Below are 57,671 nucleotides of genomic sequence, written 5' to 3'. Positions count from 1 at the left end.
TGAGAATCGCGACTAAAAAAAGAAGAGAGGAGAAGATAAGTAGTGCAAAAGTGAGAATCGCGACTAAAAAAAGAAGAGAGGAAAAGATAAGTAGGGCAAAGGCAAGAACCGCGACTAATAAAAGAAAAGAGGAGAAGATAAGTAGGGCAAAGGCAAGAACCGCGACTAATAAAAGAAAAGAGGAGAAGATAAGTAGGGCAAAAGCAAAAACCACGAAAAAAAAAGAAGAGAGGAAGAGCTAAGTAGCGTAAAAGCAGGAGTCGCATTTAATTTCTCGGATCCCTCTCGAGCGTAAGATATTGGATATGGATATCCCTAAATTCCCCAATAAAAGGAACCTGAGCTGAGAGTTGCAACACACATATAAGGGGGGATTATCATATAAAATATGTAAATCCTAATTGACTCTAGGTGTTTCAAAATTGAGTTTTTAACTGGATCATGGAAAGTGTTGACTCATGACCGGAGAAGGAGCTACCATACAATCAAAGCCTGCGCTCTTACACCACCGCAAAAGTTAACCCCAGACTTCGAGTATGAATCAAACCAACCACCCCAAAAGCCCACCAAAAAGTAAAAGATTTCCCATTAAACCTCTCTAAACTTAATGCATTTTTATTAACTTTCATATAGAATGGTAACAGAACATATAGTAGAGAAAAAAGTGAAGGAGTCACTCTATTTATGAAAACGGCCGTAGTAACGGATAGTACATCTTATATCCCACAAGAATTGAGAGAAAAGCTGAATATTCACATGATCCCGCTGAGTGTGATATTTGGCAATGAATCATATAAAGAAGAAATAGAAATCACTGCAGAAGGTTTTTATGAGGAAGTCAAACATAAGGATTTGCCGAAAACATCACAGCCATCCGTAGGTGATTTTGTCACATTGTTTGAAACGTTGAAGCAAGACTATGATGCGATCATCTCCATCCACTTATCAAGCGGGATTAGTGGCACCTATCAAGGGTCAGTCTCTGCCGGTAATATGGTTGAAGGCATTACCGTCTATCCTTTTGACTCAGAAATTAGCGCACGTGTACAAGGTTTCTATGTCGTTAAAGCAGCAGAAATGGCAGCTGACGGGAAGTCGCCAGCAGAAATTATGGACAAACTAAATGAAATGAAACAATCCATTCGTGCTTATTTCATGGTGGATGATCTGTCACATCTACAAAGAGGTGGCCGCTTATCAAGTGCGCAAGCAATCTTAGGAAGTCTTCTCCAAGTGAAACCATTGCTTCATTTTGAAAATAAGCTCATCGTGCCATTCGAAAAAATCCGTACGCGTAAAAAAGCAATGAAACGGATCGTGGATTTGTTAGCGGAAGATGCAGCGAGTGGAGAAGCTTATGAAGCCTCTATTATTCATGCAAACCGTTTAGAGGAAGCGCAGAAATGGAAGGAAGAGCTAGAAGCACAATTACCGAATGTCACTTTTGGTATTAGCTATTTTGGTGCAGTTATTGGTACACATCTTGGTGAAGGCTCAATGGGTCTTGGCTGGGTAAAAAAATAATACATCTACTAAGGAGTTATTATCGCAGACAAAACGAACCACTGCTGAAATAACTCCTTTTTTTAGCCACGAAAGGAGTCTATATGCGAATACTCATGAAAGATCACCTACTCATCCCCGTATTTCACCACGACTCAGCTTCTTACACTATTACAGAACTTCCGAACATTCCTCACCATAAACACAACCCTACATACCGCTTCAATTCACAAATTCAGACATTCCTATTCGGTAAACAATTACTACTAGATGAAATCCCTCACCCTGTAGAAGAACTATTCACCCATGTGAACGAAGGTTATATCACGCTTCGTCGACCCTTTATAAAAGAAGGTAGAAAAATCAAATGTGCTCGCTGTGGTAGTAGTCATCATCTAGCGACATATCCTTGTGCTCGTTGTGGAAATGAGCAGTGCCATTATTGTCGCAATTGCTTGATGATGGGAAGAGTGTCGGCTTGTACTCCACTTTTTAGTTGGAATGGACCAAGCCCGAGCACCCTAATAGTCGACCAACCGTTAAAATGGGATGGGACGCTTTCTACAGGACAGCAACAAGCATCTACAGCAGTTGTCGCAGCCATTGATAACAAAAAAGAGTACCTGGTTTGGGCGGTATGTGGCGCAGGTAAAACCGAAGTGCTTTTTGCAGGAATTGCTCATGCACTAAAGCAAGGACAGCGCGTGTGTCTTGCTACTCCAAGAACAGATGTCGTCTTAGAACTGGCACCCCGTCTGAAAAAAGTGTTTCCCCACACCACGATTGCCGCACTGTATGGTGGAAGTGAAGACCGGCACCTTTTTGCCAATCTAGTCATCAGCACAACACATCAGTTGTTCCGCTTTTATTGTGCTTTTGATACAGTCATTGTTGATGAAGTGGATGCCTTTCCTTACACAATGGATGCCACGCTGCAGTATGCTGTTCAGCAAGCGAAAAAGTCTGTAGCTGCCACGATTTATTTAACAGCTACTCCTTCAAGGAAGTGGCAAAAAGAATGTCGGCAAAATAAAAGAGCATACATGACCATCCCTGCTCGTTTCCATCGGTTTCCTTTACCGATTCCCCAATTTAAATGGATTGGACAATGGACAAGCCCCCTAAAAAACGCCCGTCTCCCTTTTGTGTTAAAAAAATGGTTACAGCAACGCATTGAAAAAGAGAAACAGGTTTTGCTGTTTATTCCTAAAATTAAGCTAATAGATGATATGCTACCTCTCATACAAAAACTTCATCCTAAAGTGGAGGCAGTGCATGCGGAAGATCCTTTACGAAAAGAAAAAGTCCAGAAAATGAGAAAGCAAGAGACGCTTATTTTACTCACAACAACGATTTTAGAAAGAGGAGTGACTTTTCCTCATATAGATGTTGCTGTATTAGGAGCAGAAGAGCGCATTTTCACAGAAAGTGCACTTGTTCAAATAGCTGGAAGGGTTGGGAGAAGTGTTGAAGCACCAACAGGGGATGTTGTTTTTTTTCATTATGGTAAAACAACTGCAATGGTACGGGCTAAAAAGCAAATACTGCAAATGAATAAAGAAGCAAAACAAAGGGGCTTACTTCATGAATAGCTGTCTCTTTTGTCAAAAAGAAATGCAACTTCCTGGTGGATTTCAAGCATTGTTTCAAAAAGCTGCGCAGTCATTTTGGTGTGAAGACTGTATAGCAAAATGGGCATTTATCAAAGGTCCTACTTGCCCTACTTGCCACCGGTGGATGGAAACGGCTGAAATCTGTCTCGACTGTAAGAAGTGGCAAGCGGACCCAATATATAGCGGTTGTCTGGACGAGAATATTTCTGTGTTAGCATACAACTCTTTTTGTCAGCAAGTGCTCGCTCAATATAAGTATCGGGGTGATTATATCCTCGCAGTTGCAATTGCTGATTTGCTAAAATCGAAATTAAAACAGACAAGCTTTGATCTTATTACACCGATTCCGCTGAGTGAAGAAAGACGCTATGAAAGAGGGTTCAATCAATCAGAAGCACTGATCACCGCATTAGGCAAAAAGCCCACCATTCTCCTCACCCGTATGCATACAGAAAAACAATCAAAGAAAACAAGAAAGGAAAGATTAGAGACACCACAAGTTTTTCGATTCACGGGTCAACAAGAAATGAGCGGGAAGAAAGTGTTAATCGTCGACGATATTTATACGACAGGTACGACTCTTTATCATGCAGCTAAATTGCTAAAAGAGGCAGGAGCAACTGAGGTTCGATCATTGACGATGGCAAGAAGTTAAAAAAGTTAGCCGATCCTGACGATATATAGAATAGAAGCTATCAGTAGAGGTGAAAAGAATGGCGGAGATCGCAAACTGCCCTAGATGTAATGCCTTATTTATGAAAAATCAAGTCAGCACCATTTGCCAAGCTTGTTTTAAAAAAGAAGAAGAAGCGTACGAAGTCGTATATGCCTTTCTAAGGAAAAGAGAAAATCGTGCTGCGACTATGCAAAGAATAACAGAAGCAACAGGAGTAGAGGAGTGGCTCCTGCAGAAGTTTGTTCGATCAGGTCGATTAAAGGTGGCGCAATTTCCCCAGCTAGGCTACCCTTGCGATCAGTGTGGTACATTAATTCAAGAAGGAAGAATTTGTGAGTCTTGTCGCAAAGCATTACAAAAAGAATTAGAGCAATTTGAACGAGAGCAGGATCGGATAAAAGAAAGAGAGAGAACCTACTATTCTTATAGAGGTAAACAGTCTTAAAGAAGTAAACAGTCTTAAAGAAGGAAGTCTAAAGAACTAATGTTTTCTTTTAGAATGATAGTATGTATGTAAAATTTACTAAAAGTGTAATATCACTTTAAACTCATTCTATTTATACCGATAATAGGAGTAATAAAAGGGACGAAGAAAGCGGGGGATTTATAATGAAGGTTAATCATTTTAACGCGGCAAACCAGGTCAATCCCTACCAACGCCAAGCGAATATGACAAAGCAAGTAGAGCAAGCGAAAACGAATCAAGCAGATAAACTTGAAATTTCTTCAAAAGCATTAGAAATGCAAAAAACATCACAATCAGATCCTGCTCGCCAAGCAAAGGTGGAGCAATTAAAAATGCAAGTGGAAAATGGTACGTATCATGTTGATGCGAATGAATTGGCGAAAAGCCTAGTTCAACATTTTCAACAAAAACGCTCTTAAGGAGGATGTGGTATGTCTGCTGAAGCACTTCTCACTGCGATGGAACGCTTAATATCTTATCATCAAAGCCTTTATGAGCTTGCAGGCCAGAAGACAGATATCATTAAAAAGGGTGATATGGCAGCATTAGATCAGATGCTAAAAGATGAACAAAGCCATGTCGCAACAATTAAGAAGCTTGAACAAGCGCGTATCCAGATCGCAGCAAGTCTTGTACCAAGTATAGATAAGCCAACAATAGCAGACTGTATACTAGTACTGGAACAACATGAACAACAAGCTTTACTTGAAAAAAGAGAGCAGTTATCATCCGTTATTGACAAACTAAAAGAGAAAAATCAATTGAATCAACAATTGATTTATCACTCCTTGCAATATGTGAATTTAACTATGAATCTCGTCAATCCGAAAGCAGCTGCGCAAAATATGAATTATATTCATCCGCAAAAAGCGAAATCTCAGGCTGCAACAGGAATGTTCCAGTCGAAAGTGTAGGATAGAGAAAAGAGAGGAAACGTTATGAAATCTACTTTTATGGGGTTAGAAACGGCGAAAAGAGCCATACATACACAACAAAGTGCACTCTATACAACCGGGCATAATATCGCCAATGCGAATACTGTAGGATATACGAGACAACGGGTGAACTTTACACAAACAAATGCTTTTCCGTCTGTTGGAATGAATGCGCCATACATGCCAGGACAAATTGGAACGGGTGTTCAGGCAGGATCGGTTCAACGCATACGCGAAGACTATTTGGATGTACAGTATCGTAATGAGCACAATAAATTCGGTTATTGGAATACGAGAAGCAGTGAGCTTTCCCGAATTGAAAGTGTCATGAATGAGCCGTCAGATACTGGCCTTGCGAATACATTAGATCAGTTTTGGAATGCTTTGCAAGACTTATCAACTAACCCTGAAGATTCAGGTGCACGTTCGGTTGTTCGTCAGCGTGGGATTGCCGTGAGTGACACTTTTAATTATTTGGCAGGACAACTGAGCGCTCAGAAAGCAGATGTCGGTGAGCAAATTGATATGAATGTGAAAACAATTAATTCAATCCTCACACAAATTAACCAGATCAATGAGCAAATTGCCAGCGTAGAACCACATGGCTATTTGCCAAATGATTTATATGATAAAAGGGACGTCCTTGTCGATCAACTCTCAGGCTTAGTCAACATTAAAGTGAGTGCTACACCAAGTGGTGGGAATGCAAGTAGTCAAGCTGCCGGGAAATATTCGATTGAATTAGTCGATGGGAATGGTAAAAGTGTCGGTACTTTACTTGATGGAAAAAATGATATCGTCCAATCATTGAGTGTCAAAAAAGACCCTGAAACACAAGCTGTTGCTAGTTTGCAAATCGGTAATAAATCGATGGCAGCATCAGATTTCACTTCGAAAGGGAGCTTACTTGCGAATATAGATATGTACGGCAAAATAGATGCCACTGGGAAGGAAACAGGTGTTTATTCTGATATGCTTGCGAATCTGGACTTAATGGCTTTCCGCTTTGCCACGGCCTTTAATGCTGTCCATCAAAGTGGCTGGAGTTTATCTGAAATTGAGAGCGGCGTAAAGAACGGTGTGGACTTCTTTGAAATTGGCGATAATGCAGCAGGGGCCGCAGCCAATATAAAAGTGTCTGATTCAATCATGAATAATTTAAATCATATTGCCGCTTCCTCAAGTAGTGAGTTATTTACGGGTTCTATTACGAAACATGCGGACAACCCATCGACTGGTAACCCAACGATTCTGGGTGCGTTCAGTGGTATTCAAACATATGATACCCCGCCGATCACGATTAGTGAGGCAAAAATTGAGCTGACTTATGATAATGGCTCATGGAAGTACTCCGCTTATGATTTAGACGGCAATCCAATAGCTGACCATCAAAATCAAGCAGTGAAAGAAAATATGAATCTCTTTGGCCTTAAAATCGATACTAGTACAATCGCTAACTTACAATCTGGTTCTACTTGGTCATTTGAGTTAACAGGTATTGGACAAAACCCTTCGAGCGAAAGTTTTGTTGGTGACGGTTCTAATGCAGTTGCTTTGGCAAATGTAAAAGACATGATGCTCGATTTTAATGGATCAGATACAAATATGATGAGCTTCTACCAAGGGATGATTGGGGAGTTAGGAGTAACTACACAAGAGGCTAATCGAATGACGGAAAATGCTGCTACGCTAACCGACACGGTCCAATTTAACCGTTCTTCTGTAAGTTCGGTTTCTCTTGATGAAGAAATGTCCAATATGATCATGTTTCAACATGCTTATAGTGCAGCGGCTAGACAAATCACTGCAATAGACGAAATGCTTGATACCATCATTAATGGTATGGGCAGAGTTGGAAGATAAGGAGGTAATGACTGATGCGCGTAACACAATCCATGCTTTCACAAAATTCACTAAAACATATTCAAAACAACTATCAAAAGCTTGGTAAGTTAGAAGAGCAGCTATATACCGGCAAAAAAGTGAATCGCCCGTCTGATGATCCTGTAGCAGCGATGAAAGGGGTCAATTACCGTTCCCAAGTAACGGCTGTATCCCAATATCAACGCAATTTAGGTGAAGTATATAACTGGATGGATAATACGGAATCGGCACTGGATGAAACGAATAAAATTATCCAGCGTATCCGTGATCTTACGGTACAGGCTTCCAGTGATTCATATGATGCGGGTCAACGTAAGAACGTGGCTAGTGAAATTGAACAGCTGCGAAATCAATTAGAGACGATCGCCAATACAAAAGTGAATAATAAGTATATTTTTAACGGCTCAGATACAACGAATAAGCCAGTAGATTTAAAGAAAATTGATCAAAATGTTGATATCAGCACAATTGATGCGAATAATGCCAAGGATTATGTACTTTTCGATGAGAAGGGTAGTCAGCTTGTTTGGAATGAATCTTCGAATGCATTTAAAGCTCAAGATGGCACTGAAATCGGATTCCCCATACCAGATTCTTTTGTAGCGAAAGAAAAAGGAGCGGTTGTTAGCAATGCTGAAGGCGTAAAAATTGAAGTTTCTGCAGGCATTCATCTCGATGTGAATAGTAAGCCGCAAAATGTCTTTTCATTAGATTTATTTAAAGATATTGGCAACTTAATTGATAAGTTGAAATCACCTGATACAACAGCGGATGATTTATCTGGGGAGCTGGATATGATTGATCATCACCATAATAATGTAATCTCTGAAATGGCAGATATCGGTGCTAAATCTAATCGAGTAGAGATGGTGGAAAGTCGTTTAGGGAATCAAGAGATACTTGCCAAAACCATGATGTCTAATAACGAAGATATCGATGCAGAGAAGGTCATTATTGAATTAACATCCCAAGAAGCCCTCCACCGTGCTTCTTTAGCAGTAGGAGCAAGCATTATTCAACCAACATTAATGGACTTTTTACGATAAAAAACGCTGACGACGGTTCATCTCTATAGATGGGCCGCTCGTCATGTAAAGAGCGGTGAATCTATGCATACACCTTATTTAGATATAACGACAAAACAAGCGCAACTTGGTATCAATTATTATCAACCTGTGATGAAAATCAAACAGTCGCAAGCAGACGTTTCGATGCATCAGCCACCAGCTAAGCTTACCATTAGTCATGAAGCATCCCGGCTTTTTATTGATCAATCAGAGGCGCGAGCTGATCTGGATAATAAAGGGGCAGGCAGGCGAGTCGCAGAGGCGGCTGAACAGGCAAAGATGACGGCAATAACAGGGATCTCTAGGCGAGTCCGTGAAGGTGATGCGATGATGAAAATTGAGAACGGAGCAGGTGCCATCCCACAAATTGCGAAACAAAATAGTGAGCCCAACCAAAAGACACCAGGGATCGGCTATTTACCGAAAAACCATTTCAGGGTACAAATCGATTATGATCCAGGGAACGTCGATGTGAACGTAACCCCGCAAACGCCAGCCATTGATGTAAGTATCAATCGACCACAAATCGCTCATGAAAACTGGCAAGCACAAATTTATTTACAGCAAAAAGAAGCGATTAACTTTGAACTAAGAGATTTTCAAGTGGATCAGCTTATTTAAGGAAGTGTTACGATGAAAATTGAGACAAAATATCAAGGGACAGTGGAAGTGTCAGCAGAGCAACACCTTCATTTTCCGGTAGGCTTGCCAGGGTTTCCAGAAGAACAGCAATATGTGCTTCTTCCCTTTTTAGAAGAACTCCCTTATTTTATTTTACAATCAATCAATACGGCAGAGTTAGCGTTTGTCGTTGTCGACCCGTATGCCTTTTTTGCTGATTACGAATTTCAGCTCAATGAAGCATCGCAACATGCGCTGCAAATTGAACAACCGGAAGACGTAGCTACTTTTGTCATTCTCACATTGAAGGAACCGTTTAAGTCATCAACGGCGAATTTGCAAGGTCCATTGGTGATTAATATGAAAAAACGAATGGGGAAACAGCTTGTCTTAAATGATGCGCGCTACAAGACAAAGCATCCGTTATTCCAGCTTTTGGAGGAGGATGCCTCATGCTCGTACTAACCCGTCGCAAAAACGAATCGATTATCATTAATGAAAACATCGAATTCACGATCGTCGCTGTCGAAGGAGACCAAATCAAACTTGGCATCCAAGCACCAAAAGACATCGACATCTACAGAAAAGAAGTTTACCTACAAATTCAGACAGAAAACAACGAAGCCGCGCAAAACCCTGTAGATTTAATGGCACTATTGAAACATAATACTGAGAAATAAACCGGTTGGAGATATCGGTTTATTTTTTTATATTTGTCTGATGATAAACAAACGAAACAAGAATACGTGTTGAAGTAATGATAAGTGAAGTAATCAGAAGGCAATAGAGACAAGTAATTTCTTAATTATTAATTTAATTATAAAAGTATTAAACAAACTTTATATTACTCCGATAATAAATAAGAATAAAGCGACAAGCTTTACTTCAATCCACAAGGACGTGGAAAAATACAACTCATGGAGGAATTCAAATGATTATCAACAATAATATTTCAGCATTAAACACGTATCGTCAACTTGGAGTTAACAACTCAGCTAACTCTAAAGCGATGGAGAAATTATCTTCAGGTCTTCGTATTAACCGTGCAGGAGATGACGCAGCAGGTCTTGCAATCTCTGAAAAAATGCGCGCGCAAATCCGCGGTTTAGACCAAGCTAGCCGTAACTCTCAAGATGGTATCTCAATGATCCAAACTGCTGAAGGAGCGCTACAAGAATCACAAAACATTCTTCAACGTATGCGTGAACTTGCTACACAAGCAGCCAATGACTCAAACGTAGGTACTGACCGTGAAGAAATCCAAAAAGAAATCAACCAATTAACTTCTGAGATCAACCGTATTGGTAATACAACAGAATTCAATACACAAAAATTGATTAATGGTGATAAAGATGCAGTAGTTGATACACCAGCAACAGCTGCAAAAACTGTAATTACAAAAACGGATACTACTGCTGCAGGTACAATTACTATCGATGGGGTTGGTATCGATACTGACGCAGATGAAACTTATGATTCTATTGCTGATAAAATTAACAACAATAGTGAATTATCAAGTAAGTATACAGCAGTAGTTAACAATGGTGATTTAGAAATTGTTCATAAAACACCAGGTGATGCAGCGCATGCTGTTATTACAGGGGCAGGTTCAGGTGTTGACACTGATGGAGTAGATGCTACTTATTCTAAAACTGCTGATGAAACAAGCCTTAAATTCCAAATTGGTGCAAATGAAAATCAAAGCATGAGCCTTAATATTGCTGATATGAGAGCATCTGCTCTAGGAATTACTACTGATGATACTACAGATTCTAAACTAGGTGTAACTGACGGAACAAGCTCAACAATCCAAGAATCTGCTCTAAGTGTATTAACTCACGAAGATGCAGCTGCAGCGGTTACTAAATTCCAAGAAGCAATTGATAAAGTATCTGCAGAGCGTTCTAAACTAGGTGCTAGCCAAAACCGCCTAGAGCACACAATCTCTAACTTAAACAACTCTTCCGAAAACCTTCAAGCAGCTGAATCACGTATCCGTGACGTAGATATGGCTAAAGAAGTTATGGAAATGACACGTACAAACATTCTTTCTCAAGCTTCTCAAGCGATGCTTGCGCAAGCAAATCAAAAACCACAAGCGGTTCTTCAATTATTAGGTTAATTCGTCGCTTATTGGTATTTTCATCTAAGAAGTCTCAGCTTTGTCTGGGGCTTCTTTTTGTCTTTTTAGGCAAAAAGACCTTATGTATAAGAAAAAGGTCGCTGTTTTTTCTCTAATAAAAACCGAACTTTAGATTGATAGAGAGCCTTATGGTTGTTTCCGATATAAAGAGAAAATAGGTGATTTCGGTAAGGGGCGAATAGGGATGAGAGTAGAGTCGAATATGAGAATGATGGTGGACTCGCCTTTTGTTATTCAGCAGAAAGAAAAAAGCCAACATGAAAGAAATTTTACAATAAAAGATAAAGCAAAGATGTCTGCTCCTGAAGTACAAAAAGACTTCTTGCAATCAAAGGTGGAGCAGGCAAATAGTCATTTGCAGACGCATTATACTTCGGTACAGTTCCAATTACATGAAAAGCTCGATCGCTATTATGTAGAAGTCGTTGATGCAGATACAAAAGAAGTCGTTCGTGAAATACCTCCGAAGGATTTCCTCGATATGATTGCAGAAATGACAGAATTTCAAGGACTGATGGTGGATCAAAAAGTCTAGAAGCTACTGGCTGATGCTAGTGGCTTTTTATTCGTGAACAGTGGCAATTAGTCAAATTTTTACTGTAAACGATAGGACTATAGTCGATATAATAAATAGATAGAGAGAAAAGGGGACGGATGGTCATGGCGAATTTTCGAATAGGTGGTTTAGCATCTGGTTTAGATACAGAATCCTTAATTAATGATTTAATGAGAGTACAGAGAGTGCCGATTGATAAATTGTCACAAAAGAAACAAACGCTCGAATGGCAGCGCGATTCATATAGAGATATTAACTTAAAACTAGCATCATTCCGCGATATGACTTTAAATATGCGCTTGCAATCTTCATTTTTATCAAAAATCACGTCTTCTTCTAATAGCAACAAAGTCACAGCAACGGCAGATTCGACAGCAGGGAACGGATCTTATACATTGTCTGCCGTGAGTAGATTGGCGACTTCTGCTACGAATGCAAGTGCGGGAAGAATAACTAGTACAGGTGAAAAGCTAGATACAACGAAAAGTCTATATAGCCAAAAGGACATTTTTGAAAATAGTTCATTCGATTGGAAGAGTACTGAACAAAGTATAAACGAAGAAATCACAGTAAAGAAAGCAGGAACCGAATTTTCATTACAAAAGCTTGGTAAACATAATATAGAACAAATGGATAGTGTTACAGTTGGTACAGACAACTACCAAGTGGTGACGAGCTTAGATGACTTAGATGCTAGTCAAAAGCAAGTGTTTGTAGATGAGAAAACAGGCAAAATGACTTTCAGCCAACAAATTCCCGCCGACAGTAAAATTGAAGTGGAATACAGTATGGTTCAAAAAGATGCAATTTCTGTTGGTTCTGCAACAAAAGAAGTGCAACTTTCACAAATAGGGATCACAGAATTTGAGGATAGCATTACTTTTACATGGGACAAAAAAGATGCAGCTGGTAATATCATTAAAGACACGAATGGTGACCCAATAAAAGAAACGAAAACATTTACTGCTGGTACGGATGTGAATAATTTAGCAGAAGATCAATTTTATTTAGATAAAGAAACAGGCAAAATCACTTTCGGCTCTGACCTACAAGCAGGTGCAAAAGCGGAAGTGAGCTATGACCACCAATACTTTGAATTCAGTATGTCTACATTCAATGAAACAGGTGAAGTGAGCCAAACATTTACTTTTGATGCCCGTGATTCTTTAACGACAGTAATCGATAAAGTGAATAAATCGTCCTTAGGTGTCAATATGTTTTATGACCAACATTCTGATAAAGTAACGATTGCCCGAACGTCAACAGGTGATTTTAATCAAAGTGGCGATGGGAAAGAGATCTCTTTTAATGGTAGTCCGTTTTTAAATAATGTTCTAAAACTTGATAGCAATAATGAAAAAGGTGGAGAAAATGCGAAATTTACTTTAAATGGTTTAGAAACGGAGAGAACTTCTAATACGTTTACAGTAAACGGTGTTTCTTTTACTTTGAAGGATACATTTGATGCTGTTAATGGCGATTCGCCAGTTACCATTTCAATTAATAACGACACCGATCAAGCCGTAGAAAAAATCAAAGAATTCGTAGAAAAATACAATGAATTAATAGATAATATACAAGGACAGTTATCTGAAGAAAAATATCGTGATTATGCACCGTTAACCAGTGAGCAGCGTGAGGCGATGTCTGAAAAAGATATTGAGCTTTGGGAAGAAAAAGCGAAAAGCGGTTTACTTCGTTCAGATCAACAATTAAGTAGTTTACTAAGCAATATGCGTATGAACTTTTATACACCGCTAGAAGGTGCTACGAGTGAATATAACCAGCTGTCAGCTATTGGTATTACCACAACGAAAAATTATTTAGAAGGTGGTAAGCTGGAAATCAATGAAGATAAGCTGAAGGAAGCATTGGAAAATGATGCAGAAGGTGTATTTAATTTGTTCGCAGCAGATGGCGATACACTTGGTGAACAAGGGATTTCTAGACGATTGCGAGATACCGTTACACAATCAATCGATGCGATTACCTTAAAAGCCGGTAATGGCATGAAGACAAATAGTCAATTTACAATTGGAAAAAATTTAGATGATATCAATAATCGTATAACTGAACTAGAATCGAAATTAGCAGATAAAGAGCAAAGGTATTGGTCACAATTTGCAGCGATGGAGACACAAATGCAAAAAATGAATGAGCAAATGAATTATATGCTCACACAATTCGGTTATAGCTCGCAATAAGGAGTGAAAAGATGACAACCAACCCGTACCAAAAATATCAACAAACTTCTATTAATACAGCCACACCGGCAGAACTAACGATGATGCTTTACAACGGTTGTTTAAAGTTTATTAGCATTGCCAAGCAAGCAATGGAGCGAGGGGAAGTTGCGAAGCGCAATGAAAATATGCAGAAGGCGCAAAATATCATACAAGAATTTATGGTGACACTCAATCAAGAGGTTGAATTATCTAGTGATTTGCTACGAATCTATGATTATGTGTTGAGAACCTTAGTTGACGCCAATACACGCAATGATCTCACAGCTTTAACAGAAGCGGAATCAATGATTATGGATCTTCGTAATACATGGAAAGAAATGATGTTAGCGCAGAAAAAACCTCAAATGGTTGGCAGTGAACAATCATGACAGCGACAACTGATTTGATCGTTTGTACGCGTGAGTTATTACTTCATTTAAACCAAGGCTTACCTGAACATGAACGAGAAGCTTACATAAAGAAGACGGATGATCTGCTTGATCAACGATTTATTTTAATGAAACAAGTTGATTTTCAGTCAACAGAAGCTCAGAAGATGAAAGACGTGCTATTGAAGCAGGATCGTGCAATTAAACAATTATTAGATCAGCACCAGCAAATCATTAAGGATGATATCAAAAGATTGAAGGTGCAGAAAGTAAAGAGTAAGCAATATGCGAATCCGTATGAAGCTGTTGGGATGAGCGACGGTGTTTTTTATGATAAACGAAATTAGGTGATGAAGTTGAAGGAGGAGCAGTATATTCTCCTAAGAGAGTATTGTTCTGTGTTAAATACACTAGAAGAAAGCTTTACCTATATTGTAGATAGCTTCACAGATTTAGATAAAGATGATGGTGATGCGCTTCTTTTTGAGGTGATTGATTCTTTTCCACAAATCAAAGCAGTGAACGAGCAATTACTGCATTTGTTTAAGGAAAACAGTGAAATGGTTCATATTATGCATGTGTTTGAAAAGGTGCAGGAACAAGCTGATCGACTGGAGCAAACCATCGGTAACGCGCCAGAAAAACAAGAAATATTACGTGAGCAATTTTTCCCTTTGTTTGCAGCTTGGCACCGAATGATAGACTATGAATTGCAACCTTATTTATTTTCTTAATACCGTTAAAAAGGTTTTAGCAGGACTTTTTACGGGTAACATAGAAATATAGAGTATAGTCTTATTTAAAGACTAGCTTATAAGGATTAGCTGAAGAAGGACAGGCTAAATCATCCTTATGACTCTTATAAAGAGAAGGAGGAGTTCACTTATGAATTTTAACATTCGGGGTGAAAACATTGAGGTAACTCCAGCAATCAGAGACTACGTCGAGAAGAAAATTATGAAGTTGGAAAGATATTTTACTGAAACTCCTAATGTAAATGTAAACGTAAACCTGAAAACCAATAATGATAAAACGTCAAAAGTTGAAGTAACGATTCCGATGACGAATCTTGTACTTCGAGCAGAAGAGGCTCATGCTGATATGTATGCAGCCATCGACTTAATCAACGACAAGTTGGAGAGACAGATTCGTAAACATAAAACGAAAGTCAATCGTAAATTCCGCGAAAAAGGCGGCATTAACGAATTATTCGCTACTTTTGAGGAGCCTGAAGAACACCCAGAAGAAGACAATGACTTAGAGGTCGTTCGCCAAAAGCATTTTGACCTTAAGCCAATGGACAGTGAAGAGGCCATTTTACAAATGAACATGCTCGGCCATAGCTTCTTCGTCTTCACCAACGCAGCCACAAGCTTAACCAACGTCGTATACAAACGAAAAGATGGACGCTACGGACTCATCGAAGCGCAATAATATAAAAGAAAGCAGGTAGGTGCTATGGCACTGCCTGCTTTTTTCATGTGCGAAGTAAAGTTGATGCTACAGAAGATAAATAGTAGCAGAACATTAATATGTCTTCCCTACGTAAGTCGTGCAAGTATTCATATAGCTCCCATTATTAAGATGCGTTCCCTTATTTGTGCTCGCCATTCTTTTAGTAGTTCTTTTGTTTGTTCGTACTCCTTTGCTTCAATGGATAGGTAAAGTGCTTCATTATAATGAGCACCAGAAAAGATCCGTTTTTCTGGATAAAGCAAGTAATTGGCCATAGAACCAATGATGATTTTGTCCATATGCTGATCCATAATTTGAAGCATGATTTGGTTTTGTCCAGCAGCTATGATTTGTCTTATGAATTGTAATGAGTGAGTTGCATAAGAGAAATAACGATCGTTCTCTTTATCTAGTAGTTGTTGCTCTAAATGTTCATTTAAAAGTGATAAATTAAATGAATAAAGCGGATTTGTTTCTACCTTTTCAAGCGCATACATTTGATGGGTGAAAATGACTTCGAACATATCTAGTATCTCTTTAGATGATACTTCTTTTACCATCACGCCTCTATTTTTTAAGGAGATCACTAACCCTTCTAGTTCAAGTTTAGCCATCGCATTAGAGATGGGTGTGCGACTCATAGCTAATTCCTCTGATAATTTATATATGGATAGTAAGCTTCCCGGTAGGTATTCACAAGTAAGAATTTTCGTTCGAATGGTGTGATAAGCGGTATCTATTAAAGATTTTGTCATTGTCGTAATTCCTCTCTGTCTAAATCCATTAATTGAACATCCTATGATTATACAATTATAGCGATGATTTCCTAAGAATACATCTTGTAACCTTTGAATTTACACTAAATTTAAAAATTTCACCAAACTCATAAAATGATTCATGTGAGATTAACATCTTATTAACATGCTAGTTGTATACTTCAGTTGTATTTAAATAAAGGAGGACAACTGGATGCATGTTATAGATCAAAAAAAGCTTGGGACGCAACATTATTTTAAAGAAGATTTTTCTAAGAATGGTAAGAGACCTTGGTTTGGAAACATGTCCACTCACCTTGAAAATGATTTTTCGTTTGCAGTTGTTGGTGATCGCTGTGGGATTACAACACCAGGCATTTTTGAGAAAGGTTTGCAGGTAGTAAAAGGCCTTAATCCTGATTTTGTCCTTTCGGTAGGTGATTTCATTGAAGGTTATTGGGATCAAGAGGAAGCGGCCCATGGAGAGTGGGACTATATTGATCAGTTAATTAAAGATGTAGACATTCCATTTTATTTAACAGTTGGTAACCATGACTATGGAAATGACACTATGGTTAAAGTTTGGCGTGAGCGAAAAGGTTTTGAGTATTACGCTTTTCGATTAAATGATTATTTATTTCTAGTGATGAATACAGAGGAAGATCCTTTAGGTATGCCTGAATCATTTGTAAAGAGTTTTAGAGATATTACCAATCAAGTAGTTGAAAATCCAGCAAAAGCAAGAGGGTACATTGAAGAATTCTTCGGACAAATGACTGAAGGGGCTTCGGAGGAAGATATTGAGAAGGGGAACTTACCTCATATTTCAGATGAGCAATTACAGTTTTTTGCTGAAGTGTTACATGAAAATAATGATGTGAAACATACTTTTGTATTTATGCATAAGCCAGCATGGAAAACGAAGGATCCTAAGTTCAGCCAATTTGAAAATATGCTTGAATCAAGAATGTATACGATGTTTGCAGGACACCTTCATCAATTGGAAGTAATGAAAAAAAATAACAGAAATTATATTCAAATGGGTCGTACGGGTGCATGTTGGCACGGTGATAGTGTAGGATCGATCGATCATATTCTTTTAGTAACAGTAAAAAATGGCGAAGTTGGTTTTCAAGTTATCGAACTAGATGGTGTCAGTGATTTGGAAAAGTATGAGGTGAATCAATGACAACAACAGGACTTTATTCTCAAACTGTTCCCCTAAAAGGGGCTCTGAATTTTCGTGATATGGGAGGGCTCGTTACCGTAGATGGTCGAAAAGTACGAAGAGGCATCTTATATAGAGCGGGAGATTTAAGTGGATTAACGACAGATGATATTGCTCAACTGTCTAAACAAAAGATTAAATATATATTTGACTATCGTAGAGAAGATGAAGCAAATGAAAAACCTGATCCGGAAATTGGTAGTGCCAAGCTTTTACGCGTACCGGTAATCGCTGAGGATAATATCGCCGAGCAAGTATCGAAAGTAAAGAAAAAAGAAGATGTATTCAAACACTATACTAAAGAAACATTTTTAACACTCTATTCTACTTTTCCGGTTCGAAATGCTTCTTACCAAGCTTTGATGAATTTATTAAAGGAACCAGAGAAAAACTTGCCGCTAATCCATCATTGTGCTGGAGGAAGAGATCGAACAGGTATAGGCGCCATGATTATTTTACTTACACTCGGTGTGCCATTTTCAACTGTGATGGAAGATTACCTTTATTCTAATGTTGCTTTAGCCACCTTTCATGAGCAAATGTTTCTGCAGGCAGAAGCAGCACTTGTGGAAGAGGAGGTATTGCAATTAAAAGCAGCTTTTTTATTACAGGAAGAATACTTACTTGCAACTAAATCTGCTATAGAAGAAATATATGGCGATTTTGATACTTATTTGTATCTAGAGTTTGGAATAACAAATGAAATAAGGAAAAAAATAAAAGATTTTTGCTTGCAAGAGTAATTTTCTAAAGGGGATATGAACATGGAGAAATTAAGGTTTGCTCATTTATCGGATACACATATTTTAAGAGAATACAAAGGCAGTTTAATTGAAACATTAACAGGTGTTGACAATAATCCAACTGAAACGTTGAAAGGAATATTACAAGCAATCACACAAGATGAAAAAGCGCCAGATTTCATTTTAATTAGTGGGGACCTTGTTCACGAAGGGACAGTTGAAGATTATGCTTTTTTAGCTAAATTACTAGAAGATCATATCACAGATATTCCTTATTATTTAGCTTTAGGGAATCATGATGTGACAGAAGCTTACTGGGAAGGTGTAGGCAAAGTAAAAGGAGAGAAGCGGGATTTATTTTACGAAGCAATTATTCAAGGCTATCGCCTAATCGTGCTAGATTCTAGCTATGATCATAGTGGAAAAGGTGTAGTAAGTGAGGAACAACTACAATGGTTAAAGGAGACATTAGCTCAGCCTGCCCCTAATGGTTCGATTGTTGTTGTCCATCATCCATTGGAAGCTGGACATGTGGTCGATGGCCATAGCTTATCGAATTCAGCAGAGGTATTGGCTATTATAAAAAATACCGATGTCAAACTAGTTCTTAGTGGTCATACTCATCAGAATAAAGTAACTACCTATGAAAATATTCTATTATCTACTGCGGGAGGAACTTCTTTTAGTATGGAAATTGGTCAAGAATTAGCTTCGTTTAATAATCGTACGGGCTATAGCCTATGTACATTAGGCGAAAATGGTGCAAGTGTAGAACATGTTAGGTACCCAGATAAGTTTGATACATTTTTATCAGTAGAATTGAAGCAGATGCTTCAGCATTCTTAAGTGAAGGGGGAGGGGTAAATGGTTATATTAAAAAGTAAGAGGCTATCGATTATGCTCACTCTATTGTTAGGTATCGCTGCAGTGTTAAGTGCTTGTAGCTCTTCTGACGCTTCAACCGTCTCACAGGAAATGGGAGAATTAGATCCTGAGAACCCTACAAAGATAACTTTTTATTCTTATAGTTTAGCTGCTCCAACAATGAAAGAGGGTATGGAACATCTAATTAATGAGTTCAATGACACAATTGGAAAAGAAAAGGGTGTCATTGTTGAAGGGGTTGCTGATGCCTCTTATCAACAGTTTAAGGCAGATATTGCGGCTGGAAAAGCGGTTGATATTGTTCAACATACTTTTTCAACATTAGATAATTCAAGAGAAACTCTCGGATTCCAAGCTTATGAAGATGTGTTTCCAGCAGAAGAATTAAACAATCATCTCAGTGGCATTTCAGACAATGCATTGAGTTTAGGAAAAATTGATGGAAAGACATATGGGTTGGCATTTACATTTAGCACACCGATTGTTTTTATGAATGGAAAATTATTCGAAGAAGCGGGCTTAGATCCAACCAAACCACCACAAACGTGGGAAGAGATTAAGGAATATTCACTTAAAATAAATGAAGAGACAGGCAAAGATGGCTTTGCGTTAGCACCGGATAATGGTTGGACAACTGAAGGTGTGATATTAAGTAATGGAGGCAAAGTACTTTCTGATGATCGTAAGGAAGCGCAATTCGCAAATCAAGAAAGTATTGAAGCGATTGAAATGTGGAAGGATCTCTATCAAACCGGTGCCCATGCAGTTGGGAGTGATACGGAGTTACCCGAGCAATTTATGGCTGGTAATCTAGGAATGTACATTACTTCTACTGCATTGCATAGCGGATTTAAAAACGCTTCCGAAGCGGGTGGCTGGGAACTTTACGGCGCTGGTTTACCATCATTCGGAAACAATCCGTCTGTACCAGTGAACTCTGGCAGTGTTTTAGCTGTTAGACCAGATAATGATGTGAAAAAGGCAGCGGTTTGGGAGTTTATTAAATATGTTACTGGTAATGAAGGCTATACAATCATAACTTCTGAGGTAGGGTATTTACCGCTCAGAACAGAGTTAGCTGATGATCCCAATTATTTAAAAGGATTTATTGACGAAAATCCATTATATAAAATCAACTTGGAGCAATTGAAAAACATCCAACCAGCAGTAATTTGGCCAGCGGAATATGCAACTGAAATGTCCAATATATTTAGAGATGCGATTGTTCAATCGGTTTCAACGGATGCAGATGTAGAAAAAACTTTAAAAGCAGCAGAAGAAGAAATTAACCAATTAATACAATAGGTGTTCATGAGAGAAGGGAATCTTATGGGTGAGGTAAAAAGCATAATCGTATCAGAGCAAGGAAAAAAAGTGAACGAGCAGAAAAACAGACGTGTTGCTCGTTCACTTATAAAATGGAAACCTTATTTATTTTTACTACCTGCTATTCTTTTATTAGGGGTTTGGATGTATAAACCGTTACTATCTACTTTTGTTTTAGCCTTTCAAAAGTGGAGTATGGTCCCAGGCACAGAACCTATTGCAGTAGGGTTAGATAATTTTATTCGCTTGTTCCAAACTAAGGACTTCGTTCAGTCTATCGAAAATACAGTTTTTTATACAGTGGGTATACTACCTTTCTCTATCATCATTCCAATGCTTTTAGCTGTAGCAACAAATGGGTTAAATGGCAGAGTGAAAAATGTGTATCGGGCAATGTTTTTCATCCCAATGATATTGGCACCAGTAACTGTAGGGGCAATCTGGAGATGGCTCTTTCATCCTGCCAATGGATTAGTCAATATTACATTACAAAAACTTGGAATCACCGATACAAACATCTCTTTCTTTACTGATCCAGTCTATGCGAAATGGCTCATTCTTTTGATGACAGGATGGGGCTTGATTGGATTTAGTACGATTATTTTCTCTGCAGCATTGACCAATATTAACAGAGATTATTTTGAAGCAGCAGCTTTAGATGGTGCGACGAAATGGAAACAATTAAAAACGATCACTATTCCTTTATTGTCACCAACAATATTATTTATGCTCACAATGAGTATTCTATTTTCTAGTCAATTTACTTTCGCTTATATTGATATTTTAACAGCAGGCGGTCCGTTCGGTACGTCAACGAATATTTATTATGAGATGTATAAATATGGATTCAGTAACTTAAATGCAGGATTAAGTTCAGCAGCCGCGACGTTATTTTTTATTGTATTTGCGATCATTGCTATCGGTTTAAATGTGTTAACGAAAAAATTTGCATTCTATGATAATTAAGGGAGTAAAAGTGATGAAACGGATAAAATCAGTAACGGTACTTCAGCATTTTCTATTAATAATGATGAGTATCATCGCTATTTTCCCACTTTATTGGATGATTATCTCTTCATTTAAAAATGAATCTGAAATTTTCACAAGTTCTTTTATACCACAGGCACCAACATGGCAAAATTATCTATATGCATTCGCAGAAATGCCTATTATACAAATGTTATTTAACTCATTTGTAGTTGCTACTTTAATGACGATTTTGCAGTTGTCAACCAGTTTATTAGCGGGGTATGCATTAGTCCGATGGAATTTTAAAGGGAAACTTTTAATTTTTACATTACTTAGCTTAACTTGGCTGATTCCTTTTCAAGCGGTAATGATTCCAAACTATGTATTGATTAATCAAATAGGCTTAAATGAAAATCCATTAGGTATTGTCTTACCATTCGCTGCATCGACCTTTGCCATTTTATCAATCTATCAAAGTTTTAGGTCATTTCCTACAGCACTAATTGATGCGGCAAGGTTAGATGGAGAGTCTGACCTCGGTATTTTATTAAGAATTATCCTACCAAATATTCGTTCGACCGTCATATCATTGGGTATCATTCTTTTTATTAATGCTTGGAATGAGTATTTATGGCCAATGTTAGTGACGAAAGAAATGGAGAATGCACCCATTCAAATTGGCTTGAAGTCTTTTGTCAATTCCGATGTGAATATGTGGGGATCACTAATGGCAGCTACAACTATCTCATGTATACCGATACTACTTATCTATTTATTTTTACAAAAACATATCGTTGACTCTTTTGTTCGATTTGGCATCAAATAAATAAGCTGGGGGCGTAAATTATGGGGAGTATCAAAGTTGAACAAATGAAGAAATCTTTCGGTCAAAAAGAAATACTAAAAGGAATCGATGTTGATATACCAGATGGATCCTTTGCCATTTTACTAGGTCCCTCAGGATGCGGTAAGTCAACGCTATTGCGTATGATTGCTGGTTTAGAAGAACCGACAAGTGGGTCTATTTTTATTAATGACCAAGATATTACCTATAGCGAGCCTAAAGACCGTGATATCGGCATGGTTTTTCAAAATTATGCATTGTACCCGCATATGACAGTGTTTAAGAACATTGAATACGGATTAAAAATAAAAAAAATAGAGAAGAACAAACGTCTGAACATGGTAAATAAAGTGATTGAGATGGTGGAGTTAACAGAACACGCTAATAAGCGTCCAGGTGAGTTATCAGGGGGACAAAGGCAAAGGGTGGCGTTAGCGAGGGCTATTGTTAAAAGGCCGCACGCGTTTCTAATGGACGAGCCTTTGTCCAACTTGGATGCAAAACTGAGAAATCAAATGAGACAAGAACTTATTGAATTACAAAAAGAATTACAAACTACCTTCCTTTATGTCACACATGACCAAATTGAAGCGATGTCAATGGGGTCATATATCATTATTATGAACAATGGTCATATCATGCAAAAAGGGACACCGAAGGAAATCTATACAAATCCAGCCAATCTATTCGTAGCACAATTTATCGGGTCACCCCCCACAAATATATTGTCTTATGGTGATTATTCCATCGGTATTCGACCAGAAAATATGAGTATGAAGGAAGATGAACTTAATGTGAATGATGATTATGTATTAACAGGTGCCGTTGTTTCTACTGAACATTTAGGTGGAGAATCTATCTATTGTCTTACAACGGATTGGGGGAAAGTTTTTGTAAAAGGTGAGTCCACCTGGCAAACACCTACTAAAGAAACCCAAATCGCATTTTCAAAAGAAGATGTCTTGGTATTTGATAAGAGTGGGGAAAGAGTGAGAGATGTTAATTTGGTAGAAAATCTTTTAGCAGATATGAAGGTAAGTAATAATAGAAGAGAACCAGTGGTTTTATAACAGGTAAGCGCAATTCCAGGTAGGAGATTGCGCTTTTTTAAGTTTTGTAGGGGCCACCGGGAATCATTCATTTTGCCGAGTCCTAGAATCGATTTTTTTCTGGTGCTTCTTTTATTTGTGCCTCACAGTAAAATTTCGACGTTTGTTGTATCGCTCACAACCTTTGCTAAATATCGCTTATTTTAGGATACATGACCAAAAAGCTGGATAAACAAAAGCCCCTTCTAAAGTAGAAGAAAGGGCTGATTTAAAACTTTCATTCGTCTTGCGGAAGAGCTGAAACTTGCCACTCTACTCCATATTTATCAGTTACTTGTCCATATGATGGGCTCCAAAACGTTTCTTGTAGAGGCATTGTAACTTTCCCCTCTTTAGACAATTTCTCAAATATTTGTTTTGATGAATCCACTGAATCGATTTGTATGGCAATGGTTACTTGATTTCCAATCGTATAAGGAGATCCAGGAAAATTATCGGAAAGCATCATAGTGGTATTGCCTACTTTAAATTGAGCATTCAATACACGGTCCTGTGCTTCACTTGGAAGTGGGTGATCCGGATCCTCTGGCATCTCTCCAAATGTTTGTAACGAAATAAGCTCTGCGTTAAAGACATCAACATAAAATTGCACTGCTTCTTTTCCATTTCCATTTGTTACTACATAAGGGTTTACTGCTACAATCATTTTTAGCACCTCATCGTCTCATTTTTTGACCACAGAAATTTATTTGATACCTTGTATCAAACTTTATTTCTATATTTCTACTAAAACAGATTTACACCTTCTTATTTCGTCAAAAAAAGAGAAGCATTTAAGCTCTCTCATAACTTCATACTTTAGATAATCCGAAAATAGTGTTAATAAGTACCCTCTACTATAGCCTTCATCTGCCTGTGAAAACCAACAGGCATAAGTTTCTTTAAATTCCCCTTCATATCAGGTATACGAACTGGGAGATTACGTAAGGAATATTCTTTCAAAAGTCACTTCGACTTCACTTCACTTACGGACAGCCTTGAGTAAATAAAATTCTTGCTTCAATAGCTTCCAAAAAGTAACATAACCAACATTGATTCATTGTCTTAATTAAACGCAAAAAAGCCCTCAACAAGAACAGAGGGCAATCCATATATAAGCATTTATTTTATTTCTTCACGGGCTTCTGGTTGTCATCCAAGAGCTTCGAGTACTTCAGTTTCAACCGGTCCGGTGCATATTTAACCATGCTTTGGAGGATAAAGGTTGTGAAGAGTACATCATCTGTGATACCGATGATATAAAGAAAGTCTGGAATGAGATCTATTGGAATGAGGATATAGGCAATCGATACGCCTACAGGAAGTAGTTTCTTCCATAAAGGAATATCTTTAGCTGCTAAGTATTCAAAGAAAAAAGGAATGAATCTCCAGAAGGTTAGGACAAACCCAACACGTTTAAAGAATTTCTTCATCTTCATCTTCCTCTTCCTTTCCGATTGTTGTCTGTTATTTCCCTCATCATACCTGTTGAGACGATTATTGACAATTTAAATGCTGTTTATGTTTCATTACCCCTACTCTTTAGAAGATATCCTTTACTCTATCAGTTTAATTATACTGAATCATTCCATCTTTTATAATTTTCTATTAAATGACCTTAGCCCTAGATTAATGTTAGTATAGAATAGCGATAATTTTGTAGGTTAGCCGGGGGCACTTATTGTGAGTCGGCTTTTAGTTGAGTTGGAATATCCGCGATCAACGAAAGTAGATAACTAATCATATATAATAGAACAAGCTGTTCCTAGGTGATGAGAGGAGAATGAAATATGCAAACAGCTGTGAAAATTAATCGAAATGACCCTTGTCCTTGTGGCAGTGGAAAAAAATACAAAAAATGCTGTGCGAAAAAGGAAACAATTACTATTACAGAACTCATTGATAATGAAGTGAGCGAGTTACAAAAAGAATTACGTATTTTTGCGTATCAAAGATATGGTAATGCCATTAGAAGTGAGTATCAACAATTAATGGAAAAACTGGAAGATACCGATAAAGATGACGCGGAATTTTTCGAATTTATGATGCCTTTCTGGTATATTCCGTTTAAAACGGTTGAAGACGGTGAAACGATTCTTCATAAGTTTATTGAACATAAAGAATCAGCTGTCTTAAGACCAAGATTACAAGAAATTCTACAATCTTGGAAAGTGGCGATCCCGGTAGCTGGGAAAGTGATTGGACTTGATGATAGAGACCTACATTTTGTAGATACACTGACAAATGAATCGTATACAGTCGTATTAGATGAAGCAATGAATGATTTTTCTGAAGGTTGGTTTGCTTTCGGTGTATTATTCCCATATGAGGACAAATATACCGCTTTTCCTTGCTTATTCGAAGTATCAGAAGGAAAAGCAGCAGATTATGAAGGTTATCTAAAAGATGATTTTGCAGCAATCGGAAATAATCATGCTATCCAATATCTCGAAGATCATTTCTTGGAGCTCATGCATCGCCTTCCAGAGGCAGCTGCAAGTGTAGATATGGATGCTTATGAATGGCCAACCGAAGGGGCTAAACAAGTGGCAGAGCAATTTGAAAAAGATATGACTGTAGCGGGAGAACCGCAATGGGTCATTAATTTCGGTGTAGGTGTGTGGGTAGAATACATTAAACAAACGAATAAACGTATTCAAAAAGCAGAAAATTATATTGCTGCCTTACGTTATTTTGTTTATGAACAGTCAGGTGTCGAATCAAGTATGACACAAAAAGAGCTTGGGGAAAAATACGGGCTAACAGCTGGCCGAGTATCTACTTACTATAGGGATATTCAGAGCCAAGTAGCTGCATTTATTGACGATATTTTTAATAAAACAAAGCAAGATATTTAAATGGGAAAGAAGCTAGGAATGAATCTAGCTTCTTTCTTTATTATTTCACCGCCCTAAATGACAAAATTACTCCTTCACACCTGACAAAAGTTGTCTCTACCCATGCGAAGTGGTATCATTAATACCATATATCATTGTTTCAGGAAGACTTTTTAAATAGACATCTCCAATAGATAAAGGAGCGTTTGTATGCTTGGGATTTTAAATAAGGTTTTTGATGTGAATAAACGTGAATTAAAACGCCTAACGAAAACGGCGGAACAAATAGAAGCATTAGCTTCGAAGATGGAAGCGCTGAGTGATGAACAGTTAAAAGCGAAAACGGGTGAGTTCAAAGAGCGTCATCAAAAAGGTGAATCGCTTGATGATTTACTAGTAGAAACATTTGCTGTGGTAAGAGAAGCGTCAAGACGTGTGTTTGGCTTATATCCTTATCCCGTACAGTTAATGGGTGGGGCAGCACTTCATGAGGGCAATATATCTGAAATGAAAACCGGTGAAGGTAAAACTTTAACTTCGACGATGCCGGTTTATTTAAATGCGATTTCAGGAAAAGGTGTACATGTTGTAACAGTCAATGAATACTTAGTGACTCGTGATGCTACTGAAATGGGACAACTATATGATTTCCTTGGACTAACTGTCGGTTTGAACTTAAATGGTATGTCTAAAGAGGAAAAACAAGCAGCCTATGCAGCTGATATTACTTATAGTACAAACAATGAATTAGGATTTGATTATTTACGAGACAATATGGTGCTTTATAAAGAGCAAAAAGTGCAACGGCCGTTAAATTTTGCAGTTATTGATGAGGTTGACTCGATTTTAATTGATGAAGCGCGTACACCGTTGATTATTTCTGGATCCGCACAAAAATCAACGAAACTTTATTTACAAGCGAATGCCTTTGTTAGCCGCTTAAAGGTAGAGGAAGACTTCACTTATGATGAAAAAACAAAAGGTGTGCAATTAACGGAAGAAGGGATGACAAAGGCCGAGAAAGCTTTTGGCATTGACAATTTGTTTGATGTTTCTCATGTTTCTTTGAATCACCATATTACGCAAGCGCTAAAGGCACACACAAGTATGCATAAAGATGTGGACTACGTTGTACAAGAAGGCGAAATTGTGATTGTCGACCAATTCACTGGCCGTCTCATGAAAGGTCGTCGTTATAGTGATGGTCTTCACCAATCAATTGAAGCGAAGGAAGGCTTAGAAATTCAGAATGAAAGTATGACCCTTGCTTCCATTACATTCCAGAACTACTTCCGTATGTATGAAAAATTATCAGGTATGACAGGTACAGCAAAAACAGAAGAAGAGGAATTCCGTAACATTTACAATATGAATGTCATTGCAATTCCGACAAACCGTCCTGTTGCGCGTGATGATCGTTCTGATTTAATTTATGCAACGGTGGATGGAAAATATCGTGCTTTAGTGGAAGACATAGCAGAACGCCATAAAAATGGGCAACCAGTCCTTGTTGGTACAGTTGCCATTGAAACGTCTGAAATTATCTCAAAATACCTAACGAAAAAAGGGATTCCGCATAATGTCTTGAATGCGAAAAACCATGGCCGTGAAGCAGATATTATTTTAGATGCTGGTAAGTCTGGCGCCGTTACGATTGCTACAAATATGGCTGGTCGTGGTACGGATATCAAACTTGGTGAAGGTGTCAAAGAAGTCGGCGGATTAGCTGTTATCGGTACAGAGCGACATGAAAGTCGTCGAATTGATAACCAGCTCCGTGGTCGTTCTGGTCGTCAAGGTGATCCTGGTGTTACCCAGTTCTATTTATCAATGGAAGATGAATTAATGCGTCGTTTTGGTTCGGATAATATGAAAAACATGATGTCGAAGCTCGGCATGGATGATTCGCAACCGATTCAAAGTAAAATGGTTTCACGTGCAGTTGAATCTGCACAAAAACGAGTAGAAGGAAATAACTTCGATGCCCGTAAACAATTGCTTTCATATGATGATGTATTGCGTCAGCAACGTGAGATTATTTATACACAAAGAAATGAAGTGCTTGATTCAGAGAACTTAAGAGAAATTGTCGAGCGTATGGTTCATAGCGTCTTAACACGGAACGTCCATGCTTTTGCTTCACAAACAGAAGAAGATGGTGACGATGAATGGAACTATGAAGGATTAATTGATTACGTTAAAGGAAATCTTCTTCCAGAAGGAACGGTTACAGTGGAAGATATTCGCAGAAAAGAAGCGGATGAAGTAATCGATCATATTTGGGATAAAATCATTGCCTTCTATAATGAAAAAGAAGAAAAAATGCAAAGTGAACAAATGCGCGAATTCGAAAAAGTGATTATGCTTCGTGCTGTTGATACAAAATGGATTGATCATATTGATGCCATGGATCAACTTCGTCAAGGGATTCACCTGCGTGCGTATGGACAAATTGATCCACTGCGCGAATATCAAAAAGAAGGCTTCCACATGTTTGAAATGATGATTGCTGCTATTGAAGAAGATGTAGCGAAATATGTGATGAAAGCAGAAATTCGTGACAATCTTCAACGTCAAGAAGTAGCAAAAGGCCAAGCTGTCAACCCGAAAGAAAGTGAAGACGGTAAACAGAAGAAGAAAAAGCCTGTTGTCAAACAAATGGATGTTGGTCGTAATGATCCATGTATTTGCGGCAGTGGAAAAAAATATAAAAACTGCTGTGGTGCAAAAGGTTAACAATATCTGAATAAGAGCCGGCAAAAACCTGTTTATAAGGGTCGCTGCCGGCTTTTTACACGAAGTGTTTCACTTTGCCTGGAGAAGTTATATAATATAAAGGTTAAAAATATGTGTAGAGGTGACCAAGATGGAATTAGCAGAGATTCGTCATGAGTTAGAGAAAACAGCTAAAATTTTAGCGGACTTTAGGGGGTCTCTTTGACTTAGAAAACAAAGAGGCACGTATTGCAGAACTTGATAACGAAATGCTTCATCCTAGTTTTTGGGATGATCAACAAGCCGCACAAGTAGTGATCAATGAGTCCAATGCATTAAAAGAACAAGTCAATGAGTTCAATGATTTAAATGAGACGTTCGAGAATCTCGAATTAACATATGAATTAGTAAAAGAAGAAGCAGATGCAGAACTTCAAGAAGAGCTTGAAACGGAGATCGTCGCTTTATCTAAGCGTTTAGCTGATTTTGAGCTGCAATTGCTTTTAAGTGAAGAATACGATAAAAATAACGCGATTTTAGAACTTCATCCAGGTGCTGGTGGTACAGAGTCTCAGGACTGGGGTTCGATGTTATTACGTATGTACACTCGTTGGGCAGAGAAAAAAGGATTTAAAGTAGAAACATTAGATTACCTGCCAGGTGACGAAGCGGGAATTAAGAGCGTAACATTGTCTATTAAAGGACATAATGCATACGGCTATTTAAAAGCGGAGAAAGGCGTTCATCGACTCGTACGTATTTCGCCATTTGATTCTTCTGGCCGTCGCCATACTTCCTTCGTATCTTGTGAAGTAATGCCAGAATTCAACGATGAAATTGAAATTGATATCCGGACAGAGGATTTGAAAATTGATACGTACCGTGCCAGTGGAGCAGGTGGACAGCATATCAATACAACGGATTCAGCGGTAAGGATTACGCATTTACCGACAAATGTCGTTGTTACATGCCAGTCAGAACGTTCCCAAATTAAAAACCGCGAACAAGCAATGAAAATGTTGAAAGCGAAACTTTACCAAAAGAAAATCGAAGAACAAGAGCAAGAATTACTAGAGATCCGTGGAGAACAAAAAGAAATTGGTTGGGGAAGCCAAATTCGTTCCTACGTCTTCCACCCATACTCTATGGTCAAAGACCACCGTACAAACACCGAATCAGGCAATGTACAAGGCGTCATGGACGGAGACCTAGACATCTTCATCAACGCTTACCTACGTTCTAAATTGAGCTTAGGTGAATAAGAAGAAAAAGCAGCGTCCACAATGGAGGACGTTGCTTTTTTTATATTGGTGATAATTGAAGCCGGAAACGAGGTTTGGTAAGTGGGGCAGAAGTGAGGTTGGGGATGAACGCTATGTGAAGTGGGTTTGGGAGTCACTTGGAAAGAAGAAGGGAGATGAGAGCTTCGTAAAGTGGATTAGTGAGCGGCTCAGCAGGAACCCTGAAAATGAGAGCTTCGCAAACTGGAATTGTGAGTCACTCAGGAAGAAAACGAAAGCTGAAAGCTTCACAAACTGGAATTGTGAGTCACTCAGCAGGAACCCTAAAAATGAGAGCTTCACAAACTGGAACTGTGAGTCGCTCAGAAAGAGAACCGAAAATGAGAGCTTCACAAACTGAATTAGCAAGTCGCTCAGAAAGAAAACGGAAGATGAGAGCTTCACAAACTGGAATAGCAAGTCACTCAGAAAGAAAACCGAAGCTGAGAGCTTCACAAACTGGAATAGCAAGTCACTCAGAAAGAGAAGCGAAAATGAGAGCTTAGCAAACTGGAATTGTGAGTCACTCAGCAGGAACCCTAAAAATAAGAGCTTCACAAACTGGAACTGTGAGTCACTCAGAAAGAAAACGAAAGCTGAGAGCTTCACAAACTGGAATAGCAAGTCACTCAGAAAGAGAACCGAAGCTGAGAGCTTCGCAAACTGGAACTGTGAGTCGCTCAGAAAGAGAACCGACAGCTGAGAGCTTCACAAACTGAATTAGCAAGTCACTCAGAAAGAAAACGGAAGCTGAGAGCTTCACAAACTGGAATAGCAAGTCACTCAGAAAGAGAACGGAAGCTGAGAGCTTCACAAACTGGAATAGCAAGTCGCTCAGAAAGAGAACCGAAAATGAGAGCTTCGCAAACTGAATTAGCAAGTCGCTCAGAAAGAGAACCGAAAATGAGAGCTTCGCAAACTGGAATAGCAAGTCGCTCAGAAAGAGAACCGAAAATGAGAGCTTCGCAAACTGGAACTGTGAGTCACTCAGGAAGAAAACCGAAGCTGAGAGCTTCACAAACTGGAATAGCAAGTCACTCAGGAAGAAAACCGAAGCTGAGAGCTTCACAAACTGGAATAGCAAGTCACTCAGGAAGAAAACGGAAGCTGAGAGCTTCACAAACTGGAATAGCAAGTCACTCAGAAAGAGAACCGAAAATGAGAGCTTCACAAACTGAATTAGCAAGTCACTCAAAATGAAAATCAGAGGCGGAAGCACAGCTACCCCGTATCACGTAAAAGGTTTTCACATCTATGTTGAGGAAGAACAATTAGCACATCCACTAAAGAAGATTCCACAATGGAAAAGGATTGAGGTTCTATACGAATTATCCCGCTATTCATGGCTACATAAAACCAAAAAACATAACAAGCTGAAACCAAGCAACTCACTTTAAAGAAGCCTCTACTTAGACCCTCCACATGCATCCCTAAAATAAATCTAAATAGAGAACGTATAGTCTTCTCGCATAATCCCACCCACCACAACTCATAATAAATTTTATATCTTTGTTTATTCACCCCTTTAACACAGTAGTTGAATGTCATTTACATAGGATAAAAGCCATGCTATACTCACTCTCTGAAAAGACAAAGGTGATGAAAAGATTGAATTGTGCGCATTTACTCGTAATTGAGACGATTTCTTATTGCCTCGTGTCCTTTAGCAAATGAACATCATATTAGACTTGGCACTAAGGAGGCATTTTACGTAAATGAATAGTCAAAAAGTAAATAAAAAGAAGCGAAAGACTGTATCAGGGAACTCAAAGTTAGTTGAATACGTATTCGTATTGATTGGATCGTCACTTGTCGCTATCAGTTTTAACTTATTTTTACTACCAAATGAAGTGGCCTCAGGGGGAGTAAGTGGGATTAGCACAATTTTGAAGGCTATTACAGGATGGGAGCCAGCTTATGTGCAGTGGGCACTAAATATTCCCCTATTTATTGCTGGGGTCATATTATTAGGGGGATCATTCGGTATTAAAACATTAGTAGGAACCATATTCCTTCCTTTCGTCGTTTTCTTAACAAAAGACTTGGAGCCTTGGACAATGGATCCGCTACTTGCCTCTTTGTTCGGTTGTATCGGTGTCGGTTTGGGTCTAGGTATTACTTTCCGCGGGAAGGCATCTACAGGTGGGACTGACTTAGCAGCTCAGATTATTCATAAATATACCGGATTATCTCTCGGTGTTTGTGTGGCACTGATTGATGGATTGATTGTGATAGCAGCTGCTGTTGTGTTTGATATTGAAAAAGGTTTATATGCATTAATCGGCCTATATGTAACGAGTAAAACCATTGATATCGTTCAGGTTGGCCTTGGTAGGAAAAAAATGGCACTCATTATTACGAACCGTCAAGATGAAGTTCGTGATGGAATTTTGAATAAAATTGATAGAGGTGTGACAAAACTATCAGCATACGGTGGATATACAGATCATGAACGTCCTGTTTTAATGTGTGTGGTTGATCAGACAGAGTTCACGAAATTGAAACAACTCGTTCAATCAATTGACCCATCTGCTTTTATCATTGTTAGCGATGCTTCAGAGGTACTTGGAGAGGGTTTTAAACGGGCGTAATATTGGTATAATTTCACTGTAATCTGTAAATTTTCCTATAAAGGGAGGTAAATGTAATGAAGAAAAAGCTTTTATCAATTCTTTTCGGCTCAGCTCTTGTTTTTTCACTCGCTGCATGTGGTGGCAATGATGAGGCAGGTGACGACACTGCAACAGATGATAATACGAGTGGTGAAGAGTCAACAGCGGATGCGGGAGATGCACAAAAACTGTATGACAATAACTGTATGAGTTGTCATGGTGGAGATCTTTCAGGGGGTGCTGGACCTGCGTTAGATAAAATCGGTGCTAACTACTCTGCTGATGAAATTCACGACATTATTATCAACGGTAAAGGTGCAATGCCTGGCGGACTCTTGAATGAAGAAGAAGCGAATACAGTTGCTGAATGGCTTGCAGCTAAAAAGTAATTAAAGAGAAAAAAACGCGCTCACTCACAGCGCGTTTTTCTTTGGGAAAAATAAAGAAAAATCGACAAATGTTCACATTAACCTAGGGGGAAAAACGTCACTAGCATATCGAGTCAACTATAGAGCTGCTTACATAATATTAAACGGAAAATTGCGACAAAAGAAAGGTCTAATTATCTAATATTGGAAAATAATTCTATTATAATTCCTCAAAAGTAGACATATTTACCTATAATATTACTGTGTTGAAAAGAAAATGTAATAATTTTATGCGTTATTTTGACAATATATGATGTTATAATGGGTGAAGTAAACGTAAGAAATGTTGTTTGATCCCTCGAGTCAATGGTTTTTAGAAGAAGATGTCAGTTTATGTCGATTAAATGCATCTTTATCATTCACACACCGCAATTGCCCCGCCTAAGGAAAAGAAACCCACTTTAACTGATGATTATTTTATAAAAAATAATTGGGTTAGGCTTGCGCAATTTTTACTAAAAATAAACTCCGGATATAAGGTGATCTACATGTTAGAAATGAAAAATGTATATAAAAAATATAAAAATGGTGTTACTGCAACAAATGGCATTGACGTGAAGATTGACCAAGGTGAGTTTGTCTATATCGTTGGTCCAAGTGGTGCAGGTAAATCTACATTTATAAAAATGATGTATCGAGAAGAAAAGCCAACAAGCGGTACAATCACTTTAAATGGCATAGATATGGGTTCATTAAAGAACAGTAAAGTTCCACTCATTAGGCGTAATATCGGAGTTGTCTTCCAGGACTTTAAGCTGCTACCGAAGTTGAATGTATATGAAAATGTAGCGTATACACTTGAAGTTATTGAAGAGAATCCGAAAAATATAAAGAAAAAAGTAATGGAAACATTAGATTTAGTTGGTTTGAAGCATAAGGTGCGCATGTTTCCAGATGAGCTTTCAGGTGGAGAGCAACAGCGTGTTTCCATCGCTCGATCAATTGTCAATCAGCCAAAGTTGGTTATTGCCGATGAACCAACAGGAAACTTAGACCCTGATACATCTTGGGAAATCATGAATATCTTTGAGGAAATCAACACGAGAGGTACAACGGTTATCATGGCTACCCACAACAAAACGATCGTTAATACGATGAAGCATCGTGTCATTGCGATTGAGAGTGGCAGAATTGTCCGTGATGAGCAAAGAGGTGATTACGGATATGAAATCTAATACTTTTTTTAGGCATATAAGAGAAAGTTTCAAAAGCTTAGGTCGTAACGGTTGGATGACATTTGCTTCTGCAAGTGCCGTCACAGTAACATTGATTCTTGTTGGTGTATTCTTTGCCATTATGATGAACCTTAACCATATGGCTAGCAGTATTGAAAGTGATGTTGAGATTCGAGTTTATATTGACCGAACCGCAACAGAAGAAGATGCCACAGCATTAGAAGAGAAGATTGCAGCAATGCCGAAAGTTGATTCTGTGACATTCTCTGGGAAAGATGAAGAACTAGATAGTTTAATTAGTAGCTTAGGTGAAGAGGGAGAAGCGTTTAAGCTTTTCCAACAGGACAACCCATTAAATGATGTTTACGTTGTGCAAGCAAAAACACCAAATGATACGATTCCATTAGCTGAGGAAATCGATGAAATGGAATTCACTGCTAACGTGAATTATGGACAAGGAACGGTTGAGAATTTATTCTCTACCATTAACTTTGGTCGTAATATAGGCATTATTTTAATTGTTGGTTTATTATTTACCGCTATGTTCTTAATCTCAAACACGATTAAAATCACTATCGTTTCAAGACGTCACGAAATTGAGATTATGAGATTAGTTGGGGCAACAAATTCCTTTATACGCTGGCCATTCTTTTTAGAAGGGTTATGGCTAGGGTTACTCGGGTCGATTATTCCAGTCGCTGCTGTAGGTACAGCTTATTATTACTTTTATGATTACGTATCGCCAAAACTTCAAGGCCATTTTATTCAACTGTTAGAGGTAACACCATTTGTTTACCAAGTAGGTGCGATTCTCATACTATTAGGCGCAATTATTGGCGTTTGGGGAAGTTTAATGTCTGTTCGTAAGTTTTTGAAAATATAAGGATGCTTGAGCTGGGTTGGCATGAGATGCTGACTTCAGCTCTTTATACATATTTGCCACGGGGAGAAACATACGAGAGGGGAAAATGAAATTGAAGAAAAAGATGGTAACATTATCTTTAGCCGCAATGATGAGTGTTGGAACGGTTACGGCAACATTGCCAACGAATGCTTTTGCCGATAAGCTTGGGGATTTAGAAAGTCAAAGTGAAGAGCTTAAGAAAGAGCAATCTAATATTGATTCGCAGATTGATAAGTCTCAAAAAGAGATTGAAAGATTAGTAGGCGAACAAGAGGATGCAAAGACTGCTGTAGAAAGACTAACGAAGGAAATCTCAGATGCAGAAGCGCAAATAGATGAGAAAAACAAAGAGATTGAAGCAAAGAAAGCAGAAATTAAAAAGCTTGAACAAGAAATAGAAGATTTAAAAGAACGTATTAAACAAAGAAATGAACTTTTAAAAGACCGAGCACGTTCGATGCAAGAATCAGGTGGAACAGTTAATTACATAGACGTATTACTTGGCGCACAAAGTTTCAGTGATTTTATTGGACGAGTTGGTGCAGTAGCGACAATTGTTGAAGCTGACCAAGAGATTGTAAGACAGCAAGAAGAAGATAAAAAATCACTAGAACAAAAACAAGCAAAAGTAAAAGAAGATTTAGCTTCGCTTGAAGGTATGCGTAAAGAATTAGAAAAAATGAAAGCAAATCTTGATAACCAGAAAAAAGAGAAGGCTAATCTTATTACAATTTTAAAAGAAGAAGAAGATCATCATCACGCTGAAAAAATAAGTGGTGAAGAAGAAAAAGAATTATTAGCTGCACAAGAGAAAGCTGTTGCAAAAGCAATACAGGCAGAAAAAGATCGTCAAGCTGAAGCAGCACGAAAAGCTGAAGAAGCGAGACAAGCCGAACTCGCAAGACAGGCGGAAGCAAAAAAAGCAGCTGAAGCAGCCAAATCAGCAAAACAAAATGCAGGCACAACTAGCAGTTCCGGCAACAGTGGTTCCGATAGTTCTTCAGGATCTAGTGGTGGACAAGAACAAGTACAAACACCACCTCCATCAAGTGGAGATTGGATTCGTCCTTCAGCAGGTGTATTAACTTCAGGTTTAGGACAAAGATGGGGCTCTTATCATGCTGGAATTGATTTAGCAGCTGCAGGAACAGTGCCTATTTATGCGGCAGCTGATGGTGTGGTCATTCAATCTTACCATTCATCTAGCTATGGTGAAGTCGTATTTATTGCACATTCTATTAATGGACAAACGTATACAACGGTTTATGCACATATGAGAAGTGGCTCAAGATCTGTAAGTAATGGCCAAACGGTTTCACAAGGTCAACAAATTGGTTTAATGGGTAACACAGGACAATCGACAGGACAACATTTACACTTTGAATTGCATAAAGGTGGTTGGAACCAATCGAAATCCAACGCAATTAACCCAGTTGGAATTGTACCATTGTAAGAGAGGAGCTTTTAAAGCTTCTCTTTTTTCTTTTACCCATCGTACGATATATAAAACAATTTTAGCATAAAAATGGCCCTTTTGATACCTCAACTGAGGTGAAAAAGAGTCATTTTTCACTTTTTTGGATATTAAAAGACTTGTGTTGCCTTTTTTAAGAACAGGTGGGATATAACAGAGCTCTCTTCGCTTACTTTGTGGTTAAACAATTTCCCAATCATAACTCGTCCTATTCATTCATATATTGGTGAAAGAGCCACAGTTGCTTAAAGAAGGGACGGCGGTTAAGTGGGCAATAAGAAAGTAGTCATATTAATGGTCATATCGTTACTTGTGGGCGCGATAGGTTCTTATGCAGGCTTTCAATTAAAGTTAAATATATCGCAAACAAAACAGTTAGAAGAAATGGGAGGTAATCAACAGCTTGCATCTGATTTGGAGAAAATGAACGCTGCTTATCAGCTCATTTACAAAAATTATGTTGAAGAAGTTGATGCACATAAGTTAACAGAAGGTGCGATTCAAGGGATGCTTTCCACGTTAAACGATGATTATTCCGTTTATATGGATGAAAGTACAGCAAAACAATTTAGTGAAACACTCGATTCTTCATTTGAAGGGATTGGAGCCGAGGTTAGTTTAGTAGATGGTAAGATCATTATTGTATCCCCAGTAAAAAATTCACCAGCAGAGCAAGCTGGGGTGAAACCAAATGACCAAATCATCAAGATTGATGATGAGAGTGTGGAAGGTTTTAATTTATTGCAAGCGACCTTAAAGATAAAAGGAAAAAAAGGGACAAAAGTCAAATTGACCATTATGAGAGAAGGTTTACAAAACCCGTTAGAAATAGAAATTGTCCGGGCAGAAATACCTCATATTACAGTCAATTCTGAAGTTATAATGCATGACAAGGAAAAAGTTGGCTATGTTGAGATTACTTCTTTTGCAACAGATACAGCTAAGGAATTTAAGATTGCTCTCAAGGACCTAGAAGAACAGGGAATGGACAGTTTGTTAATTGATGTACGAAATAACCCTGGTGGACTATTAAAAGTAGTTGACGAAATATTGGAAGAGTTGGTTACGAAGGATAAACCATATGTGCAGATAGAACAAAGAAACGGTGAAAGAATGATGAATTTCTCTCCTTTAGAAGAGAAGAAATCGTACCCTATCGGTGTCCTTATTGATAAGGGTAGTGCATCTGCTTCAGAAATATTAGCAGCAGCCCTCAAAGAAGCTGGTGATTATCCGTTAATTGGTACACAAACATTTGGTAAAGGAACAGTTCAACAACCTGTTCCAATGGGGGATGGCAGTAATATTAAATTGACCTTATATAAATGGCTTACACCTGACGGAAATTGGATTCATAAAAAAGGTGTCGCACCTACTTATGAAGTAAAACAATCTGAACTGTATGAGACTCATCCCATCCAAGTGGAGAAAACGTTAAAAACGGACATGAATAATGATCAAGTGAGGAATGCGCAATTCATATTAAAAAGCTTAGGTTATGCACCTGGTCGAGAGGATGGCTATTATAGTGCTGCAACTGCAACAGCAGTTAGAGCGTTTCAACATGCGGCCGGACTAACAGCAAACGGACAAATTGATGAAAAAACAGCCGAATCTCTTGAAAAAGAAGTCATTAAGCAAAGAAATAATCAGGACAATGATATGCAATTACAAACAGGCTTGCGTATTATGGCAAACCAATAGCGCTTACTCTATATATATCAACGCCGGACAAACTCAATGTTTGTTCGGCTTTTAATGTGAGGTTGATAAAAAAGGCTACGGAGGAAATGGCAAAATAGGAGAAGGGGAGCATAAACAGAAGTACCTGAGTACAGTGGATGAACGAAAGCGAAGATCTTCGCTTTTTGGAAAAAAGGTTTTGCGAGTTACTCAAATATAAAAAGGGATGTAACTGTCAGGTAATAGCGTTAGTGTGTCTTCAAGTTAAAAAACAGAAACGAGAAACCGCCCGGAAACTGCGTGAAAGAAGAAACCCCTTTCCCATTTGAAAGTAAATTCTAGCGGAAAGAGATTTTCTCTCACTATTTGTCTATATTTTGAATACCGGACATCTATTCCTTGTCATTTTAAGAAAATGTATTTACAAGTAGGAAGAAGACAATGGGTTGGCTATGTTTTTAAAGGGATATTTGGTAGAATATAGTCAGATTAGTAGATTAGATTAATGGTAGAGGTTGGTGGGAAGCTTGGCTGAGGCTTGGGCAATAGAGTTATTAAAGGGGTTAGGAAGGTTATTTCTAAACCCGGTCTTTTATTTAGTATTTCTAGCAGCTGCTTATTACGGTATACAAAGAGTCAACAGGGAAAGACAGCATTTCTTAGTCCGTGCTGAAAATGCCTATTTTGAGCTGAAGCAATTATTGCCTTTAGGGCTCATTCTCGGTATTTCTCTTTCCCTTATTACCGTACTAGCTGGTTTAACTGTTCCTATTGAGTTACTTGTTTTTGCAACTGTTGCAACAATTATCTTGATACTGACTCCAAAAGCAAGATGGGCGACACCGGCTTATACGGTAAGTATTGGTTTTATTCTTACCTTCTTTGCATTAGAACAGAACTGGCCACTGCCTGCCTTCATCTCAACACAAGTAGAGGGCGTAGAGTACCTATTGCCAGCTGCCGCAATGATCATTGCCTTGCTTGTGATTGCTGAAGGAATAATGATCACCATCAATGGTCCAAAAGGGACGTCTCCAAGACTAATGAAGAGTCGCCGTGGTCAGGTTGTGGGTATGCATGAAGCAAAAAGAATGTGGCTTTTACCACTGTTTTTACTAATACCTGGTGAAGCCATTAGTTTGGACTCAACATGGTGGCCATTATTTTCAATTGGAGATCAATCGTATGCTTTAGTAGCTGTTCCTTTCGCTATTGGTTTTCAACAACAAATTCAAAGCAAATTTCCGGCTGTAGCCGTCGCAGCTTATGGAAAAAAAGTAATCTTCTTTGGTGTATTGCTACTCCTAATTGCCAGTGGCGCATTTGTTTATCCAATAGTAAGCTTAGCGATACCATTACTAGCAATAGTAGGGAGAGAGTGGTTAAATTATCGTCAACGATCTGTAGATGCAAAGGCAGCGTTTTACTTTGCTAAAAAGAATGTTGGTTTAATGATTATTGGTGTTGTTCCTCATTCACCAGCAGACAAAATGGGGTTAAAAGTAGGAGAAACTGTTCTTAAAGTGAATGGTTTGCAAGTGAATGACGAAAAGGGATTTTATCAAGCATTGCAAAAAAATGCAGCTCATTGCAAACTTGAAGTCATTGACACCAATAATGAAAACCGATTTGTGCAAAGGGCACTTTATAAAACAGATCATCATGAATTAGGTATTCTCTTTATTAAAGAGGAATTTAAGAAAAGTCACCAAGCAGTTTAATATTTTTACCGGTTGTCTCTATGGGGCAATCGGTTTTTTTTATCCAATAGAATGAATCAAGAACATGTCCTTGATTTATTCTATTTATTCCTAATTTATGGAAATAAAGATAAAATATAACAAAATTCAGATAACTTGTGTTAAATTAATCAAAAGGAGGTATTTCATTGACCCATTCGATATTAATCAAAAATATGTCTTTTCAGTATCATTCAATGGATAAAAAGATTTTTAGTGATGTGAATGTAAGTATTGATGAGCATTGGAAGCTTGCGCTGCTAGGGCGAAATGGTCGTGGAAAAACGACATTTATGAACATTTTAACAAATAAACTTCAATATACAGGGACGATTCAAACGCCACTGACATTTAAATATTTCCCTGCCTTTCCACCACAAGAGGAGAATTTAACAGTATTAGAGTTATTGCTTAAAGAAAATCCTAATGTTGACCGTTGGAGAATTGATTATGAATTATCACTCATCGGATTACCACCTCATATTAGTCAAAGAAAGTTCCATCAATTAAGTGGTGGGGAACAAGTGAGAGTGTTACTTGTAGAGCTATTCTTAAATGAGGATGCTTTTCCTTTAATTGATGAACCGACAAATAATCTTGATAAAGAGGGTCGTAACATAGTGGGGAATTATTTGAGGATGAAAGAAGGATTTATTGTAATTAGTCATGATGAATCCTTTTTAAACCAATTCGTCGATCATGTGTTAGCAATCGAAAAGCAGTCGCTCACCTTAATTAAGGGAAATGTGGATGTGTGGCGAAGAGAGAAAGAGAATGCGGATCAGCTTGCTGAATCTAGAAATAGTAAGTTAAAGTCAGAAATCAAACGGTTAAATGAAGTGTCTAGTAAGGTAAACCAATGGGGAATGAAACGAGAAAACAGCACAAAGGATGCGTCGGAAAGACGTTTAGCCGCGAAACAAATGAAAAGGGCGAAGGCAATAAAAAAACGCACAGAAGCAATGGTTATTGAAAAAGAAGGACTTATCGATAATCGGGAGAAGGTCTCACAATTGAAAATGCTTGTGAAACAACCTGAAAAGCAAGTTTTATACTTCCGTGATTTTTCGATATTAAGAGACGGAACCCCCTTATTCCAACCAATTTCCATCGATATGTATCCTAATGATCGCTTATTTATTGAAGGGAGTAACGGTGTCGGGAAGTCAACACTACTCCAATTTATATTAGGGATAAAGCATTTAGAGACAATAGGGGAGTATCGCATTCATTTACCGCGACAGATATCCATTTTAAATCAAAAAAATGAGCAAGATGTAGATTATGCGTCTTATATACAAAAATTGACTTCAAAAGAAGAAAAACAAGCTTTTTGGCATTTACTGTATCAGTTAGGCATAAATAGACACAGTTTCACTGATACATCTAGTCAGCATTGGAGTGCTGGGGAACAGAAGAGGGTATTTTTAGCTCATGCTTTATTAGGGGAAAATAATTTATTTATATGGGATGAAGTCACCAATTACTTAGACATATTTGTCATTCAGCAATTAGTTGAGACGATTAAGGTGTATCAGCCGACGATGATTGCAGTTGATCATAATGAATCTTACATAAATGCAATTGCAACAAAGACGATATCATTAATTCCTTACGAATAGAGGTTCTTGCATCATGTTATAGGCAATATATTAGCAAGAGAAGATGCGGATAGGAAAAAACAATGCTGTTAATGCTATTTATCTATCGACAGCTAATCGATTAGATTATCGTATGTATTTAATAGAAGTCAGCAATATTTCTTTTTTATTGGAACGAAATATGTTTTTTGTCTAGGCTAGTCGGGGTGAAGAAAAAATGTCTCTGTTTTCACAAGGTAAAAGACTCGATCTTAAAATGTAGAGAAAGTCATTTGAAAATGGTGCACAAGCAATATGAGTAGGCGCCCTTTACCTATTGAAACCTTTGCTAGAAGATAAGGTTGCTAGCTATTCTAAAAGGTAGGACATCGAATTAGTTATTTAGTTTTCTACCTATATTGAATGAACACGATGGTTAGAAATTGAAAAAAAGTTGAAAATGGGATTGACATTAGTTTGAATTCGAGATATTATTATCTCATATTCAAGATAATTAAATTAAAGATAAAAAGTGAGGCGATGAAAATGGTTCATAAGAAGACATTAGATTCATTCGCTTGCTTAATGCAAACCAACAGATACATGCAAGATCAGATGAAAGACTGGTTACACAAATATAAGCTCACCTTTACAGAGTATTCCGTACTCCAAGTGCTGCATCAAAAGGGGAGACAATCGGTCCAGCAAATTAGTAAAAGCGTTTGGTTAACGAGCGGCAGTATGACTTATGTGATTGACCGCTTGCAAGAAAAGGGCTATTTATCTAGAAGTGATTGCAAAGAGGATCGCCGGGTTGTTTTTGTAACTATAACAAATGCAGGGAAGGAATTAATGGAGCTAATCAGTCCATATTTATTAGAACAGATTTCAACCTTATTTCAACAAACAACAGAAGAAGAACAACAATTATTAATTGATATTCTTCATAAAATAACACAAAATAAACTAACTCACACCTAATATCTCAAATTCGAGATACTTGAAGGTTAGGGACATGGAAGGATGTTCAAAATGGAAAAACAAACGATGGGAATTCATCACATTACAGCGATTGTCGGTCACCCACAGGAAAATGTTGATTTTTATGCTGGTATTTTAGGTTTACGTCTTGTTAAAAAAACAGTTAACTTTGATGACCCGGGAACGTATCATCTTTATTTCGGTGATGAAGGAGGTAAACCAGGTACAATTATTACTTTCTTCCCATGGGCAGATGCGTACCCTGGCATCATTGGTGACGGGCAAGTGGGAATTACTGCATATGCTGTTCCATCTGGCGCCCTACCATTTTGGGAGGAACGCTTAACGAGTAAAGGCATTCCTTTTGAAAAACAAGTACGTTTTGGCGAACAAGTACTAAGCTTCGATGATCCACATGGTTTACATTTAGAGCTTGTTGAAAGAGAAGCTGGGGACGAGAATACTTGGACATTTAATGGGATAACTCCGGATGTGGCGGTTAAAGGTTTCGCCGGGGCCGTTCTTTATTCTAGCAATGGTGGAAAAACAGGTGAGCTAATTGAAACAATGGGTTTAACCAAAGTGGCTGAAGAAGGAGCATTCGTCAGATATCAATCAAAAAGCGACATAGGTAATATTGTCGATGTGAAGATAACAAGCTCAGGAAAAGGAAGAATGGGTGTAGGAACTGTCCACCACATTGCATGGCGCGCAGCAGATGATGCTGACCAATTAGATTGGAAGAAATATATTGAAAGCTTTGGTTATGGTGTCACACCCGTGCAAGACAGAAACTATTTTAATGCGATTTACTTCAGAGAATACGGCGACATTCTTTTTGAAATTGCTACTGATCCGCCAGGTTTTGCTCATGATGAAAGTCAGGAAACGATGGGGACAGAATTAATGCTTCCTGAGCAATATGAAAAATACCGTGGACAATTACAGAGAAGGTTAATTCCGATTGATGTGAGGGAAGTGTAATTGCAAAAGGAGGAGTTACGCAATGGTAAGTATTGATCCGAACACGCAAACCGAGAGGGAGAATTACAAATTATTGATCGGAAGTATTATCCCGAGGCCGATTGCCTTTGTCACTTCACAATCAAACACTGGTGTGATGAATGGTGCACCATTTAGTTTCTTTAATATCGTGTCTTCTAATCCGCCGATGATTGCTGTTTCTGTAGCAAGAAGAGCGGGTGAGATGAAAGATACTGCTAAAAATGTGTGTGATACGAAGGAGTTTGTCGTTCATATTGTTGATGAGTCGAATGTTACGGAAATTAATGAAACAGCGGCTACTGTCTCACCAAATGTGGATGAATTAAAGCTCAGTGGATTAGAGACAATTTCAAGTACAGTTGTCAATGTACCAGGAATCGTGAAAGCGAAAGTGAGAATGGAATGTCAGCTTGCTCATCATATTAAACTTGAAGGGAATGCTGATCTTCTTATCGGTAAAGTTGTCTACTTCCATTTCGATGATGGCATTTATGAAGCGGGCAAAATCAACGCTAAGAATTTAGGGGCAATCAGTCGCTTGGCTGGAAATGATTATGCGAAAGTAGGAGAAGTATTTACAATGGTTCGACCGAAATAATGGAGGGGATTTACATGAAACATATTTTTGAAAAGGGTAGTGACGCATCAAAACCAACCCTATTATTACTTCATGGTACAGGGGGAAATGAGCTAGACCTTCTACCGTTAGCTGGCAAAATAGATGAAAGTGCATCAGTGCTAAGTGTTCGAGGTAATGTGCTTGAAAATGGGATGCCGCGCTTTTTTAGAAGGTTAGCAGAAGGGGTCTTTGATGAAGAGGACTTAATCTTTCGTACGAAAGAGCTTTATCAATTTTTAGATGAAGCAGCTGACAAATATGGTTTTGACCGCCATAATATCGTTGCTTTAGGATATTCAAATGGTGCTAATATTGCAGCCAGTATGATGTTCCATTATAAAGATGCTGTGAAAGCAGCAATCTTACACCATCCAATGGTACCAAGAAGAGGTATAGAATTGCCTGATTTAACAGGACAAAAGGTGTTCATTGGAGCAGGGACAAATGATCCAATTTGTTCATCCGAAGAATCTGAAGAGTTAAAGAGATTATTAGAAAAAGCGGGAGCCGATGTTCATCTTCATTGGGAACATATGGGACATCAGCTTTCATTCAAAGAAGTTGAAGAAGCAGCAAAATGGTTTAAAGCCAGCATCTAAGAAATGGGGAGAAACAATATGGGCTTTTTAAATAAATTATTCAATAAAAATAATCAACATCCTAAGGAGGAAATGAAAATGGAAAAATTAAATATCGGTATTATTTTAGGAAGTACAAGAGAAGGTCGCGTAAGTCCACAAGTAGGTCAATGGGTGAAAGAAATAGCTGATGCACGTGGGGATGCAAATTATGAAATTATTGATATTGCTGACTTTCATCTTCCGTTCCTTGGTACAACAGATGGCACAGAGCCTGGTATTGCAGCATGGGGAGATAAATTAGATAGTATGGATGGATTTGTGTTTATCGTACAGGAATACAACCATAGTATTAGTGGTGCTTTGAAAAATGCGATCGACTTTGCTCGTGATCAATGGGCGAATAAAGCAGCAGGTATTGTCAGTTATGGATCTACTGGTGGTGCCCGTGCAGCAGAACATCTACGTGGCATTTTAGGTGAGCTACAAGTCGCAGATGTACGCACACATCCAACACTTTCCCTTTTTACTGATTTCGTAAATGGTAATGAATTTAAGCCACAGGACTTGCACCAAGCAAATATGAAAATGATGCTTGATCAAGTGCTAGCATGGAGCGGTGCATTAAAAACATTAAGATAAGTTTAATGTATAGAGCTGAAAGGAATAGAAACAATATAGATGTATGTGAGAGATCAAGGAGGATTCTATTCAAATGAGTATTAAATTAGCAGTCATTTATTATAGTTCAACAGGCACCAACTATCAAATGGCACAGTGGGCAGAACAAGGGGCAAAAGAAGCCGGCGCTGAAGTGAAGTTGTTAAAGATTCCTGAAACAGCACCTGAAGCAGCCATCGATTCCAATCCTGCATGGCGTGCCAATGCTGATGCTACGAAAGATGTACCAGAAGTTACACTTGCTGACCTTGAATGGGCAGACGCGATTGTTTTTAGTTTCCCAACTCGTTTTGGTAACATTGCTTCACAAGTGCAAGCTTTTATTGATACTGCTGGGGGCCTTTGGGCACAAGGCAAACTTGCGAACAAAGTAGTAAGTGCAATGAGCTCTGCTTCAAATCCTCACGGAGGTCAAGAAGCAACCCTTCTTTCATTCTATACAACTATGTTCCATTGGGGCGCGATTGTTGCCGCACCGGGCTTCACTGACCCAAGCATATTTGCTGGTGGCGGTAATCCTTACGGCGCAAGTTCAACCCAAGGACAAGATGGTAAAATCGTTGAAGATAATGAAGCAGCAGTTAAACATCAAGCCAAACGTACGGCAACTGTTGCTGAATGGATTCAAAAAGGCAAAGAATAATCATGCTTTAAAAAGGTATTTTAGGGAGACTCCTAAGATGCCTTTTTTTAACTTGGGATATAAGTGAAATTTCCTATCTAGTTCCCATGCGGTTGTGTGAATGGATAAAGAGATTTTCTTAACACGTGGCTGATTATATAAATGACTGTTGGTTAAAAAACGCCAAAAGGAAATATTTGTCGAAAAAAATTCATGGAAAATATCCTTATGAGGCGACATTTTGTGGTGGAATGCATTACAATAATACATACAAATAAATCCTATTGGTTTTCCTTTTTGAGAAAAAGGGAACTACATATGAAAATGTAGTCTATAGAGAAAAATTTATTTTTTGGGAAAAGGTGAGAATGTGAACAAGAAGAAATTCCAGTACTGGTCTCTTCAAATTCTAATTATTGTGTCCGTCATTTTTGTAGCTTCAAAAATTTCTTTTTTATTTGAACCGATTGGAATCTTTTTTTCCACGTTGTTCTTCCCTATTATTATCTCGGGGTTCTTATTCTTCATTTTAAATCCATTTGTGCATTTAATTGAAAAAGCAAAAATACCTAAGATATTATCGATCATTTTACTATTTGCAATTGTTGCTGGATTGATGGTGCTTGTTGTTAGTATTTTTGTACCAAAAATTTCAGCCCAATTGGCAGGGTTATTAAATGAACTACCTACCTATGTTAAACAAACAGAACAGTTCTTTAACAACTTCTCGCAATCTGAGGGTTATCGCTGGTTAATGAATCAAGATTATGTAACACAAGAAGAAATAATGGGTTATTTAGTTGATTACGCTAATCAACTTCCACAAAGGATTACGAATGGTCTCAGCGATTTAGTTGGATTAGTTGCAAATATAGCCATTACGATTATTACTGTACCATTCCTTTTATTCTTTATGTTAAAAGACGGGGAGAAGTTCCCACCTGCACTAGGGAAATTTGTTCCCAAAAGTTATCGTGCTGAAGCAATTGATACATTAAAAGAAACAGGTAAAACTCTTTCTTCTTATATTCAAGGTCAGATTACGGTCGCATTATTCGTCGGGACAGCGTCTTTTATTGGTTTCTTAATTATTGACCTACCATACGCAATTGTTTTGGCATTAATTATTTCAGTAACGAATATTATTCCTTATGTTGGACCATTTATTGGTGGCGCACCGGCGGTTATAGTTGGTCTATTTGAATCGCCTACGATGGCGATTTTAGCAATAATAGTCATCGTCGTCGCACAACAATTAGAAGGTAATTTAATTTCACCATTAATTTTAGGGAAAACATTAAATACCCATCCAGCAACAATCATTATTATCTTATTGGTAGCAGGAAACTTAGCTGGTATATTAGGCATGTTACTTGCTGTACCAACATACGCCGTTGGGAAAACCATTGTTTTAAGCGGTGTTCAATTTATAAAAGCAAGGAAAATGGCAAAAGAGATGGAAGCTGAAAAAGGTCCGCATCCAGCAGATATATAAATAAGTAGAACCCCATCAAAGTGAGATGGGGTTCTACTTTTCTTAGGGGAAAGCGTTTAGTTTTAAAGTTTTTAATAAAAGAAATGTTAACTAATCAGATTGAGAAGGATGAGCTGAGGTGCGTGTGGTTGATTAAGAAGATGGGAATGAACTATCTTTTATTTTAGTGGGTGGTTGTAATTGACTTGTTTATAACTTTTGATTCAATCATTGTATGTTCAATTAAACTTGGTTAGGTTTTCAAGTTTACTAGATGCCCCTAACTATGGACCCATTCTATTACCCGTTTATGTAGAAGGAAATGCCATCCATTTAGCTAACCCAAATCCAAATACTAAATACACCTATGGGGAATAGAAAAAAGAGAGGGATAAGCCATTTTCGATATTTATAACTAAATGTATAATCTCCTTTTTTACGGTCAAAGGTGTTTTTTGAAAAGAGGATCCTGTAGGTGAAAAAAACGTAAATGATAACGAACAGCAGTAGAAATGTAACGAGAAAAAGCCATTTCATATCAACGAAGCCCAAGTTTGTGACACGAAGTATTTCTGCAATAACAAAAAGCCCCGAAAGACATACAGCACCAACAATTTTAATGACGAAGTCTTTTTCATATGCTTTTTCCTCGTCATTACTGTTCATATAATCTTTAATGGTTTTTAGGGCATAAATAAAAACGGCTAGCCACGCGAATGCAAAAATAAAACCAAACAAAAAATCACCTCGTCTATTTCGCCATATAACAAAAGACGATTATATATAGAATAAAGTTTCAAAATAAATGAAAAGTTAATTTGGACCTTCATACCCTTTTATATTAATCCTAACCTTCTTTTCATCTCTTTGTCGAATGATAATCGAATATTTGTTCGCTTTTTTGTGGTTTAGATAAGAGGATTTGTGGTAGAATGAGGATATAGAAAATCGGAATGCAATAATGATTAGACACGCTTTACTTTTTACATAGAGGAGGTTTCTGATTTGGATCAAACATTTGAGTTAGTTTCAAAATATTCCCCACAAGGTGATCAACCTGCAGCGATTAAAGAGCTTGTAAATGGGATTCAAGAGGGGAAAAAGCATCAGACATTACTAGGTGCAACTGGAACCGGGAAAACGTTCACTGTTTCTAACGTCATTAAAGAAGTGAATAAACCAACGTTAGTAATTGCTCATAATAAGACGTTAGCAGGTCAATTATATAGTGAATTTAAAGAGTTCTTCCCCAATAATGCGGTAGAGTATTTTGTTAGTTACTATGACTACTATCAACCAGAAGCATATGTTCCATCCACTGACACATTTATTGAGAAAGATGCGAGTATTAATGATGAAATAGATAAGCTCCGTCATTCAGCTACCTCCTCATTATTTGAAAGAAATGATGTTATTATCATCGCCAGTGTTTCTTGCATTTATGGTTTAGGATCCCCTGAGGAATATAGAGAACTTGTCTTAAGCTTAAGAACGGGAATGGAAATAGAGCGAAATCAATTATTAAGGAAACTAGTCGACATACAATATGAGCGCAATGATATGAACTTTATACGTGGGACATTTCGTGTACGTGGTGATGTCGTAGAGATATTCCCTGCTTCGAGAGACGAGCATTGTTTACGTGTGGAGTTTTTTGGAGATGAAATAGATCGGATTCGGGAAGTCGATGCTTTGACCGGAGAAATATTAGGCGATCGTGATCATGTAGCCATTTTCCCGGCATCTCACTTCGTTACCCGAGAAGAGAAAATGCGTGTAGCTATCGAAAATATTGAAAAAGAATTAGAAGAAAGACTGGCATACTTACATGAAGAAGGTCATTTATTACAGGCACAACGCCTAGAACAAAGAACGCGATATGATCTAGAGATGATGAGAGAGATGGGTTTTTGTTCAGGGATTGAAAACTACTCTCGTCATTTAACTCTTCGTCCAGCTGGTTCAACTCCTTATACTTTACTTGACTACTTTCCAAAGGACTTCTTACTTGTTATTGATGAATCTCATGTGACATTGCCGCAAATAAGAGGGATGTATAATGGTGACCAAGCCCGTAAGAATGTATTAGTAGAACATGGTTTTCGTCTTCCTTCTGCAATGGATAACCGTCCTCTTACTTTTTCTGAGTTTGAAGATCATATTAGCCAGATTGTTTATGTTTCTGCGACTCCAGGTCCATATGAATTAGAACAAACACCTGAAATGATTGAACAAATCATTAGACCTACTGGATTGTTAGATCCTATTATTGATGTCCGACCAATAGACGGCCAGATTGATGATTTAATTGGAGAAATTAATGACAGAATTGAGAAAAATGAACGTGTTCTCATTACGACTTTAACGAAAAAAATGTCTGAGGATTTAACGGATTATTTAAAGGAAATTGGTATGAAGGTTCAATACCTACATTCCGAAGTGAAAACCCTTGAGAGAATTGAGATTATTAGGGAGCTTCGTATGGGTACCTATGATGTGTTAATAGGTATTAATTTATTGCGAGAAGGGCTTGATATTCCAGAAGTTTCACTCGTAGCGATCCTTGATGCCGACAAAGAAGGATTTTTACGTTCAGAACGTTCACTTATCCAAACGATTGGGCGTGCTGCTCGTAATGCAAATGGTCAAGTTATAATGTATGCTGACCGAATGACAGACTCGATGACAAAAGCTATAAGTGAAACGAAACGCCGCCGTAGCATCCAAGAAGATTACAACATAGAACACGGTATCACGCCACAGACGATACAAAAAGAAATTCGTGATGTGATTAGAGCGACACAAGCAGCGGAAACGCCAGAGGAGTATAATAGTGCTGATAAATTAAGTCAATTAAATAAAAAAGAACGTCAAAAATTAATAGCAGATATGGAGAAAGAGATGAAGACTGCAGCAAAGGATTTAAATTTCGAACGAGCGGCAGAGCTTCGTGATCTTATTCTTGAACTGAAGGCGGAAGGATGATGAACGGAAATGGCAATGGAGAAATTGATTGTAAAAGGTGCTAGGGCACATAATTTAAAAAATGTCGATGTAACAATCCCAAGGGATAAGCTTGTTGTCCTAACGGGATTATCAGGATCGGGAAAATCGTCCTTAGCGTTTGATACGATTTATGCAGAAGGACAGCGCCGTTATGTTGAATCCCTCTCTGCCTATGCAAGACAGTTCTTAGGACAAATGGATAAGCCGGATGTAGATACGATTGAAGGTTTATCTCCTGCGATTTCTATAGACCAAAAAACAACTAGTAAAAACCCTCGTTCAACGGTAGGAACTGTAACAGAAATCTATGATTATTTACGTCTATTATTTGCGAGAGTAGGACACCCAACCTGCCCTAATCATAATATAGAAATTTCTTCTCAAACTGTTGAACAAATGGTAGATCGCATTATGGAATATCCGGAAAGAACAAGATTGCAAGTACTGGGACCTGTTGTGTCTGGTAGAAAAGGAACACATGTAAAGGTATTAGAAGAGGTAAAGAAACAAGGGTTTGTTCGTGTTCGGGTTGATGGTGATATGCTCGATTTAGGAGAAGAAATCGAGCTTGAGAAAAATAAAAAACATTCTATTGAAGTGGTTATTGACAGAATTGTTGTGAAGGAGGGCGTGGAGGCCAGATTAGCTGACTCGCTCGAAACAGCACTGAAAATGGGAGAAGGAAAAGTCATAGTTGATGTGATTGGAGAAGAGGAATTATTATTCAGTGAAAATCATGCTTGTCCTATTTGTGGTTTTTCAATTGGAGAACTTGAACCGAGAATGTTCTCTTTTAATAGTCCTTTCGGTGCCTGTCCCGATTGTGATGGCTTAGGTGTAAAGCTAGAAGTAGATCCGGATTTAGTCATCCCTAATAAAGATCTCACTTTGAAGCAGCATGCGATTGCACCTTGGGAACCGAATAGTTCACAATACTATCCACAGCTTTTGGAAGCAGTATGTACGCATTATGGCATTGATATGGATATCCCCGTATCAGCTATTCCAGATGAACAAATAGATAAAATCCTTTATGGTTCTGGTAAGGAAAAAATATATTTTAAATATGAAAATGATTATGGCCAAGTGCGTGAATCACATATTGCCTTTGAAGGTGTGATGAATAATATCAAGAGAAGATATAAGGAGACAAGCTCTGATTATATTCGTGAACAGATGGAGAAGTACATGGGGGAACATAAATGTCCTACGTGTAAAGGCTACCGTCTAAAGAAAGAAAGCTTAGCAGTCTTGATTGATGGACATCATGTTGGAAAGCTTACAGATTTATCTGTTGAAGAAGCTTATGACTTTTTTGGGCAATTACACTTAACAGAAAAAGAAATGAAAATTGCTAATTTGATCATGAGAGAAATTAAAGAACGTCTTGGATTTCTTATTAACGTTGGCTTGGATTATTTAACGCTCAGCCGGGCTGCTGGAACTCTCTCAGGTGGAGAAGCCCAACGAATTCGTTTAGCAACCCAAATTGGTTCACGGTTGACTGGAGTGTTGTATATTCTTGATGAACCTTCTATTGGATTGCATCAAAGGGATAATGACCGATTAATCGAAACGTTAAAGAACATGCGTGATATCGGTAATACGTTAATTGTGGTAGAGCATGATGAAGATACGATGCTTGCAGCGGATTATTTAATTGATGTGGGTCCAGGTGCAGGGGTGCATGGTGGTGAAATTGTTTCCAAAGGTACACCAGAAGAAGTTATGAAAGATGATTACTCTTTAACCGGTCAATATTTATCAGGGAAAAGATTTATCCCACTGCCGATAGAAAGAAGAAAAGGTGACGGTCGTTTTATTGAGATTAAAGGGGCTAAAGAGAATAACTTGAAGAATGTGAACGTCAAGTTCCCTCTTGGTACATTCACGGCTGTGACTGGTGTCTCAGGCTCAGGGAAGAGTACGTTAATCAATGAGATTCTCCATAAAAGCTTAGCGCAAAAACTACATCGAGCGAAAAGTAAGCCGGGTGCACATAAGGAAGTGAAAGGAATTGATCAATTAGACAAAGTCATAGATATTGATCAATCGCCTATCGGAAGAACGCCACGTTCTAATCCGGCTACCTATACAGGAGTATTCGATGACATTCGTGATGTGTATGCTTCTACAAATGAAGCAAAAGTTAGGGGCTATAAGAAGGGGCGCTTTAGTTTTAACGTCAAAGGTGGCCGTTGTGAGGCCTGTCGTGGAGATGGGATTATTAAAATCGAAATGCATTTTCTTCCTGATGTATATGTGCCATGTGAAGTCTGCCATGGAAAACGTTATAATCGCGAGACGTTAGAAGTTAAATATAAAGGGAAGAGTATTGCAGAAATCTTAGAAATGACCGTGGAAGATGCACTTACCTTCTTTGAAAATATCCCTAAAATTCGTCGTAAGTTGCAAACAATCTATGATGTTGGATTGAGTTATGTTAAATTGGGCCAACCAGCGACAACCTTATCAGGTGGTGAAGCACAAAGGGTAAAACTGGCTTCTGAACTACATCGTCGTTCTAATGGTAAATCATTTTATATTTTAGATGAACCAACCACGGGCTTGCATGTCGATGATATAGCTCGTTTACTTAATGTCTTGCAGCGCCTTGTTGAAAATGGAGATACAGTGCTCGTGATTGAACATAATTTAGATGTAATTAAAGCTGCTGACCATTTAATTGATTTGGGTCCTGAAGGTGGACTTAAAGGGGGGACAATCCTAGCTACAGGTACTCCTGAAGTGATTGCAGAAACAGCCGAGTCTTATACAGGAAAATATTTAAAACCGATTCTTCAACGTGATCGCAAAAGAATGAAAGAGCAAATTGAGCATAAAGAAGCAAGTGTAACGAATGCTTAATGGTTTTAATAGAAAATACCACGGGTCTATCGGCTCGTGGTATTTCCTATTAAAAAAGATAAAGATTTGTAACTCTATAGCAAAAGGGATGTAACTATCCTTCGTTATAATCATAGTATTATAAGGGGAGAGGGTGACTATACGATTATGGAAGATTATTTAGCTAAATCATTAGAGGAATGGAAAGAAGATATCTCTGAAGTGCTTAGTCAAATTAATGAGGAATATGATCAAATTAAGCTTGAGCTAAAACTTTACTCCTATAAATATGGAATAACTAAACAAGTCATTCAATCTACTGTCAACGATGAGATTATTGAAAGTATAAGAGAACGTTATCACAGACCGTTTGAAGAGAAGTATAATGATTTGAAGGAGCATGCAAAAGATTTGGAAGAAAAAAGAAAAGTATTTCAAATGTTCGTTAACAAGATTGATGAGGTTAAGCGTAAGGAATCTCCTCGCACAACTGACTTGGCGGCTTATCAATAAATTTTTATAGGTACATAGCTTAAGTAGGTCCTAGGTCATAAATATCCAGGACCTGTTTGGGTTTTACTAATTTAATTCGCAACGATTTACTTTCTTTAACTCTTCATTTTCCCTATACCACAGGAAACGAACCTTCAAATCTAGACCTCATGACATAAATCCCAGTCAGACTTGAGACTGGTTTTTTTATTTAAGTGAAACTTTTGCCCCTGACTATCGTACAATTGAGTAAAGAAAAATTGAAGTATAAGCCTAATTTTCGCTGATTAGGGGTAAAAATGAAATATAACCAACTTTCATTTTTCAATACTAATCATGCTGGAGATTGTCCTAAGCATACTTATTAGATATTGATACTTATTTAGCCTAAGATAAAAAGGATAATAGGGCATAGACAAAATGAACCTTATGGAGGGAATAGAATGAAGGAAGAAAGAAAACGCATTTTAAAAATGGTGGAGGATGGAAAATTATCTGTTGAAGAAGCTTTAACTTTATTAGAGAAATTAGAAAAAGCCGAAAATACGGCTGAGCAAAAGCAAGAAGAAATTATTAAAGAATTGTCTACAGCAGTAAAATTTGAAGAAGAGAAAAAAGAAGAACCTTTTAATTATAAATTTAATTCAGCAAAAGATAAGATCATTGATTTTGTCGACTCTGCATTTAAAAAGATTAAAGATGTCGATTTAGACTTTAACTTCGGACAGTCACATAGTATATCCCATATCTTCCATCAATCTGACGGTACCTTTAATGAAATTGAAGTAGATGTCGCAAACGGAGCTATCAAAGTTGTACCGTGGTCACAGACTGATGTAAGAGCAGAGTGTGAAGTAAAAGTGTATCGTGCGGAGTCTCAAGATGAGGCTCGGAAAAAATTCTTGGAGGATGCTGTATTTACCGTTGTAGATGATAAGCTGAAGTTCTCTACTCAACAAAAATGGATAAAGTTAGATGCGATACTATATGTACCTGAGAAGGAATATAATAAATTAAAACTTCGTACCTTTAATGGAACGATTGAAAGTGAAAAGCTAAAAGCGAAAACCTTTAAGGCAAAAACGGCAAACGGTAAAATTACAGCAAAGCAATTACAAAGTAAACATGCAGAGTTAGAAACCGTTCATGGAAAAATTCATGTTGAAAATGGCACGGTTGATATACTTGAAGCAGAGACGATAAACGGTGCTGTACATGTAGATGGAGATTATGAGAGAGTGAATGCACATTCTTTTAATGGGAATGTAGCTTGTGCTGTTGGGGGTTCCCGCTGTGAATCGATTGAAGCAAAAGCAACAACTGGAAATGTAGAAGTAACGCTTCCCCCGTTTGCAGAAGTAAGTGGTGAACTTAAAACGAATTTAGGAAGTTTTGATATTCATATTGAGGGAATTGAGATATTAGAGGAAAAGAGTGATGTTATTCAGAAGGTGCTTCGTTTCCGCTCTATTAAAGATCCTCAAGGTGGTTTAAGGTTAAATGCAGATACAAAAACAGGGTCTGTCACAGTAAAAAAATCTAGCTCAGTTTTCTAATGGAAAGGTGTCATATGTATGAAATGGTTAATTGGTATTGTCATTAATGCCATATTATTTATTGCTTTATCTGGCTTTATAGGAGATTCTTTTTATTTATCAGGTTTCGGATCTGCCTTGTTAGCTAGTTTTATCCTATCCATTCTTAATATAATTGTTAGACCGATATTGATTTTATTGACATTACCAATTACGGTCATTTCGTTAGGGTTATTTTTATTCGTTATCAATGCAGTAACCTTAATGATTACGAGTGGATTAATGGGAGATACTTTTGAGATTGCCGGCTTTGGCACAGCTATTCTGGTGGCAATTATTATGTCAGTAGCAAATTTGATTATACAAAAGGTTCTCTGGGATTAAGTAAAAACACACCGCCTTTTTTAAATGGGTGGTGTGTTTTTGCTTTTAGTTGCAATTGAAAACTCCTTAGCAAATGAATGTAATATTTGAATCAAGCGCAGACTCATGTCATCAGGGCTGACATCATAACCATTTTCAATCCAGTTGACGAGTAGTCCTGCTGTCCCATGGGCCATATAGAGTTTATGGACCGAGTAGTTAATATCTAGTTGATTAATCGCTGATAAGATAAAACTCTCCTCCAATACTTCATAAATCGCTTTAGGTAGATCTCGATGCAATCCTGGGATGGTATCGTTTTTTAATAAAAGATTGAAATAAGCTTGCTCAGAGTATATGAAGTGTGTTAGTTCAAATGATTTTGGATCCATCTCGGTAATACTGATGGCTTTGCCTCTTTCATATTTATTCATGCTTTTTTCTTTTACTTGTTTGAACATTTCTCTTTGCAATTCATCCGTTAGGCATTGCTTATCTTGAAAATGAAGATAAAACGTCGTGCGATTATAATCGGCTCGCTTAATAATATCCGTCACTGTTACATGGCTATAGCCTTTTTCATGAATAAGGTCAATGAAAGCTTTTTTGAAAGAGGATTTCGTCCGCTCACTTTGCTTAGAGATATTACTTTTATACTCAACCAATGTATTTTTCCTCCTAAAATAAACACATTATAGTAATGTGTAGATTCTATCGACAAATTCAAAAGAATTACTGATTGTTGCTAATTATGAATCCGTTTACACTAAAAGAGAAGTTGTGAAAATAGTACCACAACGCATATGAAAGGGGTAGTTTTATATGAATCGTTTTGAAGATAAAGTCGTTATCATTACAGGTGGGGGATCTGGCCTTGGTAGAGCGGCAGCAAATCAAGTAGCAGTAGAAGGCGGTAAACTTGTTTTAGTAGATTTAAATGCAAAAGGCTTAGAGGAAAGTAAACAAGAAATACTTACAGCAGCACCTCAAGCAGAGATAGAAACAATCGAAGCGAACGTAGCGAATGAAGAAGATGTAAAAAAATACGTGGCGTTTGCTGTTGAGAAATTTGGTAAAATCGATGGCTTCTTCAATAATGCAGGCATCGAAGGGAAACAAAACTTAACAGAAGACTTCGGTATCGAAGAATTCCAACGTGTAGTTGATATTAACTTAAACGGCGTATTTTACGGTATGAAGCATGTGTTAAAAGTGATGAAAGAACAAGGTCATGGTTCAATTGTTAATACCGCTTCCGTTGGTGGAATCCGTGGAGTTGGTAATCAATCAGGGTATGCTGCAAGTAAACATGGTGTAGTAGGCTTAACAAGAAACTCTGGAATCGAATATGGCCAATTTGGTGTAAGTATTAAAGCAATCGCTCCTGGTGCGATTATGACGCCGATGGTTGAAGGATCATTGAAACAAATGGGCGGAGACAATTGGGAAGAAGCAGGAAAAGAATTTGTTAGCGTCAATCCAATGAAACGCTTTGGTAAACCAGAAGAAGTCGGCTACCTAGTAGCATTCTTACTATCAAACCAAGCAGACTTCATTAATGCAACGGTTGTACCGATCGATGGTGGACAATCTTATAAATATTAATAATGATGAATGAAGCAGGGAGATGAGACATCTTCCTGCTTTTTTGAGCTTAAAATCTAATAACA

General features: G+C 37.9%; 58 protein-coding genes (1 of these 58 cut by a window edge). 53 read left to right on the top strand and 5 right to left on the bottom strand.

The genetic code is table 11. From position 1 onward, the window contains the following. The 19 genes from LCM23_RS12020 to hpf all read left to right on the top strand — a co-directional run. Positions 1 to 242, top strand: the 3' portion of a protein-coding gene (locus LCM23_RS12020; protein WP_224937160.1) for a hypothetical protein. Its footprint begins 103 nt before the window's first position; the window shows 242 of its 345 coding nt (coding positions 104–345); its start codon lies off the left edge, out of view; the stop codon is at positions 240 to 242. 442 nt (positions 243 to 684) lie between these two features. Next, complete coding sequence (locus LCM23_RS12015; protein WP_224937159.1) at positions 685 to 1,524, top strand: DegV family protein; 840 nt, start codon at positions 685 to 687, stop codon at positions 1,522 to 1,524. An 83-nt stretch (positions 1,525 to 1,607) separates the two neighbouring features. Next, positions 1,608 to 3,095 carry a DEAD/DEAH box helicase gene (locus LCM23_RS12010; RefSeq protein ID WP_224937158.1) on the top strand — a complete coding sequence of 496 codons (1,488 nt, stop codon included), beginning with the start codon at positions 1,608 to 1,610 and terminating at the stop codon, positions 3,093 to 3,095. Beyond that, on the top strand, positions 3,088 to 3,771 hold the full coding sequence (locus LCM23_RS12005) for a ComF family protein (protein WP_224937157.1): 684 nt from the start codon (positions 3,088 to 3,090) through the stop codon (positions 3,769 to 3,771). Before LCM23_RS12010 ends, LCM23_RS12005 begins: the two co-directional genes overlap by 8 nt. Before the next feature lie 58 nt (positions 3,772 to 3,829). Continuing rightward, on the top strand, positions 3,830 to 4,237 hold the full coding sequence (locus tag LCM23_RS12000; protein ID WP_095371824.1) for a TIGR03826 family flagellar region protein: 408 nt from the start codon (positions 3,830 to 3,832) through the stop codon (positions 4,235 to 4,237). A gap of 164 nt (positions 4,238 to 4,401) precedes the next feature. Next, positions 4,402 to 4,677, top strand: coding sequence for a flagellar biosynthesis anti-sigma factor FlgM (gene flgM, locus LCM23_RS11995; RefSeq protein WP_095371825.1), 276 nt, complete (start codon positions 4,402 to 4,404; stop codon positions 4,675 to 4,677). A 12-nt stretch (positions 4,678 to 4,689) separates the two neighbouring features. Continuing rightward, positions 4,690 to 5,172, top strand: a complete 483-nt coding sequence (locus tag LCM23_RS11990) for a flagellar protein FlgN (protein ID WP_224937156.1) — start codon at positions 4,690 to 4,692, stop codon at positions 5,170 to 5,172. A 24-nt stretch (positions 5,173 to 5,196) separates the two neighbouring features. Beyond that, entirely contained in the window at positions 5,197 to 7,056 is a 1,860-nt protein-coding gene (gene flgK / locus LCM23_RS11985; RefSeq protein WP_224937155.1) for a flagellar hook-associated protein FlgK, read from the top strand. A 14-nt stretch (positions 7,057 to 7,070) separates the two neighbouring features. After that, positions 7,071 to 8,123: a flagellar hook-associated protein FlgL gene (gene flgL, locus LCM23_RS11980; RefSeq protein ID WP_224937154.1), complete on the top strand. Its 1,053-nt coding sequence runs from the start codon at positions 7,071 to 7,073 to the stop codon at positions 8,121 to 8,123. A 63-nt stretch (positions 8,124 to 8,186) separates the two neighbouring features. Further along, a complete protein-coding gene (locus LCM23_RS11975) occupies positions 8,187 to 8,765 on the top strand; it encodes a DUF6470 family protein (protein ID WP_224937153.1) in 579 nt (192 codons plus the stop codon). 12 nt (positions 8,766 to 8,777) lie between these two features. Then, entirely contained in the window at positions 8,778 to 9,230 is a 453-nt protein-coding gene (gene fliW, locus LCM23_RS11970) for a flagellar assembly protein FliW (RefSeq protein ID WP_224937152.1), read from the top strand. Beyond that, positions 9,218 to 9,445, top strand: a complete 228-nt coding sequence (gene csrA / locus LCM23_RS11965) for a carbon storage regulator CsrA (protein ID WP_224937151.1) — start codon at positions 9,218 to 9,220, stop codon at positions 9,443 to 9,445. The genes fliW and csrA overlap by 13 nt, the downstream gene beginning before the upstream one ends. Positions 9,446 to 9,696: 251 nt before the next feature. Beyond that, a complete protein-coding gene (locus LCM23_RS11960; RefSeq protein ID WP_224937150.1) occupies positions 9,697 to 10,887 on the top strand; it encodes a flagellin N-terminal helical domain-containing protein in 1,191 nt (396 codons plus the stop codon). Between the two features lie 205 nt (positions 10,888 to 11,092). Beyond that, entirely contained in the window at positions 11,093 to 11,443 is a 351-nt protein-coding gene (locus LCM23_RS11955; protein WP_224937149.1) for a flagellar protein FlaG, read from the top strand. Between the two features lie 125 nt (positions 11,444 to 11,568). After that, entirely contained in the window at positions 11,569 to 13,668 is a 2,100-nt protein-coding gene (gene fliD, locus LCM23_RS11950) for a flagellar filament capping protein FliD (protein WP_224937148.1), read from the top strand. Positions 13,669 to 13,679: 11 nt separating this feature from the next. Next, positions 13,680 to 14,078: a flagellar export chaperone FliS gene (fliS, locus tag LCM23_RS11945; RefSeq protein WP_224937147.1), complete on the top strand. Its 399-nt coding sequence runs from the start codon at positions 13,680 to 13,682 to the stop codon at positions 14,076 to 14,078. Then, entirely contained in the window at positions 14,075 to 14,425 is a 351-nt protein-coding gene (locus LCM23_RS11940) for a hypothetical protein (protein ID WP_224937146.1), read from the top strand. The genes fliS and LCM23_RS11940 overlap by 4 nt, the downstream gene beginning before the upstream one ends. A 9-nt stretch (positions 14,426 to 14,434) precedes the next feature. Beyond that, the gene (locus LCM23_RS11935; RefSeq protein ID WP_180316929.1) at positions 14,435 to 14,812 is read left to right on the top strand and encodes a hypothetical protein; all 378 of its coding nucleotides are present in this window, start codon (positions 14,435 to 14,437) and stop codon (positions 14,810 to 14,812) included. Positions 14,813 to 14,963: 151 nt separating this feature from the next. Further along, positions 14,964 to 15,512 carry a ribosome hibernation-promoting factor, HPF/YfiA family gene (gene hpf / locus LCM23_RS11930; protein ID WP_095371838.1) on the top strand — a complete coding sequence of 183 codons (549 nt, stop codon included), beginning with the start codon at positions 14,964 to 14,966 and terminating at the stop codon, positions 15,510 to 15,512. A gap of 128 nt (positions 15,513 to 15,640) precedes the next feature. Here the strand turns inward: hpf and LCM23_RS11925 are convergent, their stop codons facing one another. After that, positions 15,641 to 16,288 carry a GntR family transcriptional regulator gene (locus LCM23_RS11925; RefSeq protein WP_224937145.1) on the bottom strand — a complete coding sequence of 216 codons (648 nt, stop codon included), beginning with the start codon at positions 16,286 to 16,288 and terminating at the stop codon, positions 15,641 to 15,643. 214 nt (positions 16,289 to 16,502) lie between these two features. Between LCM23_RS11925 and LCM23_RS11920 the strand changes: the two genes are divergently transcribed. The 7 genes from LCM23_RS11920 to LCM23_RS11890 are packed head-to-tail and all read left to right on the top strand — an operon-like array spanning position 16,503 to position 23,353. Next, a complete protein-coding gene (locus tag LCM23_RS11920; RefSeq protein WP_224937144.1) occupies positions 16,503 to 17,477 on the top strand; it encodes a metallophosphoesterase family protein in 975 nt (324 codons plus the stop codon). After that, complete coding sequence (locus LCM23_RS11915) at positions 17,474 to 18,259, top strand: tyrosine-protein phosphatase (protein WP_224937143.1); 786 nt, start codon at positions 17,474 to 17,476, stop codon at positions 18,257 to 18,259. Before LCM23_RS11920 ends, LCM23_RS11915 begins: the two co-directional genes overlap by 4 nt. A 21-nt stretch (positions 18,260 to 18,280) precedes the next feature. Further along, positions 18,281 to 19,105, top strand: a complete 825-nt coding sequence (locus LCM23_RS11910; RefSeq protein WP_224937142.1) for a metallophosphoesterase family protein — start codon at positions 18,281 to 18,283, stop codon at positions 19,103 to 19,105. Positions 19,106 to 19,123: 18 nt separating this feature from the next. Continuing rightward, entirely contained in the window at positions 19,124 to 20,449 is a 1,326-nt protein-coding gene (locus LCM23_RS11905; protein WP_224937141.1) for an ABC transporter substrate-binding protein, read from the top strand. 24 nt (positions 20,450 to 20,473) lie between these two features. Beyond that, the gene (locus tag LCM23_RS11900) at positions 20,474 to 21,436 is read left to right on the top strand and encodes a carbohydrate ABC transporter permease (protein WP_224937140.1); all 963 of its coding nucleotides are present in this window, start codon (positions 20,474 to 20,476) and stop codon (positions 21,434 to 21,436) included. Positions 21,437 to 21,449: 13 nt separating this feature from the next. Further along, the gene (locus LCM23_RS11895; RefSeq protein ID WP_224937139.1) at positions 21,450 to 22,265 is read left to right on the top strand and encodes a carbohydrate ABC transporter permease; all 816 of its coding nucleotides are present in this window, start codon (positions 21,450 to 21,452) and stop codon (positions 22,263 to 22,265) included. A gap of 20 nt (positions 22,266 to 22,285) precedes the next feature. Beyond that, positions 22,286 to 23,353, top strand: coding sequence for an ABC transporter ATP-binding protein (locus tag LCM23_RS11890; protein ID WP_224937138.1), 1,068 nt, complete (start codon positions 22,286 to 22,288; stop codon positions 23,351 to 23,353). Positions 23,354 to 23,609: 256 nt separating this feature from the next. Here the strand turns inward: LCM23_RS11890 and LCM23_RS11885 are convergent, their stop codons facing one another. Further along, on the bottom strand, positions 23,610 to 24,038 hold the full coding sequence (locus LCM23_RS11885) for a VOC family protein (protein WP_224937137.1): 429 nt from the start codon (positions 24,036 to 24,038) through the stop codon (positions 23,610 to 23,612). 460 nt (positions 24,039 to 24,498) lie between these two features. Next, a complete protein-coding gene (locus LCM23_RS11880; protein WP_224937136.1) occupies positions 24,499 to 24,810 on the bottom strand; it encodes a YkvA family protein in 312 nt (103 codons plus the stop codon). A 351-nt stretch (positions 24,811 to 25,161) separates the two neighbouring features. Between LCM23_RS11880 and LCM23_RS11875 the strand changes: the two genes are divergently transcribed. The 21 genes from LCM23_RS11875 to LCM23_RS11775 all read left to right on the top strand — a co-directional run bounded on the left by LCM23_RS11875 (position 25,162) and on the right by LCM23_RS11775 (position 47,779). Continuing rightward, the gene (locus LCM23_RS11875) at positions 25,162 to 26,229 is read left to right on the top strand and encodes a YecA family protein (protein WP_224937135.1); all 1,068 of its coding nucleotides are present in this window, start codon (positions 25,162 to 25,164) and stop codon (positions 26,227 to 26,229) included. 189 nt (positions 26,230 to 26,418) lie between these two features. Further along, positions 26,419 to 28,944, top strand: coding sequence for a preprotein translocase subunit SecA (secA, locus tag LCM23_RS11870; protein WP_224937134.1), 2,526 nt, complete (start codon positions 26,419 to 26,421; stop codon positions 28,942 to 28,944). Positions 28,945 to 29,074: 130 nt separating this feature from the next. Beyond that, positions 29,075 to 30,185, top strand: a protein-coding gene (gene prfB, locus LCM23_RS11865; RefSeq protein ID WP_157733891.1) for a peptide chain release factor 2 whose coding sequence is annotated in 2 segments (ribosomal slippage) — positions 29,075 to 29,146 and positions 29,148 to 30,185 — 1,110 coding nt in all. Because the reading frame shifts where the segments join, the coding sequence is not laid out codon by codon here. Between the two features lie 206 nt (positions 30,186 to 30,391). Beyond that, a complete protein-coding gene (locus LCM23_RS11860; protein WP_224937133.1) occupies positions 30,392 to 30,709 on the top strand; it encodes a hypothetical protein in 318 nt (105 codons plus the stop codon). Positions 30,710 to 30,721: 12 nt separating this feature from the next. Continuing rightward, positions 30,722 to 30,922 carry a hypothetical protein gene (locus LCM23_RS11855; RefSeq protein ID WP_224937132.1) on the top strand — a complete coding sequence of 67 codons (201 nt, stop codon included), beginning with the start codon at positions 30,722 to 30,724 and terminating at the stop codon, positions 30,920 to 30,922. 133 nt (positions 30,923 to 31,055) lie between these two features. Next, positions 31,056 to 31,403 carry a hypothetical protein gene (locus tag LCM23_RS11850; protein ID WP_224937131.1) on the top strand — a complete coding sequence of 116 codons (348 nt, stop codon included), beginning with the start codon at positions 31,056 to 31,058 and terminating at the stop codon, positions 31,401 to 31,403. Positions 31,404 to 31,918: 515 nt separating this feature from the next. After that, a complete protein-coding gene (locus tag LCM23_RS11845; protein ID WP_224937130.1) occupies positions 31,919 to 32,794 on the top strand; it encodes a YitT family protein in 876 nt (291 codons plus the stop codon). A 56-nt stretch (positions 32,795 to 32,850) separates the two neighbouring features. After that, positions 32,851 to 33,204: a cytochrome c551 gene (cccB, locus tag LCM23_RS11840; RefSeq protein WP_224937129.1), complete on the top strand. Its 354-nt coding sequence runs from the start codon at positions 32,851 to 32,853 to the stop codon at positions 33,202 to 33,204. A gap of 527 nt (positions 33,205 to 33,731) precedes the next feature. Then, complete coding sequence (gene ftsE / locus LCM23_RS11835) at positions 33,732 to 34,418, top strand: cell division ATP-binding protein FtsE (protein WP_224937128.1); 687 nt, start codon at positions 33,732 to 33,734, stop codon at positions 34,416 to 34,418. Beyond that, positions 34,408 to 35,301: a permease-like cell division protein FtsX gene (ftsX, locus tag LCM23_RS11830; RefSeq protein ID WP_224937127.1), complete on the top strand. Its 894-nt coding sequence runs from the start codon at positions 34,408 to 34,410 to the stop codon at positions 35,299 to 35,301. Before ftsE ends, ftsX begins: the two co-directional genes overlap by 11 nt. A 91-nt stretch (positions 35,302 to 35,392) precedes the next feature. After that, positions 35,393 to 36,775, top strand: coding sequence for a murein hydrolase activator EnvC family protein (locus LCM23_RS11825; protein ID WP_224937126.1), 1,383 nt, complete (start codon positions 35,393 to 35,395; stop codon positions 36,773 to 36,775). Between the two features lie 288 nt (positions 36,776 to 37,063). After that, positions 37,064 to 38,500 (top strand): S41 family peptidase, encoded by a 1,437-nt coding sequence (locus LCM23_RS11820; protein WP_404826604.1) that lies wholly within the window; start codon positions 37,064 to 37,066, stop codon positions 38,498 to 38,500. 506 nt (positions 38,501 to 39,006) lie between these two features. Continuing rightward, positions 39,007 to 40,200: a PDZ domain-containing protein gene (locus tag LCM23_RS11815; protein ID WP_224937125.1), complete on the top strand. Its 1,194-nt coding sequence runs from the start codon at positions 39,007 to 39,009 to the stop codon at positions 40,198 to 40,200. A 167-nt stretch (positions 40,201 to 40,367) separates the two neighbouring features. Next, on the top strand, positions 40,368 to 41,840 hold the full coding sequence (locus LCM23_RS11810) for an ATP-binding cassette domain-containing protein (RefSeq protein ID WP_224937124.1): 1,473 nt from the start codon (positions 40,368 to 40,370) through the stop codon (positions 41,838 to 41,840). Positions 41,841 to 42,344: 504 nt separating this feature from the next. Continuing rightward, positions 42,345 to 42,779, top strand: a complete 435-nt coding sequence (locus LCM23_RS11805; RefSeq protein WP_224937123.1) for a MarR family winged helix-turn-helix transcriptional regulator — start codon at positions 42,345 to 42,347, stop codon at positions 42,777 to 42,779. A 42-nt stretch (positions 42,780 to 42,821) separates the two neighbouring features. Further along, positions 42,822 to 43,763 (top strand): ring-cleaving dioxygenase, encoded by a 942-nt coding sequence (locus tag LCM23_RS11800; RefSeq protein WP_224937122.1) that lies wholly within the window; start codon positions 42,822 to 42,824, stop codon positions 43,761 to 43,763. 22 nt (positions 43,764 to 43,785) lie between these two features. Beyond that, positions 43,786 to 44,382 (top strand): flavin reductase family protein, encoded by a 597-nt coding sequence (locus LCM23_RS11795; protein ID WP_224937121.1) that lies wholly within the window; start codon positions 43,786 to 43,788, stop codon positions 44,380 to 44,382. A gap of 14 nt (positions 44,383 to 44,396) precedes the next feature. Next, positions 44,397 to 45,002: an alpha/beta hydrolase gene (locus LCM23_RS11790; protein ID WP_224937120.1), complete on the top strand. Its 606-nt coding sequence runs from the start codon at positions 44,397 to 44,399 to the stop codon at positions 45,000 to 45,002. An 18-nt stretch (positions 45,003 to 45,020) separates the two neighbouring features. Next, positions 45,021 to 45,623, top strand: coding sequence for an NADPH-dependent FMN reductase (locus tag LCM23_RS11785; RefSeq protein WP_224937119.1), 603 nt, complete (start codon positions 45,021 to 45,023; stop codon positions 45,621 to 45,623). Positions 45,624 to 45,696: 73 nt separating this feature from the next. Further along, positions 45,697 to 46,305, top strand: coding sequence for an NAD(P)H:quinone oxidoreductase (gene wrbA / locus LCM23_RS11780; protein WP_224937118.1), 609 nt, complete (start codon positions 45,697 to 45,699; stop codon positions 46,303 to 46,305). A 349-nt stretch (positions 46,306 to 46,654) separates the two neighbouring features. Continuing rightward, entirely contained in the window at positions 46,655 to 47,779 is a 1,125-nt protein-coding gene (locus LCM23_RS11775; RefSeq protein ID WP_224937117.1) for an AI-2E family transporter, read from the top strand. Positions 47,780 to 48,091: 312 nt separating this feature from the next. On the opposite strand, the gene LCM23_RS11770 is transcribed toward LCM23_RS11775, so the two are convergent. Then, complete coding sequence (locus tag LCM23_RS11770) at positions 48,092 to 48,496, bottom strand: hypothetical protein (protein ID WP_224937116.1); 405 nt, start codon at positions 48,494 to 48,496, stop codon at positions 48,092 to 48,094. A 267-nt stretch (positions 48,497 to 48,763) separates the two neighbouring features. Here LCM23_RS11770 and uvrB point away from each other — a divergent pair, with 267 nt between their 5' ends. The 5 genes from uvrB to LCM23_RS11745 all read left to right on the top strand — a co-directional run bounded on the left by uvrB (position 48,764) and on the right by LCM23_RS11745 (position 56,022). Further along, positions 48,764 to 50,743, top strand: coding sequence for an excinuclease ABC subunit UvrB (uvrB, locus tag LCM23_RS11765; protein WP_224937115.1), 1,980 nt, complete (start codon positions 48,764 to 48,766; stop codon positions 50,741 to 50,743). Positions 50,744 to 50,752: 9 nt separating this feature from the next. Next, positions 50,753 to 53,632: an excinuclease ABC subunit UvrA gene (uvrA, locus tag LCM23_RS11760; RefSeq protein ID WP_224937114.1), complete on the top strand. Its 2,880-nt coding sequence runs from the start codon at positions 50,753 to 50,755 to the stop codon at positions 53,630 to 53,632. A 147-nt stretch (positions 53,633 to 53,779) separates the two neighbouring features. Then, the gene (locus LCM23_RS11755; RefSeq protein WP_095371868.1) at positions 53,780 to 54,124 is read left to right on the top strand and encodes a hypothetical protein; all 345 of its coding nucleotides are present in this window, start codon (positions 53,780 to 53,782) and stop codon (positions 54,122 to 54,124) included. Between the two features lie 422 nt (positions 54,125 to 54,546). Next, a complete protein-coding gene (locus LCM23_RS11750; RefSeq protein WP_224937113.1) occupies positions 54,547 to 55,659 on the top strand; it encodes a DUF4097 family beta strand repeat-containing protein in 1,113 nt (370 codons plus the stop codon). Positions 55,660 to 55,677: 18 nt separating this feature from the next. Then, complete coding sequence (locus LCM23_RS11745) at positions 55,678 to 56,022, top strand: phage holin family protein (RefSeq protein WP_095371870.1); 345 nt, start codon at positions 55,678 to 55,680, stop codon at positions 56,020 to 56,022. A gap of 20 nt (positions 56,023 to 56,042) precedes the next feature. Here LCM23_RS11745 and LCM23_RS11740 read toward each other — a convergent pair whose 3' ends face one another. Further along, a complete protein-coding gene (locus LCM23_RS11740; protein WP_224937112.1) occupies positions 56,043 to 56,666 on the bottom strand; it encodes a TetR/AcrR family transcriptional regulator in 624 nt (207 codons plus the stop codon). A 157-nt stretch (positions 56,667 to 56,823) separates the two neighbouring features. On the opposite strand from LCM23_RS11740, the gene LCM23_RS11735 reads away from it, so the two are divergent. Beyond that, positions 56,824 to 57,606 carry an SDR family oxidoreductase gene (locus LCM23_RS11735; RefSeq protein ID WP_224937111.1) on the top strand — a complete coding sequence of 261 codons (783 nt, stop codon included), beginning with the start codon at positions 56,824 to 56,826 and terminating at the stop codon, positions 57,604 to 57,606. The last annotated feature ends 65 nt before the right edge of the window (positions 57,607 to 57,671 follow it).

This window comes from Cytobacillus kochii, assembly GCF_020171845.1.
GTDB lineage: Bacteria > Bacillota > Bacilli > Bacillales > Cytobacillaceae > Cytobacillus > Cytobacillus kochii.
This window is presented reverse-complemented; position numbering and strand designations above follow the sequence as displayed.

Excerpts from the sequence above, each read along its gene's own strand:
- uvrA (WP_224937114.1), top strand. The coding sequence starts at position 50,753 with ATGGCAATGGAGAAATTGATTGTAAAAGGTGCTAGGGCACATAATTTA.
- LCM23_RS11885 (WP_224937137.1), bottom strand. The coding sequence starts at position 24,038 with ATGATTGTAGCAGTAAACCCTTATGTAGTAACAAATGGAAATGGAAAA.
- LCM23_RS11955 (WP_224937149.1), top strand. The coding sequence starts at position 11,093 with ATGAGAGTAGAGTCGAATATGAGAATGATGGTGGACTCGCCTTTTGTT.
- LCM23_RS11785 (WP_224937119.1), top strand. The coding sequence starts at position 45,021 with ATGGGCTTTTTAAATAAATTATTCAATAAAAATAATCAACATCCTAAG.
- LCM23_RS11910 (WP_224937142.1), top strand. The coding sequence starts at position 18,281 with ATGGAGAAATTAAGGTTTGCTCATTTATCGGATACACATATTTTAAGA.
- LCM23_RS12000 (WP_095371824.1), top strand. The coding sequence starts at position 3,830 with ATGGCGGAGATCGCAAACTGCCCTAGATGTAATGCCTTATTTATGAAA.
- LCM23_RS11890 (WP_224937138.1), top strand. The coding sequence starts at position 22,286 with ATGGGGAGTATCAAAGTTGAACAAATGAAGAAATCTTTCGGTCAAAAA.
- LCM23_RS11990 (WP_224937156.1), top strand. The coding sequence starts at position 4,690 with ATGTCTGCTGAAGCACTTCTCACTGCGATGGAACGCTTAATATCTTAT.
- LCM23_RS11925 (WP_224937145.1), bottom strand. The coding sequence starts at position 16,288 with ATGACAAAATCTTTAATAGATACCGCTTATCACACCATTCGAACGAAA.
- flgL (WP_224937154.1), top strand. The coding sequence starts at position 7,071 with ATGCGCGTAACACAATCCATGCTTTCACAAAATTCACTAAAACATATT.
- flgM (WP_095371825.1), top strand. The coding sequence starts at position 4,402 with ATGAAGGTTAATCATTTTAACGCGGCAAACCAGGTCAATCCCTACCAA.
- LCM23_RS11800 (WP_224937122.1), top strand. The coding sequence starts at position 42,822 with ATGTTCAAAATGGAAAAACAAACGATGGGAATTCATCACATTACAGCG.
- fliD (WP_224937148.1), top strand. The coding sequence starts at position 11,569 with ATGGCGAATTTTCGAATAGGTGGTTTAGCATCTGGTTTAGATACAGAA.
- LCM23_RS12005 (WP_224937157.1), top strand. The coding sequence starts at position 3,088 with ATGAATAGCTGTCTCTTTTGTCAAAAAGAAATGCAACTTCCTGGTGGA.
- LCM23_RS11790 (WP_224937120.1), top strand. The coding sequence starts at position 44,397 with ATGAAACATATTTTTGAAAAGGGTAGTGACGCATCAAAACCAACCCTA.
- LCM23_RS11850 (WP_224937131.1), top strand. The coding sequence starts at position 31,056 with ATGAGAGCTTCGCAAACTGAATTAGCAAGTCGCTCAGAAAGAGAACCG.
- LCM23_RS11975 (WP_224937153.1), top strand. The coding sequence starts at position 8,187 with ATGCATACACCTTATTTAGATATAACGACAAAACAAGCGCAACTTGGT.
- flgK (WP_224937155.1), top strand. The coding sequence starts at position 5,197 with ATGAAATCTACTTTTATGGGGTTAGAAACGGCGAAAAGAGCCATACAT.
- wrbA (WP_224937118.1), top strand. The coding sequence starts at position 45,697 with ATGAGTATTAAATTAGCAGTCATTTATTATAGTTCAACAGGCACCAAC.
- ftsE (WP_224937128.1), top strand. The coding sequence starts at position 33,732 with ATGTTAGAAATGAAAAATGTATATAAAAAATATAAAAATGGTGTTACT.
- cccB (WP_224937129.1), top strand. The coding sequence starts at position 32,851 with ATGAAGAAAAAGCTTTTATCAATTCTTTTCGGCTCAGCTCTTGTTTTT.
- LCM23_RS11745 (WP_095371870.1), top strand. The coding sequence starts at position 55,678 with ATGAAATGGTTAATTGGTATTGTCATTAATGCCATATTATTTATTGCT.
- LCM23_RS11905 (WP_224937141.1), top strand. The coding sequence starts at position 19,124 with ATGGTTATATTAAAAAGTAAGAGGCTATCGATTATGCTCACTCTATTG.
- LCM23_RS11875 (WP_224937135.1), top strand. The coding sequence starts at position 25,162 with ATGCAAACAGCTGTGAAAATTAATCGAAATGACCCTTGTCCTTGTGGC.
- ftsX (WP_224937127.1), top strand. The coding sequence starts at position 34,408 with ATGAAATCTAATACTTTTTTTAGGCATATAAGAGAAAGTTTCAAAAGC.
- LCM23_RS11960 (WP_224937150.1), top strand. The coding sequence starts at position 9,697 with ATGATTATCAACAATAATATTTCAGCATTAAACACGTATCGTCAACTT.
- LCM23_RS11750 (WP_224937113.1), top strand. The coding sequence starts at position 54,547 with ATGAAGGAAGAAAGAAAACGCATTTTAAAAATGGTGGAGGATGGAAAA.
- csrA (WP_224937151.1), top strand. The coding sequence starts at position 9,218 with ATGCTCGTACTAACCCGTCGCAAAAACGAATCGATTATCATTAATGAA.
- LCM23_RS11735 (WP_224937111.1), top strand. The coding sequence starts at position 56,824 with ATGAATCGTTTTGAAGATAAAGTCGTTATCATTACAGGTGGGGGATCT.
- LCM23_RS11795 (WP_224937121.1), top strand. The coding sequence starts at position 43,786 with ATGGTAAGTATTGATCCGAACACGCAAACCGAGAGGGAGAATTACAAA.
- fliW (WP_224937152.1), top strand. The coding sequence starts at position 8,778 with ATGAAAATTGAGACAAAATATCAAGGGACAGTGGAAGTGTCAGCAGAG.
- LCM23_RS11915 (WP_224937143.1), top strand. The coding sequence starts at position 17,474 with ATGACAACAACAGGACTTTATTCTCAAACTGTTCCCCTAAAAGGGGCT.
- LCM23_RS11895 (WP_224937139.1), top strand. The coding sequence starts at position 21,450 with ATGAAACGGATAAAATCAGTAACGGTACTTCAGCATTTTCTATTAATA.
- LCM23_RS11805 (WP_224937123.1), top strand. The coding sequence starts at position 42,345 with ATGGTTCATAAGAAGACATTAGATTCATTCGCTTGCTTAATGCAAACC.
- fliS (WP_224937147.1), top strand. The coding sequence starts at position 13,680 with ATGACAACCAACCCGTACCAAAAATATCAACAAACTTCTATTAATACA.
- hpf (WP_095371838.1), top strand. The coding sequence starts at position 14,964 with ATGAATTTTAACATTCGGGGTGAAAACATTGAGGTAACTCCAGCAATC.
- LCM23_RS11755 (WP_095371868.1), top strand. The coding sequence starts at position 53,780 with ATGGAAGATTATTTAGCTAAATCATTAGAGGAATGGAAAGAAGATATC.
- LCM23_RS11940 (WP_224937146.1), top strand. The coding sequence starts at position 14,075 with ATGACAGCGACAACTGATTTGATCGTTTGTACGCGTGAGTTATTACTT.
- LCM23_RS12010 (WP_224937158.1), top strand. The coding sequence starts at position 1,608 with ATGCGAATACTCATGAAAGATCACCTACTCATCCCCGTATTTCACCAC.
- LCM23_RS11880 (WP_224937136.1), bottom strand. The coding sequence starts at position 24,810 with ATGAAGATGAAGAAATTCTTTAAACGTGTTGGGTTTGTCCTAACCTTC.
- LCM23_RS11900 (WP_224937140.1), top strand. The coding sequence starts at position 20,474 with ATGGGTGAGGTAAAAAGCATAATCGTATCAGAGCAAGGAAAAAAAGTG.
- LCM23_RS12015 (WP_224937159.1), top strand. The coding sequence starts at position 685 with ATGAAAACGGCCGTAGTAACGGATAGTACATCTTATATCCCACAAGAA.
- LCM23_RS11920 (WP_224937144.1), top strand. The coding sequence starts at position 16,503 with ATGCATGTTATAGATCAAAAAAAGCTTGGGACGCAACATTATTTTAAA.
- secA (WP_224937134.1), top strand. The coding sequence starts at position 26,419 with ATGCTTGGGATTTTAAATAAGGTTTTTGATGTGAATAAACGTGAATTA.
- LCM23_RS11845 (WP_224937130.1), top strand. The coding sequence starts at position 31,919 with ATGAATAGTCAAAAAGTAAATAAAAAGAAGCGAAAGACTGTATCAGGG.
- LCM23_RS11860 (WP_224937133.1), top strand. The coding sequence starts at position 30,392 with ATGAGAGCTTCGCAAACTGGAATTGTGAGTCACTCAGGAAGAAAACGA.